Source organism: Shewanella sp. H8 (assembly GCF_040285065.1).
Taxonomy (GTDB): domain Bacteria; phylum Pseudomonadota; class Gammaproteobacteria; order Enterobacterales; family Shewanellaceae; genus Shewanella; species Shewanella polaris.
Genome location: NZ_CP157213.1, coordinates 2,018,501 through 2,076,171, shown reverse-complemented (window position 1 = coordinate 2,076,171; position 57,671 = coordinate 2,018,501). Strand labels below are relative to the sequence as shown.

Sequence of the window (57,671 nt, the reverse complement as noted above, 5' to 3'; positions counted from 1 at the left end):
GTGAGTTATTTGGTTTTGAACCTTATGATTTAGCAAACGAAGGAACCTTTGTCCTGGCACTACCAATGTCGATTGCAAAAGGCGCTATTGAAGTGATGCAACTTTATGGTCACTGTGAAATGGCAGCAATTATTGGTGAAGTCACCGAACAACAGCCAGGAAAAGTCATTTTAAATACGCCCTGGGGTAGCAGACGATATTTAGATTTACCTCAAGGTGAGCTACTGCCGAGGATTTGTTAATGCACGAATATTCGGTTGTTATGTCATTGATGGAACAATGCGAATCACTGGCTTTAGAACATCAGGCCAAAGGCATAGAACAAGTACAACTGAAAATAGGCATATTAAGTGGCGTCGAACCAGCATTACTGTCGCAAGCATTTGAGACTTTTAAGCTTGAGACTGTATGCCATAACGCCAAATTGATTCTCAACATTCAACCATTAGTGTTGCAATGCCGAGACTGTAATACTGAATCTCAAGTCAATGAACGTACGATTATCTGTTCTGCTTGTGGCAGTAATAATACCTTAGTGACTGATGGCGAAGACATGATGCTGATGCAATTGGTGTTGGATACATAAACCGTTAAATTAACCAATTTAAAGACATTACACACTAAGCTAGATTAACAACAAAAATTGTACTCTACGCAAGTAAATACAATAAAAGTGAACACAACAAAAAGGACCACACCATGAAATACTTATCTCTTGCCTTTATTTTAGCCACTATTCCATCTCTTGCTATGGCACATGAGGGACATGGTGGTGTTGGACTGTTTCATCATTTATATCAATTAGTACCAGCCATTGCGTTAGTCGCAATGGTATTGTTTATTTATTGGAAGCGTAATAGATAAACTTTTTTCTTGAATAATTGATGGTAAGTAATACACAACCTTATATCAAGGCAGTGCTATGTTAGTAGAACATCACTTATGCTTATCATTTGCTTCAGAGTAAAATTTCAATAAAAAAGCCTTCCGATGGAAGGCTTCTTATTAATGTTTATCTACAAAATGTTAAGTCATTCTATTGGGTAAATTATTACTTAGAACATCTCAGCTGGCATAGCCATAATAGACTTATCACCCTGATTAACTTGTGATAAATGATATTGAGATTTTGATAATAGCTTGTCCATGTAGAAATCGGCCACAAACTGCTTTTGCGCAGTAAAGGTTGTATCTTCATGGCTTGACGCTTTGTCGGCCATCAACAGCCAGAAGTAACCGTACAAGGCATAACCAAAGGCATCTAAAAAGTCGACCGCACAAGCGTTCACTAATGCAGGTTGGGCTTTCTTGTTATCATTGATGTAGTTAGCCGTAGTCAGCAATTCTGCAAACACTTGGCTGACTGTGGCTTTATGTTCAGCATTAGCTTGAGTTAATTCAGCAAGGCTCGCATTCACTTCAGCAACAAATTCAGTCAAGGTGGCCACATTATCATAAGTAATTTTACGGCCTAAAAAGTCGATTGCTTGAATACCGTTAGTGCCTTCGTAAATTTGTGCAATACGAGTATCACGCACAAACTGCTCGATACCGGTTTCGCGAATATAACCATGACCGCCAAACACTTGCTGAGCCATAACTGTGGCATCTAGACCTCGGTCAGTTAAAAATGCTTTGGATACTGGCGTTAATAAACCTACATATCTTGCCGCTTTTGTTTGTACATCTCCACTGGCGTATTTTGCCAAATCTAACTGTTTACCTGTATAAACAGATAATGCACGACCCGCTTCCGTCATTGCACGGATCGTTAATAACATGCGGCGGACATCGCCATGCACAATAATAGGATCGGACGTTGCACCCGTTGCAGAGCCTGCAGCAGCAACGCCTTGTAAACGCTCTTTAGCATAATCACTGGCCATTTGATAAGCCGCTTGTGCGTTACCTAAGCCTTGTAAACCAATGGCTAAACGTTCGTAGTTCATCATAGTGAACATACACACTAAACCACGATCAGGCTGACCCACTAAAAAGCCTTTGGCATTGTCATAATTCATGACACAGGTAGCTGAGGCTTTAAGTCCCATTTTATGTTCGATAGAACCTACTGTAACGCCATTAGACTCGCCTAGGCTACCGTCTGCATTTACGTTGAATTTAGGTACGATAAATAAAGAAATACCTTTTGAACCCGGTAATTTTGCCAATACTAAATGGATCACGTTTTCAGTTAAATCATGGTCGCCGCCAGTAATAAAAATCTTGTTACCGGTTATAGAATAACTGCCATCATCAAGTGCTTCAGCTTTGGTACGGATACCTTTTAAGTCTGAACCTGCGTGTGGCTCGGTCATGTCCATTGCACCAGCCCATTGGCCAGAATATAAATTAGGTAAATAGGTTTGCTTTAATTCGTCATTTGCATGTGCATTAATACATAATGCTGCACCAGCAGTCAGGGAATTGTATAACGTAAACGAATTACACGCGCTGTAGCTCATTTCATCCACTAATACACCAAGCATTTTAGGCATTCCCATGCCACCAAAGTCAGCTTCCCCACAAAGCCCTACCCAACCGCCTTCTGAAAACTGTTGATACGCTTCTTTAAAGCCATCCGGTGTAATAATGTCATTGCCTTTATGAACTACACCTTGTTCATCGCCGCTGCGGTTTAAAGGGTGAAGTAGATCACGGCTGATCTTATTCGCTTCATCTAAAATAGCTAATGCAGTATCCATATCAACAGCATCAGCCATGGCAGGAAGTTGCTCCCACGTTGATTTGGCATCAAATACCTGTTCTAACAAGAATTGCATGTCCTTTAACGGGGCTTGGTATGGGTTCATAAGAGTCTCTTAAACAAATAATTAAAACAGGTGTTTTAATTTATACTAAAGTGTCACAAAAAGAAAAGGTTTTTTAACCTAATTTTGACCTCACTACAGACAAAAGTACTTTTATAAAGAATATCGACCTATCACAGTATCAATGAGTTACAATTATTTTATGCTCATTGAGTTGTCACCTATTAAGATGAGCAATGTAATGGTCTTCCACCTATTTTAGATAAAAGCGAACTAAACGTAATGCACACAACAAATGACTCAGCAATTCCCTTAACCACTGCGACTGAGTCGTACCAAGAAGTGACCATCATTGGTAACGCCCATGGTGATTGGCAACCTGCAAAAATTGGCCATAGCTTTATTTTTAATGGCACACAGCATGATGACGATAATGTTATCAACATCTGTAATGGCCCTTATGCTGGCTCAGCTGATGCCTTTACAGTCAGTAATAGCCTAGATGACACGCAACTAGTATTGTTACTCACACAAGTAGCGAATACACTGAAAAATAAATTAAATTGTTGGCCATCATCAGGTTTAGTCACCCTTTTTTTAATGTCGATTGTGGCTAAACACGTTAATGTACAACGGATGTCGTTGTTGCCGTCATTGCAACGATCACAAGACATGTCTGCGGGTGATTATTTACCCTGTATGGTGCATAACTGGTTAGGAGAGCGTCGTCTTGCATTAGGGTTGCAATTAACCAATGACAATATTATGTGGCCTGAATTATTGATTAATGAAGCTACAATGCAAGTTGAACTTGATGCCAGTTTAGAAATGCCTGATATCAATCCATTTGAAGTGTTACTGAGTGATCTAGTTCGACAACGAGAGCAAAAACCAAATAACATTAAGTTTTCTACAGCACAAACCTTAGCCTTGCAAGTCACAACCGAGCGCCCTATTAACCTGGATATGCAATATGCGCTATTGGCCGCGTTAAGTAATTTACCCAGCGTGCATTGGCTGTCTTATGCAAGCCAAGAAGACTTACTCACTGCTGAAGCATTGTTTTACAATGAAGACCCACAAAATAGCACCAGTTATTGGTACCTAGTCGATTACCAAGCATCACAGTTTTTAGATGTCATCCGCCATCACTTAGCCTATTGCCAGCAAGTATTTGCATTAACAGCTAAATAAAATCAACCATTAAATGTAAATGATTTACATAAAATGATGTTGTCCTGTTCGTCATTCAGATTAAGCCATTTAATTTGATGACCGTTCTTCTTATACGTTACATCGGTGATAACGCTATTATTCAGAATCGATAACCAATATGTGATCTATAAATGCGCAATAACTACGTTATTGTCCAATAGACGACAGAAACTCATTTGGGTTTTCCATATGCTTAAAAATGCTGTCTCTAAATGCAACCACGCGCGCTGAGATTAACTTCCTGTCGACCCACACGATATAAGCATTACCAGAAGGACAGTGTACCTCTGGTAAAATAACGACTAGTTCACCTTTTTTAACAAACTCATCTAAAACAGCACTCGGCAACAAACAAATACCTACACCAGCTTTAGCAGCTTGTATAGTCAGTCGTAAACTGTTGACAGAATACTTCGGTTTTACAGGTACTTTTAACAGTCGGTTATCTTGTTTAAGTTCCCAATATGGCATGGTATTGACCGCAAGTAGGTGATGTTGTTGAAGCTGCTCTACCGAATCTGGCTGTCCAAACGTGCTGATATAGCTGGGTGATGCAGCTAATGACAATGGTGACTCGAACAAGCGACGTTGTACTAAGTGAGGTGTTTGAGTTGGTGTGGTAACTACAGCCAAATCTATTTGATCTTCAAAGAAACGTTGGGTATCAGAGGCAAAAGTAATATGCACATTAACACCAGGGTGTTGCTGCATAAATGATATCGCGATTTTTTGCAAAAAATAGTCAGCAAACGGTTCAGGGCAAGAGACATGAATATCCCCAGTGAGCATCGGCTGGCTATTATTGAGCAGCTGCCATTGCTCATCAAGTTGTCCAAATATCCCAGAAAAACGCTGATAATACTCTTCTCCTGCGGCCGTTAATTGAAACTGTTTTGCGTTTCGATGAATCAGCTTTTCACCCAGTTTATCTTCAAGATGTGCGACCGCCCGCGATAATGTAGGTGCAGAAACCTTGTTCTGTAAACTCGCAGCAGCAAAGCCACCACTTTGTACCGATTGACAAAACCAGTGAAGATTTGCAATGTCTTTTGCATTCATGACTTACCTTAGTATTAATTAGTATTATCGGTAACAAATTAACCATTCAATTTTTAAAATCAGAAAGAATGAAATCTCGATGCATAATAGATTAATGGTAAGCATTCATTTTTGCACGCATAAAATTCATAATTAACTATTTTTGATTGTTTAATCAACATTTATCATCACTGTATTGATTCAATACCAGGAGTAATACAGTGAGAAAGTTTCCAAGTAAGTTTAAATATCCTCTTATGATATCGATGGTGTTACCAACCATGCTATTGAGTATGCCAGCCATTATTACTTATAAGAGTATGCCTCAAGATGGAGAATTTATCGCACTCTGGTTTGACACTATCGTTCAAGTTGTACCCAGTGCATTAATTTTACTTGCTGTGGTTGCTCCAACAATAAGAGTATTTGTCTCTACAGTATTGATCGAACAAGAAGCCGATAATTAATCTACTCTATTAAAAAGGTCACATTATGAACACGCAACTATTGTTAGAGTTGGCACTGTTAGCAGGTTTGCTAGTCTTATCTGCACTGGTCATTAAACGATTCGGAAAAAATAACAATACGACAGCTCAAAAACTACAGCTTTTTTTAACGGGGTTACTCGGTGGTTTTTTAATAATGGCAGGAACCGTTAAATTTTTCGATCCGTTTACAACGATGTTTACGACACAAATTAGCTTAAGTGAATTGCCTTTTCCGACACTATCACGCTGGGCTGGACAACTGGGAGAGATAACTGCAGGATTGATTTTTTTATTTGCATTGATATTACGAAAATCGTTAAATAACCAGTTAACACACTACGCTTTATACGGTGCAAGTTCGTTGACAACCATCATTATGTTTGTTGCTGTGTACGTTCATTTATTGCCAGGTGTACCAGCGGAAGTGTTGCCTTTACAGTCTAAACCGCCTGTATTAACGGTGATCATTATTTTACTTGTGTGGTTGAACGCATATTTGTTTCATAAAAATAAAAGATTATTTTAAGACTTAACGATATGATTTGCTTGGCACAATATTAGCCAAGCAAATCAAAATGATACTTTATTACCACATTAAGTCATCTGGGATCGCGTAATCAGCGTATGGATCATTTGCATCGCTCACTTGTGCAACTGAATCTTTCGCCTCTTTATCCCACAAATAACCGCACCATTGTGGAACAAGTAGCTTCACTCGCTCTGCGAGCTTATGCGGTACGATGTAGGTTTTATCTTCATAACGGACTATACCTAAACTGCCATTGAGTAAATCAGCTTGGATTTTATCGGTAATATAAACCGAATAAATCTTATTTTCTAAAGTGAAGTTAAACTTAAGCTCAGCATCTCGCGCTATGGTAATTGCAAACTTAGAAAACTCGCTGATTAAACCACGTACCTGACCTTTTTCAGATGCTTCAGCAAAGCGTTGTTCATTCAATGCTTTATCTTTTTTCGCTTGTTCTAATTTTTGCTCAGCAATTTGTTGCTTGAGCTCTGAACTGCCGTCATCAACTTTGGCTTTTTTGTCACGACGCTTTTGTGTCTTTGCGTCCCGTACTTTTTGTTTACTGGCAAGACCAGCTTTAAGCAGTTGATCTTGTAATGCATTTGCCATGGTGTTTACCTTTAATTTTATCGATTTTTATAAACCGTGCTTGGCGGCTATTTCGCCTAATTCTGTCATTGCAATACTGGCACCACCTAATGACCAACCACCGTCAACCGGTAATACTACTCCAGTGATGTAGGATGCCATATCTGATGCAAGGAACAAGGCTGCATTGGCAATATCTTGACCTTTACCATTGCGTTTTAGCGGCACACTATTTGCCACCCGCTGTTGGAGTTCATCACTGGGAGCTAAGCGGTTAAAGCCTTCAGTGTCAGCAATGGGTCCTGGTACGATAGAGTTAATTCGTATCCCTTCAACGCCCCACTCTAGTGCTAATGTACGAGTTAACATATCAACGCCAGCTTTTGCGGCGCAAACATGTACTTGTAACGGCATTGCGATATACGCTTGTGGTGCTGAAATTTGAATAATGCTGGCATTAGGGCGTGATAACAATGGGTAAGCCTGTTTCAACACTTGAAAACTGCCAATTAAATCAATATCAATGACCGATTTGAAACCATTGTTCGACAGCTTTGCTGCACTGGCCGGAAAGTTACCAGCTGCACCACTCAGTAACACATCAATATGACCGTAAACATCTGCAATTTTTGCAAAACCCACCGTTAAGGCATCGTTGTCACGCACATCGAAACTAACACCTAAATGCTTGGCATTCGGATTAGCTTGAATCAGTAATTCAACCGCGGCATTGACCTTATCAATACTGCGACTCGCGACGGCAACATTGGCTCCGGCTTTAGCAAATTGAATGGCGACTTGAAGATTAATGCCTGATGTACCGCCAACTACAACAACATTTTTACCTGTGTAATCAAACCCTTTGTCATCAAACATAGTCATCCCTTATTTCTGTGTGATTTTGGTTAATGTAGATGAGTTACCCTTGTAGTGTAGATTGACTAAGTACCATGACTGAATCAAAACCACTACCGCGATAACAAATTAAACATGTAGTGATTGGTAAATAGCCTTAAGTGCTGCTAATGGGTCGGCAGCTTGAGTAATTGGTCGACCAATCACCAAATAATCTGAACCTGCTGCAATAGCTTGTGGTGGTGTCATCACTCGATGTTGATCACCCGCGTCACTGCCTGCTGGGCGAATACCGGGTGTGACTAACAGAAAATCTTTGCCAAATGATGATTTAAGTAACTTAGCTTCTTGGGCCGAACAAACAACACCATCAAGCCCTGCTTGATGGGTTAATTTCGCTAAACGTAATACATGCTCAAAGGCTGGCACATTGATACCGAGTAACGCTAAGTCTTCATCAGACATTGAGGTTAATACAGTAACAGCAATCAACAATGGTGCGTCTTTACCGAACGGTTCTAACGCCTTCTTGGCTGCTTGCATCATGCTTAATCCACCGCTGGCATGGACATTGGTCATCCACACACCTAAATCGGCAGCCGCAGCAACGGCTTTGGCGACCGTATTGGGAATATCATGAAATTTTAAATCGAGAAACAAATCAAAATTACGACTGTGGATATCGTTAACCAGTTCAGGTCCGAATAACGTAAACATCTCTTTGCCGATTTTTAAACGACACATGTCTGGGTCTAGTTTATCAATAAAGGTTAATGCATCTTTTTTATTGTCATAGTCGAGGGCAACTACAATTGATTTATCAGTCATTAGGACTCCAGCGGCAATAGCTTGTGTTAGTACATTTATTATAGTGTCGTGAGTGCGATGATGACGTTATTCACCATCAAGCCCTTTGATACGCTTGATACTGCCCCATTGTTTACATGATGGACAATGCCAATATAAACCATGAGACGGAAAACCGCAGGCAGTACAGCGATAACTAGGGCGAAATTTAATTTGTTGTTCTACCAGCTGTTCAAGCATAGATAAACTTTGTTTCGCCTGCCCATCTTCAGCTTGTTTAATATGTAATTTCATTAAGTGCTGAAAACCCTTCATTGTCGGATGACGATAGAGGTTATCCAGCATCATGGTTTCGGCACTTTGATGTTGATTAAGACTTATTTTGTGTTCAGCAAGAGCCACAACCACACTGGCACCCGCGCCATCTGCAATTGCTTTAGCAAGCAGTTCGTGAAAACCATCGGGGTCTTGAGTGTCTCTATAGACTTGTTTCGCAATTGAAACACCGTCAGCAAATAAGTCAATGTCAGCCACTTTGAGTTGTTGTAACGCTTGTTTACATAAATCAAATTGGCCAGCATCGAGATAAATTTTAGCTAAGGTTAACCAAGCTCGGCCGCATTTTGAGTCTTGCTTAATGGCTTGCTGCAGTTTTTTAATTTTATCTGCATCGTCATTAGCTTCATCAGCGAGTTGGCAATAAAAGTGTGCAGTGGTGCATTTGAGCACTTGCTGGCGTTTCCGAGGTAATCGTTTAGTAATATCGATGGCACTTTGCCACTCTTTAGTCACTTGGTAGATTAACAGAAGTTGTGTTTCAGCTTCTTCACTGTGGTCATCTTGACTGACTAAATTAATAAAAATCTCTTCGGCTCGGTCGTAAAAACCTGCAGCCATATAATCTTTACCCAACTCCATCATGGCTATATCACGCTGCTCATTGGTCAAACTCGGCCTAGCAATCAAGTTTTGATGAATACGGATTGAGCGGTCTACTTCACCACGCTTGCGAAAGAGTGACCCTAACGATAAATGAGTGTCGATAGTTTCATCATCAACATCAAGCATACTTATAAATAGATCGACCGCTTTATCAGACTCGTTCGACAATAAAAAATTAAGCCCAGTAAAATAATCTCGGCTTAACTTTTTACTATGCTGGCTATCGTTATGACGAATACTGCGTCGTCCCATGTACCATCCATAACCGGCAGCGATAGGCAATAACAAGAACAAGATTTCTAGCATACTAGGCGGCTTGGTCCTTAGGCGTTACTGCAACGCTTGTTGTGTCAGCAGCGGTAAGTTTTTTCAACGCTTTGTTACTTTTACGTAACGCAAGTTTTAGCTTAATGATGTGATAACAGGCAAATATCCAGCTGATGATAAAACCGCTGAAAAAGACTACTGCTAGTACCACAGGTAACCGATACTGCCCTTCGGCAATAAAGTAACTTAAGGTAACCACTTGTTCATTTTTAGCACCAAATAATAATGCTAAAACAAATAACAATCCTACTAATATAATTGCAATAAATGATCTCACGCTATTCTCCATACAGGCGCATCAATATAATGATTATCCAAGAATTTTACTGAGCTGACCAGCATTGACTGACATTAGATACAAAAAAGCCTCCAAAAGGAGGCTTTTTTTAAAGCGTTAATCAAAGATTAACAGCATCGACACGTTCGCGCAGTTCTTTGCCTGGCTTAAAGTGCGGTACATATTTGCCTTCCAAGTCAACAGAGGTTCCTGTTTTTGGATTACGGCCCATACGCGGTGCACGATAGTGAAGTGAAAAACTACCAAATCCACGGATTTCGATACGATCACCGCTTTCTAATGTTGTTGCCATTTGCTCCAACATTTCTTTGATTGCACTTTCCACTTCTTTCGCCGACAGTTGCGACTGCCTAGTGGCAAGTTTTTCGATAAGTTCAGATTTTGTCATCTTAGCTATTCCATATTATCAAGCCAAACACAGTCGCCTAATGGGGACCACGTCCCCATACAACAGACGATCTTCGATTACTTACGAGCTGCTTTAAATGCTTCAGCCATTGCGCTGCTCATTACAACTTCGTCTTGCTTGTTCAAAGTAGCAATCGCTTCTTTCTGTTCAGCTTCATCTTTCGCTTTGATAGATAAGCTGATAGAACGATTCTTACGATCTACACCCATGAACTTAGCTTCGATTGCATCGCCTACTGAGTATACAGTAGATGCATCTTCGATACGATCTGCAGAGATGTCAGCAACACGAATGTAGCCTTCAACTGTTTCTGCTAATTCAACTGTAACACCTTTAGCGTCAACAGCAGAAACAGTACCGTGAACTACGGTGCCTTTCTTCTTGTCAGCTAAGTATGCGTTGAATGGATCATCTTCAGTTTGCTTAACACCTAAACTGATGCGCTCACGCTCTGGGTCTACTGAAAGAACCACTGCATGGATTTCGTCGCCTTTCTTGTATTCAGAAACTGCATCTTCGCCAGTACCGTTCCAAGAAATGTCAGATAAGTGAACAAGACCATCGATTCCACCGTCAAGACCGATAAAGATACCGAAGTCAGTGATTGACTTGATCTTACCAGATACTTTGTCGCCTTTGTTAAACTTAGTTGCGAAGTCATCCCATGGGTTAACTTTACACTGTTTAAGGCCTAGAGAAATACGACGACGTTCTTCATCGATGTCTAGTACTAACACTTCAACTTCATCACCTAAGTTAACAACTTTAGATGGGTGAATGTTTTTGTTAGTCCAATCCATTTCAGAAACGTGTACTAAACCTTCAACGCCTTCTTCGATTTCGACGAAGCAACCGTAGTCAGTTAAGTTTGTTACGCGACCAGTAAGCTTAGTGCTTTCTGGGTAACGCTTGCTGATTTCTAACCATGGATCTTCGCCAAGTTGCTTAAGACCTAGTGATACGCGAGTACGCTCACGGTCATACTTAAGTACTTTAACGTTGATTTCGTCACCAACATTAACGATTTCTGATGGGTGCTTAACACGTTTCCAAGCCATATCAGTGATATGTAAAAGACCGTCAACACCACCTAAGTCTACGAATGCACCGTAGTCAGTAAGGTTTTTAACGATACCTTTAACAGCTTGGCCTTCTTGTAGATTCTCAAGAAGAGTATCACGTTCAGCACTGCTTTCAGATTCGATAACTGCACGACGAGAAACAACAACGTTGTTACGCTTCTGGTCAAGCTTGATAACTTTGAATTCTAATTCTTTGTACTCTAAGTGAGCGGTGTCGCGAACTGGGCGCACATCAACTAGAGAACCTGGTAAGAAGGCACGGATACCGTTTAATTCAACAGTGAAACCGCCTTTAACTTTACCATTAATGATACCGATTACAGTTTCAGCATCTTCGTACGCTTTTTCTAGAACAATCCAAGCTTCATGACGCTTAGCTTTTTCGCGAGACAATTGAGTCTCACCGAAGCCATCTTCAACAGAGTCAAGGGCTACGTCAACTTCATCACCAACTTGAATTTCTAAAACACCTTGTGCGTTTTTGAATTCGTCAGCATTGATTGGGCTTTCAGACTTAAGACCAGCGTCAACAAGTACCATACCGTTTTCGATGGCAACAACTGTACCACGGACGATAGAACCTGGACGGAACTCTAAAGTTTCAAGGGATTGTTCAAATAGATCAGCAAAAGATTCAGTCATGTTTTAGGTTACTTCATATTTAAAACCACCATCCATCCTAGATGTGGAGTCTAGTAATATTATTCATGTCATCCTTAACACGAATACCTACTGCACAATAAACGACAATTCGCCTACGTAACAGTAATTTTTTGTTTAACGTATTCAAGCACCTGCTTTAATACATCATCTATACCTACACCACTTGTATCAATAACAAGTGCGTCATCAGCTGGGACTAATGGCGAAGCGGCGCGATTGATGTCGCGGTCGTCTCGTTCAATAATTTCAGCTAAAAGGCGATCGATTTTAACATCGAAGCCCTTGTCCTGCAACTGATTATAGCGTCTTTGAGCCCGTTCTTCAGCAGATGCAGTTAAAAATATTTTTACCGGTGCTTTAGAAAAAACCACCGTACCCATATCGCGTCCGTCAGCGACTAAACCAGGTTTGACACAAAAAGCCCGTTGGCGACGTAATAATGCCTCACGTACACGCGGTAACGCGGCCACTAAGGATGCTGCATTTGAGCATTCTTGGGTACGAATCGTCGTGGTGACATCTTCACCCTCAAGAATCACTTTAATCGCATCTTTCTCAGTGCCAGTCAAAAATTGAACATCAAGATGTGCAGCTAATAACGTCAGTGCTTCTTCGTTTTCTAGTTCAACATCATGATGAATAGCGGCTAAGGCTAAAACACGATAAATTGCACCACTGTCTAATAAATGCCAACCTAAATGCTGCGCCAATAATTGGCAGATTGTCCCTTTCCCTGCACCGCTAGGGCCATCAACTGTGATCACTGGAGATCGTTCTGACATAAGTTCCTCCGAAAATAATCTATCGTCCCTGAAAAAGATAAAGGGTTCGTCAAAATAAGCGCGCGCATTGTATAACAAAAAAATGTTAATTACTGATGAATTTTCAGTTATTAAAATCAAGATCGTCCTTATACACATACCTTATATGCAAAATGGCCAATTTGACTATAGCTATACGGTGTTATTTAGCCAACTGTAAAAATTGGTCAAAGTAATCTGGGAATGTTTTAGACGTACAGTCAGGATCATTGATAGTGATGCCACAATCAGCAAATGCCATTAATGAGAAACACATCGCCATACGATGATCATTGTAGGTGTTAATCGCCGCCGTATTTAATGCTTCAGGTGGTGTGATGGTAATGTAATCGTAGCCTTCCTCAACAATCGCGCCTACTTTACGTAATTCAGTGGCCATAGCGGCTAAACGGTCGGTTTCTTTAATACGCCAATTGTAGATATTGGTCAGTTTTGTAGTGCCTTTAGCAAATAATGCCGCTGTTGCAATGGTCATTGCTGCATCTGGAATATGATTCATGTCCATTTCAATGGCACTAAGATTCGATTTTCTGGCAATAATGAAATCATCACCCCACTCTATGTCAGCCCCCATTTGCGCCAAGGCATCTGCAAACTTTACATCGCCTTGAATGCTTAAGCGGCCCACGCCCGTTACTTTAACTTCACCACCTTGGATAGCTCCGGCGGCAAGAAAATATGATGCAGATGATGCATCACCTTCCACAAGCACTTTTCCAGGTGATACATATTGTTGGCCGGCTTTAATTTCGAATCGTTGATATTGATGATTAATCACTTCAACACCAAACTGTTTCATTAACGCGATGGTGATATCAATATAAGGTTTGGAAACAAGTTCACCTTTGATCTTAATATTGACGCTGTCTTTAGTCAGCGGCGCGACCATTAGCAGTGCCGTTAAAAACTGGCTTGATAAATCACCAGCAATTTCGACATCGCCGCCATTAAGTCCAGTGGCCTTAATTGTTAATGGTGGAAAACCGTCATTTTTAAGGTAAGTCACATCTGCGCCTAATTGACGAAGTGCATCGACTAAATCGCCAATCGGACGTTCTTCCATTCGTGGCTCGCCAGTTAAGGTAAACTCTCCTTGCCCTAACGTTAAGGCTGCACACAATGGACGCATTGCAGTACCGGCATTGCCTAAAAACAAACTTTGCGCAGCATCCGATGAAATTGGCCCTGCATTCCCCTCAACAGTACACACTGTCTTATCATCACTTAACTTATAGTTAATACCCAGTTGCTTAAGCGATGCCAACATATAACGAATATCATCTGAATCGAGCAAGTTTGTAAGTGTGGTGCTGCCTTTGGCAAGTGTCGCTAATAATAATGCACGGTTTGAAATACTTTTAGATCCGGGAATATTAATTTCGCCATCTATACAAGTAATAGGATTAAGACGCAGTTGCTTCATTCGCTTTCTTCTTTTTGCTAAAGATTAAGTTCGTTTTAATCTTGGTGGTTAACATCACTCATTTATTGCCAGACAGCGTAAATCAAGTGGAACAAATTCATTACAGGGGTTAACTTGGTAATTGTTAATTAATTATTACCATTACAGGCTAACAGAATACGGATAATGACGATTATTGCTAGTACCAATAATTCATTTTATTGCCATTTACACCTGCTAATACTCGTTTACTCGTTAAGAACAGAGCAAAACAATGTAATGGAGCACCATTACAGCAGATAATTTATCGATATGACAGTATTATTTATCCGTTCAGTAAACTTTGCAGATGAAAAAATCTCAATATTCAATTAATTGAGATAGCGATCAATTATGACTTTATCTCTTTGTTTAAAGCACGTTATGCTTAGGGCAAATAGCTAATATAAGGTTCTATTCATGTTCAATACCCTAACAGCCTTACCTGCTGATCCTATTTTAGGTCTGCTAACTCAATATCGTGAAGACAGTCACCCAAATAAAGTCGATTTAGGTGTCGGCGTTTACAAAGACCCTGTTGGCCATACGCCCATTTTAGATTGCGTTAAAGCAGCTGAAAAAATTCGTTTAGACACAGAAACAACCAAAGTCTACATCGGCCCTACGGGTTCAGCATCGTTTAACCAGTTAATGGGTGAATTAGCCTTTGGTGCTAGCCACACAGCATTACTGGCTAACCGAGTGCGTACAGTGTCTACCCCTGGTGGAACAGGTGCCCTGCGTGTTGCAGCAGACTTTATTAAACGTTGTAATCCTAATGCGGTGTTATGGGTGAGCGATCCAACTTGGGCAAATCACACAGGTTTATTTGAGGCTGCTGGTATTACGGTTAAAACCTATCCATATTACGACTACAATACTAAAACTCTCAAATTTGAACAGATGATGGCGGCGTTAAATACCATTGGTAAAGATGATGTGGTGTTATTGCATGCTTGTTGCCATAACCCTAGTGGTATGGATTTAACGCCTGAGCAGTGGGATGAAGTCGTTAAGATAACGGCTAAGCAAGGTTTCACACCATTAATTGACATGGCTTACCAAGGTTTTGGCGATGGTGTTGATGAAGATGCTTATGGTGTTCGCCAAATGGCCGCATCAGTTGAAAACATGATTTTATGTAGCTCTTGTTCCAAAAACTTCGGCTTATACCGCGAACGTATTGGTGCTTGCTCTATTGTAGCTAAAGACAGTGCAACGGCAGATGTCGCACTATCAGTATTGTTGTATGTAGTGCGCTGTATTTATTCAATGCCACCTGCTCATGGCGCTGCGATTGTTGAAACCATTTTAGGGACGCCAGCGCTTAAGCAACAATGGTTAGATGAGCTTAAAGTGATGCGAGATCGTATTAACGGTAACCGCACTATGTTGGTTGAGCAATTAGCCGCCAATGGTGTTGACCGCGACTTTAGTTTTATCGCTCATCAAAAAGGTATGTTTTCATTTCTAGGTGTTAACCCACAACAAGTTGCCGCATTGAAACAGCAATATAGCGTCTATATGGTCGGTTCAAGCCGCATCAGTATTGCCGGTATTAGTGAAGCAAACGTTGATTACCTTGCTAAATCGATAGCTGCTGTACTATAAGTCGTTATTACTAGGACTGACCATAATGAAACAGCCGACTCCTTGAGTCGGCTGTTTGTTATTAACTCAGCTACTCATTTAACTAAAGTTTGGCCAGCTATCAAAGTGTTGCTTTTCTAATCGCATATTGCCATTGGTATCTTTAGAGATATTGATCCATGCTTGCCAGTTTTCATAATCAACGTCTGGGTAATCTAAACGATAATGACTGCAACGACTTTCTGTACGCATAATTGATGCCTTGAGTTTCATTTCTGCGGTAACAATCATGTTTTCAGTTTCATGAGCCAAACGCAGCGCATGGAGATCATCAGCCATGAGCATCGGAACATGATGTTCATTGAGCTCTTCTACATAGGCCAATGCTGCTTGCATCATGCGTTCCTTTTTAATATAAAGCACAAAATTAGGGATCATCACGCCTTGTAATACTTGGGTTACCCACGCGGGGCTATAACCCCGTTTACGCGTCAATGGTTCGAGTATCTGCTGGTTAACTAAAGCTAAATATGCTTCAGAAACCGTTAGTTTTCCTTTGATATTTAAACTGTCTTTAGCTGCCGCTTCACCCGCAATAGCGCCCTGCACGGCCGAACCTGAAAGAGATGAACCAATTTGTGTATAAATACCGCCAGACATATATGAACCTAAAGCATCACCAGCAGCATATAATCCGGGTATAGTGGATAACCCTTGCTCATTAATTGGCACCAATCCTTCTGATTTGTGAATTGCCATACCTGCACTTGAACCACCTACTTGATTGCCTCCCATCCCCGGAGGACCTGAGTGACCTTTACCTGAAATTAACGTTCTTATAAAGCCTTCTTCTTGTGGACGTGGTGGTGGTCCTGAACGTTTAAATACATCTGGTACAAATGGACCTGCTGGAAATGAGTCAAGTTTAGCTGCCTGGTTTTGTTCACTCTTTCCTGCATGCTGTGGTGGCATCATCATTACCGGAGCCCCCTGAGTATAAGCTTGATAATTCATATCGACACCCAAGTCATGATGAATTTCAGCCGCTGTAACTGATGGTTTTTCTTCAATTTGACCATGCCAATTGTCGTAACAAGAACCTGAATTCTTAGCCGAACCGGGATGTCCATCGTTCCATTCTTTACCCGTTACTTTAGCGCCAATTTTATAAGCCATAATGGTGCCGTCATGGGTTAAATCACATACAGGAAAACCACTGGGTTTGAAACCACCCGACCCAGTACACAAGACCACTGTTTTGGCATGATAATGAACGATTTTTAATTCATCTAAACTAAAACCTGAGGCGCCTACAACCCTGCCATCTTGCTTTAACAAATGAGTTATCATGATACGTTCCTCAACGGGAATATTACGTTCGTTGAGGGGCTTCATAAAACTATGATGATAAAGTGGTGAATCAAAGAATCCCCATGCCTTAAGCTCTTGTACTCGATCATAAGAATGCTCAGCTAATTGTCTTGTAAATACAGGATTATTAGTCTGAATAGCAGATTCTGTTACTTGGGCAACAAATTCATCAATACTCATGATGGCATTGTCTTTATCGTAACTAAAAATCCCTTTTGCAAAAGGCGTTAACCCTGAGCTACCGATTCGGCCTTTGGATACTATTAGGGTTTTCGCGCCTGCATCATGGGCTTTTACGGCAGCAAATAAACCCGCCATGCCACCACCTATAATCAGCACATCAAGCTCACGATTATCGATAGTAAAGTCTTTGCTGTTTATCTTAGGTTTATTCTCTTGTGCGGGCGCGTCAAATGGAATACTAGCGAATGCTGCAGCTCCAGCGATTCCGCCTGCTATGCCGATAAATTGACGACGAGATAAATTTTGTTCAGGTTTCATTATTACCTCCAAGACACCATGACGGGAATATTTTTATCTGCTGTGATGGTGATTGCCCCTACAGGACAATATAATCTGCACAGGTGACAGATCTGACAATCTTCCGGATAACGTATTTCAGCTTTGTTTGTTTCTTTATTCATATGAATCACATCAGTCGGACAACTTTTGACACAAGCTTCGCAACCAATACAACCAGAAATTTGCTTAATAGGCATCTTTTGCTCCTAATTAAAATGCAAGTTGTTCAAAATGGATTTGATTATTTGCCACACCCAGTTGCTTAAAATGACCAGTCGTGGCCGTTAACATTGGTTTGGGGCCACATAAATAAAACGCCCACTGGGTTTGTAATTCTGATGTGACACTGGCAGCAATCTGCTGTAAATCAATAAATCCTTTCGCTACATGACGGCCACTCAAAAGATCGTTATTTTCAATATGTTCACACACTAATGTCAGCTTAAAATCGACCATGGTTTGTTCTAGTGCTATTAGCTCATATAAACAGACCATACGATCGAGTGTATGATTAGCGTAAATAAGTCTAATTGGACGAGGATCGTGTTGTTCTGCTAGTTGTCGTAATAAACCTAGTATGGGTGCAATACCTGCACCAGCGGCAATTAACGTTATTCCTCTCGCTAAATCAGCTTGCTCAAGTGTCATATTGCCGTAAGGACCATCAACATAAACAGTTGACCCTAATTCCAGTTGACTTAATGATGAAGTGTAGTCACCTAACTCCCTAATAATAAACGATATCATTTTGTGCTGTTGAGAAGCGGTTACTATCGAAAAAGGATGTTGTTCCAAGTTATAAGGATTACCACTGGTGTTAATCCACACAAACTGACCTGCTTGGTAATTTAATGATTGCGCTGTTTTGGATTTAATACTCAGTTTCCAATCGCACTCACTGATTTTTTCAAGTGCATTAATGGCGTAAGGATGTTTTTTAATATTGCATGGCTTAATGAAGTAGTTATAAATTAACAATGCCATCGACACACAGTACAACGACCACCAAATGATATTAAATGCATGATTAAATTGTCCATGACTTCCAATGGTTGTCACATGCAGTGTCGCCAACGTAGCAATAATTGCAAAACCAATAACATGCAATAAACGCCAGGTCTCATAGCGTAGATTGAGCTTGTCTTTATAAACCGACATTAATACCCAAACAACCATTGTTAACCAAGCTATTATTCCTGTTAACATATTTGATGACGTCACCACACTGACAATGCTTAACCACAAGTCATCTATAGAAATGAAGCCTTTGGGTAATACAATTAATATGGGATGTAAGAAGAAGAAAATACCGAGATATTTACCTAACTGTTTATGCTTGGTGATCCCCCAGTCTATGTTGGCAAATAATGGCAAATGCTTTAGCCGTCCAGCTAGCGGAAATTGCATAAAGAAAACCATCATTGCAATTAAATTAACGGCACCTAGCACACTGCTATAGACACCAGTAAATTCCATACCCAATAACTGAGCAATAACAAATGGCACTATCGCCAATGCAAGATAAGCGAAAGCCAACCTTTTGTGCTTGGTAAATTGTAATGAACGTAAATGTAGGTTTAACGCCTGTGCTTTAATCGAGATGGGTAAATTCATTATGTCTCCAAGTGTGTAATGACACCATAGAAATACCATACATCCAGCAGGGTTAAGATTGGGTTAATAATGACGTCCAGTAAAGTAAGGTTACGCAAAGCTATGTAAACACCCGATCTAGTTAAATTAATCGGACGAATCCCAGATAATATTTAGCTGTTGTTTATTATTGTTAACCTAAAAAAACGAAAACTAGAACTAGGTCAAAACCTTAGTGACATTTATTTGCTAATCTAATATCAATATTTTTCTCATCTTTAAGTTAACGTTTCTAATGTCTTTTTATCAATCTCCTAAAAAAATGTCTGCTTTTGATGCCAAATTTGAAGCACAAAAAATTGCTTTTGCACCCGTTAGTTTTCAAGTAGCACGCTGCTTAAGTCAATTTGGTTTACTCGCCAAAATTGATCAAGCTGGTGAGCAAGGTATTAGCCTCGTTCAACTGAAAAAAGGGAGTGAATTATCTGAATATGCCATTCATGTGTTGCTTGATATGGGATTAAGCATGGGGATTTTTTGGTGTAAGGATGATTGTTATCGTCTCGATAAAACAGGCCACTTTTTATTACATGATGATATGGCCTCAAAAAACCTTAACTTTATCCATGATGTTTGCTATCAAGGCTTGTTTGAACTTGATGATTCTTTAAAACAAGGCAAAGCCATCGGGCTTAAACACTTAGGCGATTGGGAGACAATTTACCCAGGGTTAAGTCAGCTACCTGAACAAACTAAAAAGAGCTGGTTTGAGTTTGATCATTACTACTCAGATCATGCTTTTGATAGCCTACTACCCTTGATATTTAAATCTCAACCAGCCCATATCATTGATGTTGGCGGAAATACGGGTAAATGGGCGTTTGCATGCACCCGTTATAATAAAGATGTCAAAGTCACCATTATGGATTTGCCCGGTCAACTTGCTGTAGCAATGGAAAATGCCAAGGTAAATTTAGTTACTGACAGGGTATATCCATTTGAAACAGACTTACTTGATAACGATAAGCCTTTCTGCCAAGGCGGTGATTTATATTGGATGAGCCAATTTTTAGATTGTTTTTCTAAGCAGCAAATTATCACTATTCTTAAACGCACTGCAGCAGCCATGAAACCCGATAGTGAATTGTGTATATTAGAAACCTATTGGGACAGGCAACCCCATGAAGCTGGGGCGTATTGCGTTAATGCAACATCATTATATTTTACGGCTATAGCTAATGGGAATAGCCGCATGTACCACAGTAAAGATATGCTTAACATGATTATTGAAGCAGGCTTGTATGTTGATGAAGATATCGACAATATTGGCCTAGGTCATACCTTGCTGCGTTGTAAATTAAAGCCTTAAAATATGGATTCTCAGTACAAAAAAGCGAATGCTGTTTGGCATTCGCTTTTTTGTACTTATAACCCAAGCTGCTGTTAAATTAGCTTTTTAGATTAGCTGTGCTGTATTGCAAAGTTATTCATAAAATCAACTAACTTTTGTACACCTTCAAGTGGCATCGCATTATAAATGCTCGCACGCATACCACCCACAACGCGGTGACCTTTTAACGCGACTAAACCCGCCTGCTCCGCGTGCTTTAAAAACTCAGCGTCTAAGCTATTATCAACAAGTTGGAACGTCACGTTCATTCGTGAGCGATTATGTGGCGCTACACCATTTTTATAAAATGGATTGTTGTCGATACACTCATACAATAACGCTGCTTTTTGCTTGTTCACTTCAGCCATAGCACTGACACCGCCATTTGCCTCTAACCATGCAAACACTTCTGAAGCTAAATACCAGGCAAATGTAGGTGGGGTGTTAAACATAGAGTCATATTCAACAGCAATACGATAATCCATTATAGATGATTGCGGCAGACTAGGAAGTGTTAGCATATCGTCACGCACAATCACAATCGACAAGCCAGATGGACCAATATTTTTTTGCGCGCCAGCATAAATAAGTCCGTATTTACTAACGTCGATATGATGCGACATGATGGTTGATGATAAATCAGCAACAATGGGCCATGGGCTATCTAACTCTTCAAAAATTTCAATGCCATCGACGGTTTCGTTAGAACAATAATGCACATATCGATAATCTTTATCGATTGCAGTTAAATCAGGCAATACCACCTGATTAAGCCCATCAACTTGCTCAACAATATTAAGCGTGTCGATTTGGCTTTCATTGACTAATTTTTTTGCTTCCGTCACTGCAGATGATGACCATTGGCCGCTAACTAAATAAAGTGCGCTGCCATTCTCACCCAAAAAATTATTCACCACATTCGAAAACTGGGCGCGACCACCACCGTGCATAAATAACACATGGTAATTATCAGGAATGTGCATCAACTTACGCAAGGTGATTTCAGCTTGCTTAGTCAGTGCAATAAATTCTTTACTACGATGGCTAATTTCCATCACGGAAACACCTAGGCCATTCCAATCAATTAATTCCTGTTGTGCTTTTTGCATCACAGCTTGAGGTAACATCGCAGGTCCAGCACAGAAATTATAAATCGCACTCACAGACAACTCCTTGACTCGGTTTTTATTCTTCAAATAAGAGCATTAATACTAAGGATTTTAGCACCTGTTGAATAGGGGGCTATCCGTCTATTTTGATGAATATTTTTCCGTAAAATAAAACGAGCGCCCTAAGGCGCTCGTTATTGAAGCTGCAAAGTTCGCCAGCAGGTTAATCCTGTTCGTCGTTCTCTACATCACTTTCCACATCAGAATCGGTCGATTCAGTTGACTCACCTTCAGCAACTTCGCCTTCAATGATATCAGCAGGCACAATCACATTGCCTTCTTCGTCTAACAATTCTTCAGTTTGAATTTCTTCAATACGCTGTAAACCAACGACTTTCTCGTCTTCAGCAGTACGAATGATAGTCACACCTTGAGTGTTACGACCAATAATTGATACCCCTTCAGCAGGAGTACGAACTAACGTACCTTTGTTACTGATCAACATGATTTCGTCAAACTCGCCCACTTGTACAGCGCCGACTACAGGACCATTACGGTCGCTGACTTTAATCGATACCACACCTTTAGTGCCACGGCTCTTAGCTGGGTATTCGCTCAGTTCAGTACGCTTACCGTAACCATTTTCTGTTACCGTTAAAATAGCACCATCACCTTTAGGGACAATCAGTGAAACTACTTTTTGACCATCTTCAAGCTTAATACCACGAACACCGGTTGCGGTACGGCCCATAGGACGTAATGCAATAACTTCTTCACCCGTTTCAGCATCACGTTTCACTTCACCGGTTTCTGAATCACGCGCTTTCTCGTTAAAGCGAACTACTTTACCTTCGTTAGAAAACAACATGATGTCGTCACTACCTTCGGTAATATCAACGCCGATTAACTGATCGCCATCTTTTAAGTTAACCGCAATAATACCGTTTGCACGAGGATTACTGTATGCAGTTAATGCTGTTTTCTTAACAGTACCGTGTGCTGTAGCCATAATGATAAATTTATCATCTGCGTATTCACGTACCGGTAGGATTGCAGTAATGTGCTCACCGTCAGAAAGTGGTAATAAGTTAACAATTGGACGTCCACGAGCAGTACGACTTGCCAACGGTAATTGATACACTTTCAGCCAGTACATCTTACCAAAGTCAGAGAAGCACAAGATGGTGTCATGAGTGTTTGCCACTAATAACTTTTCGACAAAATCTTCATCTTTTACTTTAGTAGCCGCTTTACCTTTACCACCACGACGCTGCGCTTGGTAATCAGACAGTACTTGGTATTTTGCGTAGCCTAAGTGAGATAAGGTCACAACAACATCTTCTTCATTGATCAAGTCTTCAAGACTCATATCAATTTCGTTAGCGTTGATAATAGTGCGGCGCTCATCACCATATTGCTCAAGTATTTCTTCTAATTCTTCTTTAATCACTTCCATCAAACGTGATGGAGTGCGAAGAATGAATAATAAACCAGCAATCAGAACTAAAAGCTCTTCATATTCAGCTAAAATCTTGTCATGTTCTAGACCGGTTAAACGGTGCAGACGTAATTCCAAAATAGCTTGTGCTTGTTGTTCGGTTAGATAGTACTGACCATCACGGATACCGAACTCAGGCTCTAACCATTCCGGACGTGCAGCATCATCACCAGCTTTTTCAAGCATGCCTTGCACATGACCTAACTCCCAACCTTGTGCCACTAACTTTGCTTTGGCTTCGGCAGGCGTAGGTGATGCTTTAATTAGCGCAATAATCGGGTCGATGTTAGCGAGTGCGATAGCAAGCGCTTCAAGAACATGAGCACGTTCGCGAGCTTTACGTAATTCAAATACGGTGCGGCGTGTTACTACTTCACGGCGATGAAGAATAAAACACTCAAGCATTTCTTTAAGGTTAAACAATTTAGGCTGACCGTTAGTCAATGCCACCATGTTGATACCAAAAGAACACTGCATTTGAGTTTGAGAATATAAGTTGTTTAGTACAACCTCACCCACTTCACCACGTTTGATTTCAATAACAATACGCATACCGTCTTTATCAGACTCGTCACGTAGGCCACTGATACCTTCTAATTTTTTATCTTTAACAAGCTCGGCAATTTTTTCAATCAAACGGGCTTTGTTAACTTGATATGGTATTTCATGAACGATAATACGTTCACGGCCATGATCATCCGTTTCGATATCAGCTTTTGAGCGCATGATTGCGCGGCCACGGCCAGTGTTATAAGCATCGATAATGCCTTTACGACCATTTATTGAAGCAGCTGTTGGGAAATCGGGACCAGGAATGTATTCCATTAACTGTTCAATTGACAAGCTTGGCTCATCGATTAACGCTAAACAGCCCTTCACCACTTCCGTTAAGTTATGTGGTGGGATATTGGTGGCCATACCAACTGCAATACCTGATGAACCATTGATTAATAGGTTCGGTACGCGTGTTGGTAACACTGCAGGTATCATCTCGGTGCCATCGTAGTTAGGCACAAAATCCACAGTTTCTTTTTCAAGGTCGGCTAATAATGAATGCGCCAACTTTTGCATGCGAATTTCGGTGTAACGCATCGCTGCCGCGGAGTCACCATCGACAGAACCAAAGTTACCTTGTCCGTCAACTAATGTGTAGCGTAACGAGAAAGGTTGCGCCATACGTACAATCGTATCGTATACAGCAGTATCACCATGCGGGTGATACTTACCAATTACGTCACCAACAACACGAGCAGATTTTTTATATGGTTTGTTCCAATCGTTTTTTAATTCGCTCATTGCGAACAATACTCGACGATGAACAGGTTTTAAACCGTCACGGACGTCAGGTAATGCACGACCTACAATTACGCTCATAGCATAATCAAGGTAAGAATTCTTAAGTTCGTCTTCGATGTTAATTGGCGAAATAGATGATGCCAGATCAGTCATAAACTGCGCGTTCCTCTAAAGTGAGCTGACAATAAAACTTCCATATTATTATCTAGCTTAAAAACGTGATTTGGCATTCTAACACAGATATTTAATGTCGCCAGAGCAAAGACCAGCCAAATCCTCTCTCACTATTAAAAATTGTAAAAAAGCTAATATTTACAGCTAATTTAGTTTATTAAATAGCTAATATACGGTTATTTTTTAACAATAATTAACGTTAATGAATTTAGGATCTCATCACCGATGAATGCCAAATAACAATTTAACGCTCATAAATGGATATTTTATAAGCAAGTGTGAACAATGGTAGCCATTGTTCACTTTTATTCGTAAAGGTTATCGCTATAATAGCCGCCATAGATTTTTAAACAATTAGGTTACGTTATGTCACATGCTGAACAATCGACACCCAATGTTGATCCCCTCGAAATAGCAAAATTTGAAGCCATGGCACAAACATGGTGGGATCTCAATGGCGAGTTCAAGCCATTACATTTACTTAATCCACTGCGTTTAAACTACATTGACCAAACCGCTGACGGTATTTTTGATAAAAAAGTGCTTGATGTTGGCTGTGGTGGTGGCATTTTGTCAGAAAGTATGGCGCGTTTAGGCGCACATGTTGACGGTATTGATATGGGGACCGAACCCCTCGAAATAGCAAAACTGCATGCCTTGGAGTCCGGCGTTGCGGTCAATTACCTAAAAACGACAGCAGAAGCACACCGAGATAACCACCGTGAATATTACGATGTAGTGACGTGCATGGAAATGCTTGAGCATGTGCCCGATCCACAATCGGTCATTCAAGCATGTTGTGACACGGTAAAACCTAACGGCTTTGTATTTTTCTCCACAATTAACCGTAATATAATGTCTTACCTGCAAACCATTATTGGTGCTGAATATTTATTAAAAATGTTACCTATCGGCACCCATGACCACAGTAAGTTCATTCGACCATCTGAACTGATAGCATTAGTCGACAACACTGACTTACTGTGTAGAGACGCCTTAGGTATTACCTACAATCCATTATCTGGGGTATTTAAGTACACTAAAAGTGTTGATGTGAACTATATGATCGCCACTCAGAAAATCAGCGACTAACTAAGTGCTATCAATAATCGATTAAGCGCGATTATAAGCATTCGCTTAAACGATAGACGATTGATATCACTCGATGATATGACGCTGACGATAAGCACAATAGCGGTTCGTCAGTCACTTCCCTTCTGTATTGGTCACTTTATTGTGGCATTAAACATCTCATTTTAGGAACATCACAGTGCATAAAAATGATGTTAAAGGGGTCTTATTTGATCTTGACGGCACACTTGCTGACACAGCACCAGATTTGATACATGCGCTTAATTTGAGTTTGGATGATGCGGGTTTTAGCGCTCAGCCACTCGATAAAATGCGTCATGCAGCCTCTCACGGCAGTTTATTTTTGGTTAAAACGGCTATTCCGGATGCTGATGAAGCATTGCAAATCCGTATTCAACAAGGGTTACTACACCACTATGCCCGTATTAATGGCGATTACAGCCGCTTGTTTACAGATTTACCTGAACTGCTGACATTATTAGATCAGCAAGGTATCCCTTATGGGGTGGTGACCAATAAACCTGCTCGTTTTGCTCGACCTCTCATTGAAAAACTAAATTTAACTCATCAGCTTAAAGCAATCATTAGTGGTGACAGCACCCGTTATGCCAAACCACATACGGCACCAATGTTGTTAGCGGCGCAGCAAATAGCAACACCACCAGAACATATTTTGTATTTAGGTGACGCAGAGCGTGATTTAGTCGCTGCACATAATGCTAATATGCTTGGAGGTGTCGCGCTTTGGGGATATTTATCACCCCATGATACGCCCGATTTATGGCCGTCAAGATGTCAATTTAAACACGGTGCATCGTTAAAACAATTTTTTGCAGCATAATGACATTCAGTGATGGGATATCAACAAATGAGTCTTTATGGTGAATCACCAATTATTGATTATGATCACGATCACTTGACGATCAAAAGTGGTAAAAGATCAATATAAAAATGAGCATAATTTATTGATCGCTGTTTATTGTAGCGATCGAATTTTTCTCATTTAACGGTTGAAAAAATATCACTTATCAAAAACTCGTTATAAATTTGGGCTCTAGGGTTAGCCGTCACTAACCCTGCGGTTTATCCTCAAGTTATCCACAACAAGTTAATGAAATTGTGGCTTGCAAAAAGGCTCAAACCTCATTATCTTGTATCTAAGATTTTAAATAGCACCATATCTTGTGTGTGGCTGACAATCAAAACACTACGCCTTTACATTATAAAGAACGTAGATGCTAACTAAATGTATTGGTATTTATACTATGTTGTGAATACATTAAGCTTGATTGTTTTAACATGGAATTGTTTTGTAACTGATTCGGATCGAATCCAGCAGCACGGCATCCAACAACAGATCACATGTTTTGATATAGAACCAAGGCCTCTCTTCAATGAATAGCAATATGACAGTCACTAAACGCAGTGGCGAACGTGAACCGATCGATTTAGATAAAATTCATCGCGTGATCACTTGGGCAGCCAAGGGATTAAAAAACGTCTCAGTATCTGAAGTAGAACTTCGATCTCACCTGCAGTTTTTTGACGGCATTCCGACTGAAGCCATTCATGAAACCATCATTAAAGCTGCGGCTGATTTGATCTCCCCAGAATCACCTGATTACCAGTTTTTGGCAGCCCGTTTAGCGGTATTCCATTTACGTAAAAGAGCCTTTGGTCAATTTGAACCGCCTAAGTTATATGATCATGTCACCAAGTTGGTTGAAATTGGTAAATATGACAAGCATATATTGGCTGACTACAGCCGCGAAGAATTAGACATTCTTGATACCTATATTGATCACTGGCGTGACATGAACTTCTCGTATGCTGCAGTAAAGCAACTTGAAGGTAAATACCTAGTACAAAATCGTGTGTCTCATGAAATATACGAAAGCGCACAGTTTTTGTACATTTTGGTGGCTGCATGCTTATTTGCTCGATATCCAAAAGAAATCCGTCTGAAATACATTAAAGATTTCTACGATGCGACATCGTTATTTAAGATTTCTCTACCGACGCCAATTATGGCTGGTGTGCGAACACCTACCCGTCAGTTCAGCTCATGTGTATTAATTGAGTGTGATGACAGCTTAGATTCAATCAATGCAACCGCATCTTCTATCGTTAAATACGTGAGCCAACGTGCAGGTATTGGTATTAATGCTGGTCGTATTCGTGCATTAGGCAGCCCTATTCGTGGCGGCGAAGCATTCCACACAGGGTGTTTACCATTTTATAAGTATTTCCAAACTGCGGTTAAGTCATGCTCTCAAGGCGGCGTACGTGGTGGTGCAGCGACCCTTTTCTATCCTTTATGGCATTTAGAAGTTGAATCGCTACTTGTATTGAAAAACAACCGTGGTGTTGACGACAACCGTGTACGTCATCTTGACTACGGTGTGCAGTTAAACAAATTAATGTACCAACGTTTGATTAAAGGTGAATACATTAGCCTATTCAGTCCATCAGACGTGCCTGGCCTTTACGATGCATTCTTTGAAGATCAAGTCGAATTTGAACGTTTATATCTTCAGTATGAGCAAGACAGCAGTGTCCGTAAAAAACAAATTAAAGCCGTTGAACTGTTTTCATTGATGATGCAAGAGCGTGCTTCTACTGGCCGTATTTATATTCAAAACGTAGATCATTGTAATACCCACAGTCCATTCGATTCAAAAGTGGCACCAATTAAGCAATCTAACTTGTGTTTAGAAATTGCCTTGCCGACTAAGCCACTGAATAACATCAATGATCCAGACGGTGAAATTGCGTTATGTACCTTGTCAGCACTTAACTTAGGTGCAATCCAAGATTTATCTGAGCTTGAGCCGTTAGCTGATTTAGCCGTACGTGCATTAGATAACTTACTTGATTACCAAGATTACCCAATTAAAGCAGCGCAAACGAGTTCAATGAATCGTCGTACCCTCGGTATTGGTGTCATTAACTTTGCTAATTACTTAGCCAAGAATGGTAAAAAGTACTCAGACGGTTCAGCTAATAACTTAACCCACAAAACCTTTGAAGCGATTCAGTTCTATTTGCTTAAAGCGTCAATGAACTTGGCAAAAGAGCAAGGCGCATGTCCGTTATTCCACGAGACAACGTACTCAAAGGGTATTTTACCCATCGACACCTACAAGCGCGATTTAGACAAAATTTGTGACGAGCCATTGCACATGGATTGGGAAAGTTTACGTAGCGATATTAAACAATACGGTTTGCGTAACTCAACGCTTTCTGCATTAATGCCGTCTGAAACTTCATCGCAAATATCAAACGCGACTAATGGTATTGAGCCTCCACGTGGTTTAATCAGCGTAAAAGCTAGTAAAGACGGTCAACTAAAACAAGTAGTACCAGACTTTGATGTACTTAAAGACAAGTACGAATTACTTTGGAACATGCCTAATAATGATGGTTACATTCAACTTGTTGGTTTAATGCAGAAGTTTATTGACCAAGCAATATCAGCTAACACTAATTACGACCCAAGCCGTTTTGAAGGCGGTCGAGTGCCGATGCAGACATTGCTCAAAGATTTACTAAGCGTATACAAACTGGGCATTAAAACATTGTATTATCATAATACTCGCGACGGTGCCTCTGATCAGTTTGATGACATTATCGCTGTCGAAGAAGAAGACGATGGCTGCGGTGGCGGTGCGTGTAAGATCTAATCATCACTTTATCAATATTTAGCGGGGTCTTCCCCGCTTTTTGGAAAATGCGTTATCAGGACACCTAAATAATGGCTTACTCTACATTTTGTCAAACACCTAACGATTCAACCAAAGAACCTATGTTTTTCGGTCAATCGGTTAATGTGGCCCGCTACGATCAACAAAAATATGAAGTATTCGAAAAGTTGATTGAAAAGCAATTATCGTTTTTCTGGCGTCCAGAAGAAGTTGATGTCAGCCGTGACAAAATTGATTTCGGTGATTTACCTGATCACGAAAAACACATTTTCTTATCTAATCTTAAATACCAAACCTTACTCGATTCTATCCAAGGTCGTTCACCAAATGTGGCATTTTTGCCTTTGGTATCGCTGCCAGAATTAGAAACGTGGATTGAAACATGGTCGTTTTCTGAAACCATTCACTCACGTTCATATACTCATATCATTCGTAATATTGTTAACGACCCTTCAGTCGTATTTGACGATATTGTCCAGAATGAAGAAATATTAAAGCGTGCTGGTGATATTGCGGCTTATTATGATGACCTGATTAAACTCACCCAGATTAATAACCTCTTAGGTGAAGGTACTCACGTTATCGATGGTGAATCAATTACGGTTAACTCACGTATCCTAAAAAAATCACTGTATTTATGCATGATGTCAGTTAACGCCTTAGAAGCTATTCGTTTCTATGTCAGTTTTGCGTGTTCGTTTGCCTTTGCAGAGCGTCGTGTCATGGAAGGCAACGCTAAAATTATTCGTTTAATTGCCCGTGACGAAGCATTACACCTTAACAGTACTCAACACATATTAAGCCTAATGCAAGGCGGTAAAGACGATCCAGAAATGGGCGAAATTGCTGCTGAGTGTAAACAAGAAGCGTATGACTTATTCGTCAAAGCAGCAGAGCAAGAAAAAGAATGGGCTAAATACTTATTCAAAGACGGTTCAATGATAGGCTTAAATGAACAAATTCTATGTCAGTATGTTGAATTTATTACGAACCAACGGATGAAGTCGGTACATTTACCACAACCGTATCCAGATCAATCAAACCCGTTACCGTGGATGAAGAATTGGTTAGAAAGTGATGCTGTGCAAGTTGCCCCACAAGAAGTAGAAGTGTCATCTTATCTTGTTGGTCAAATTGACTCTTCTGTTGATGGCGATGAGTTTTTAGATTTTGACCTATAAAAAGTTTTTCAAAAAAGCGCCTATTATAAGCTTGAAAGGACAGCCGGTTATTTTGTTTGACGGCCAACATTCAAGTTTATTAGAAGCGCTTGAATCGAAAAAAGTAAAAGTATTTTCAGAGTGTCGTAATGGATTTTGCGGTGCTTGTAAAACCACAGTCATATCTGGAGAAGTAAACTATTTTTGCGAGCCTCTTGCAGAACTTAAAGCCGACCAGTGTCTACCCTGTTGTTGTGTGCCTAATGGCGATTTAAATCTCAAACTCTCTTCTGAGGGAGTTAAAGTGGTCACTAAACGCCAATACACTGTACCAAATAGCCCAGAACAACCGACAACGGCGTTAACTCAACAAATTCACACCAACACCAAGCTGGCTCACGAAGGTTAAACTGTCACTGCTAGTGCCTTCTTTTGAATGTTTAGCGTTGGATATTGGCATTTTAAGATTGAGATATGCTTTTTGAAATATGAATACTGAAATGTGAATGCTTTTGTTTAAATATTTAAGGCCAAGCTTAATAGCACACGTTTGCCTGACTCAATCTTACTCACGCTGTGTTCATATTTATCAGGACGAAACAAATACACCCGCCCCCATAAATTCACTATGCATTTTTCACAGCTGAACACCTCACCTACTTTTGGTTGTCGCAACACAAAATTTAACTTGTAATAACGACCCTGTTGTACGGGATCAATATGGTTCATCACCCGATGATGAGTATGGTAAGTCACTCGGTTTATCGAGAACACTCTACTACTAAAAATGGCTTTATTGATCACGTTGGCCATGTTCACTCCAATTGGCATATCAGTTGTAAAGTATACTGATATTCAAGCCATCAGGAAGCCAAGTCGACCATTTAAAATAGTCTATGATAGACGATAGATATTGGTTTAAGTCGGTTCAATAGCGCGGTAAAGCATTAGCAATTAGGCTGTTATCACTGACTTCAAATAAAAACGGTTACAGGTCGGTTAGTTAACCTAATGGGGCACTCTTTGTAATGATATTGCAGGATGACACATAGCTATCAAGCTCAATAAGACCTTGGAGAATGAAACCATGATAATGGGCTTTTACAAGTTGAAAATTCATGCTTGGCGCAAAAAAATAGGTTACCTCATCGGCTCCCGTTTGCTCAACGGGTATCAATTGCATTTCACCCCAAGGGGGTATAGTCGCTGTTACTGCACTTTTAACATAGTATTGATAAGGCTCAAGCGCATCAGAGGCCTGCCTTACTAAAGCAAATTGTTGTCTACCAAGAATAAGGTATTCACGTATTTGAATGGCTAATGTATCAACATCCCTTAAAGGGATAGATTTTGATTGATAAGCCGTTATATCGCCATCAAGATCAACCCGAGATTCAAGACCATTATTAGCCACGGTGACGTGCATGTCTCGAGAGCGAAAACCACTAACCTGTTGATGAAAGTTATCGGTCAGCCATTCATTAGTGATATTTGACCATGATACTTCGCTTCGCTGTTGATACTGAGTGCCAATACCCAAAATACTGGCTTCACTTTTTGAAGTGATGATGGCTGACTTACCTTGCCATTTCTCAATACGAGTCATTTTACCTGTATGCAGCCCACTAAGATAAATAGAATAATTGAAGGTCTTTAGACATTTATCTTGGTTTTCACCCGCTAGTACGCTGCTGCTTTGCAGCAAACCACATGAAAGACCAAATATCATCAATACTCTGGTGCCCACCACACAAGCCGAAGGAGATACCCTAATATTAGGATATCTTGTCAGCATAGGCTTTATTCGCATCATTAATATCATCATCGGTATCGGCATTTCGCTATCTATTGTTTCCTTGGCAATGACTAACTTAAAAAGTGTCACCTACAAATAGAGCCTTAAAAAGCATCATCAAACATAGTGTCATTTACAATAACATTGTCTTAAAAAACTTCATTCACATTTAAATAAAAATTAGTTTCATTTTCACCTACCCCAACATCAAGACGTAAATTAATATTGTCTTTAATGTTAAAGCGAAATCCGGTGCCGTAAGCCGTTAATAAGGTATCAGTTAGCTCACTCACTTTAGGCGCTACACTGCCAACTGCCCCCCAAAAGACCATGCCATAACGTTGAAATATCGGTAAGCGGTATTCAACTTGGCCCATCATCATTTGCTCATCTCGATAACGACCTCTAATGTAACCACGCATCGCATCGGAGCCACCAAGGTCAGGTAACAAGCTCCAAGGTACGTCTCCACTGGTAAGGTGGCCTTGAACTTGCCAAGCGATCAATCCCGGCATTGAACTTAAGTCAATATAATTGGCTAACTCAATGTTATATGTAGAAAACGAATCAAATTTATCATTTTGATATAATCCAGCATCAACTTGAAACAACCACCCTTTTGTGGCATTTAAACGATAATCCCTTGAATCATAAATACTAGAAACAACCACACCAGAGCTAAAATTATTCGGTAAAATATCACTTGAATCTACTGACAAACCAGTGGAAACCAACTCTAAGCTGTCGGCGCTGGTGTAAATAAAGTCAGCCCCTATACCAATGAAATAGTGACTGGCAATCTCGGTCATCCAACGAGGTTTAAAACTATACAGCTGTTCATCAAATTCATGATGATTAAGATCTTGATCGCCGTCATCAATTCCGACACCATAATAAACAGCCGCTTCATTGTGCAGCTCTAAATCAAGTAATAATCGTTGTTTACCTTGGTTTAAAAACGTCATATTTTCAACTTGAACACCGTAGGATTGATTCATAGATACAAATGAATTCAATACTAATGATGATGGTTGTTCTTCACTCGATGCATTATCGGTTTTATACAAGCCAACCATTAATAACCCGACACCAAACTTTTTTTCTGGGGTGTAATAAGCCGTCGGTAAATAGCTCATATCAATCGCTTTGGTGTCATCAAACTCGCCATCTGCACCAAACACCGACAATATGTCATCAACCCAAGTGGGTTCCATGTCTTGCGGTGTTTCAAATAAGGGCTCAACAGCAGTAGCTGCATTAGAAAAAACAAATAGTGCGAGAAGTAAGGTCCGTTTCATAAAAACTCTATTAATATGTTGAAATTGTTTCGCATAACGACAAAAATGCAAAATATTTGTACGACGAAATGGCCGCGTAATGTGATGATGTCTTTGTTATAAAAAATTGTATCAAATCACAATAATTCACAATTATTATCCTGCCAATAACTTAACGTTGACTGAAGAAAAGCTTAATTGTTACTGAACCACAGCGTTGCTAGGGGCTGTTGATCTTTCAAGGTTGGTTTTGCAGCGAATTGTTGGTCATTACTTAAACATGAGTTATAAGGCAGAGACTTTGTGGTGTAGTTATTCTACATAAAAAGTCGATAACGCAGTAAAAATGACCAACAAACGCTGCCCGAAGGGTTCGGCTAAAAACGTTTTACTCTTTGTTGAATGAATTTTGCTTAGATGACTAGGCATCAATCCATTCGCCTCGATAAAAACGTTTTTAACTCGAACAAAATTTAACCAGCAAAGATCAACAGACCCTAGATATCAATTTTAGCGATTACCCATTCGGCTAGCGTTAGCCCTAATATACAGACCACAACAACCAGATTAACGTCATTGGTATTGCATCAATGGTGAAATCGAACCGCAATATACCACATTTCATTCTTTAAATTGACAATTACTCAACAAATCCCTCCTAGGTGTTACTCGAAAACATGGTCGATTTCGACTATGTTTAACTGAATGGGCACAATAATTTAAATCATCAAACAAAAATGTATTAATAGAGCGTATTGAAGCAAAAATGCACGACAAATCAGACTTATTTAATCTGTGTTGTTTTAACAAGTGAAAATTATTTCCTTAGATATATCATCCAGCGCGCAAGTAAGGTATAACGACGCAATGAAAACGCCTATACGATTACAACCACTGGTTGACGATGGTCTCGTCGATGAAGTGATAAGCCAACTCATGAGTGGCAAAGAAGCTACCGTCTATATGATCAGATGTGGCGATGAGATCCGCTGCGCCAAAGTGTATAAGGAAGCCACTAAACGCAGCTTTAAAAAAGCAGCACAATATCAAGAAGGTCGAAAAACCAAAAACAGTCGTCGTGGACGAGCCATGGAAAAGGGCTCGAAATACGGTCGAGAAGAACAAGAGAAAGCCTGGCAACATGCCGAGGTCGACGCATTATACAAATGCGCCGCTGCCAAAATTAGAGTACCAGTGCCTTATGGTTGCTTTGATGGGGTGTTATTGATGGAGTTGATCACCAATATTCATGGTGATGTCGCTCCTCGGTTAAATGACGTTACAGAGATGAGTGCCGAGCAAGCAAAAATCCAGCATTACATCATGATGGGTTATGTTGTGCGTATGCTATGTGCAGGTATTGTTCATGGTGATCTATCTGAGTTTAACGTACTCGTTGACCAAAATGGACCGGTGATTATTGATCTGCCCCAAGCAGTTGACGCATCAGCAAACAATAATGCAAAAGCCATGTTATTTCGTGATGTTAATAATATGACTGACTATTATTCACAATTTGCCCCAGAATTAGCCACTACGAAGTATGCTAAAGAAATGTGGGCCTTGTATGAACAAGGTGAATTAACACCGGAAACAGAATTAACTGGCTTGTTTGAAGAAGACACCACGGCAGCTGATGTCGATTCTGTATTAGAAGAAATTAACGCAGCATTTGAAGAAGCTCAAGAAAGACGCGAGCGCATAAGTGATGCAAACAACGACGAGTATTAAATCAAGCGTTTATTCACTCATGTGAAGATCTAGGGAGACTTACGGACAAATTATCGAATGATTTTCCGGTTTCAGGTCTCCCTATTTTATCGCCCCTACCCCAAGTCAACTCCGAAGCAAAAGTATGGAACTCTTCTAATTAAACAGCAGTTGGCCAAAATAACAGGCTGGCGGCCCAACATTTATACAGCATAGGCTTAATCCGACTCTGAGCGAAAATAAAATTTCATCACTGACAACGAAGGCTGGTTGATCGTTCACAATGAATTTTATTGATGTTTAAGGCAATTTAAACAAGGCAGAGCGAATAACAAATAGTATTCAACATCAATAATCGATAACACAGTAGAAAGAAGCTACAAACGCAGCCCGAATGATTCAGCTAACAGGACACTACTCTTTTTGACGAGTTATTTACCTAGTTATAGACTTGACTTTTAACACTTACGCCACTTTACAAAAAAACCAAGCCATTGATATTAAATAAATAATACCCATTAAAGACCAACTACCAGAGCCTAAATGTAAATCAGTTATTTTCCTCATAGTAATAAATAAAGGGTTATAAGGTAGTGTCGTCAATTTGTTGTGCACTATATAACCTTGTATTTTACATGGTTAAGAGGGTGTATAATTGAATTGAAAAGATTACAAGGAGGATATTATGAATGGTTATGTTTTATCTGCATTACTAGTTTTTCTCACTATTTCTATGTCAGCTAATGCTACTGAAAATGAAAATAGAAGTATGGGAATGTCTCAAATGCCTGTATTTTCCGATATTGATACTAATCAAGACAAATTGCTATCTGAAGAGGAGTTTGAATACTTTCAAAATGCAAGACAAGAGTTGCGTGAATCTGAAGGTCGCATGTTAAAAAACTCATCGCATTGTCATGAAATGTTTGAGCGTATCGATTCAGATCATAATAATGTTATTGATGCTAAAGAATTTCAATCTCATCACGAAATGATGAGATATTCTAAATAATCAATATCGCTTTAGAGAGGTCTAAATTTATGACCTCTCTTTTATAAACGGTTTACATTTTAAATCAACACTCTGCCGCGATTAGCTTACCTTTAAATACCCCATAAAAAGCGATACAAGCACCTGCAAAACCTAAAAATGAACAAATTAAACGATAGTCACTGTTGTCAATAAAAAAGTTAGCCACACTGAACACCAATAAAATGAATAAACCAACATTTTTGGTCATCATCATTTTAGGTTCAAACATCAGCCACTGCTCACATTTAGGACATTGTGTCTCAACACCATGTTTACCTTTGCGGACTTGTTTAAGCGCTTTACGGGCAAAGACACCCTGACAACAAGGACATTCCATTTTACATCACCAATAATAAATTTTAATTATTATAATACAATGAATTAACACAAGTACAAACTTATCTATCTCACACCGATAACATTAGTTAATTCAATCTAACTTAAACATAAACCAATTAGAACGATCGCTCAAAATAGTGGTTGAACGAATGATATTGTTAGTTTATAGTCTACCAAATACAGGATATTGTCAGACTATGAAGTCAACATTATCGTCAAGTAGTTGTTAATTACACCGACACCTAACACTTGGTTCGAATACAAATGGAGCAAACAACATGCACAAAATGATAGGGTTTGATGTTTATGGCACATTAGTGGACCCAGTGGACATGGGTCAACATCTACAAGTGTTAATTGGCGACAAAGCACAAGAATTTGGTCAGCTCTGGCATGATAAGAAAGTTGAATATGCATTTCGTCGTGGTTTAATGCAGAAATATGAAGATTTCAGTGTTTGTACTCAACAAGCTCTGCAATATTGCTTATCCGTTTTCAATGTCACATTGTCAAACAGCGAACAACAAGATTTACTGGCTAAATTTAGTCAGCTAGCAGCCTTTGAAGATGTTATTCCTGGGCTAGCTATTTTACGTGACCAAGGCCATACCCTTGCCGCATTTTCAAATGGTCCAGAAATTGCTGTTCGCACATTAATGGCTAATGCTGGAGTATTACCTCTTTTGGATAATGTCATCAGTGTTGACGATCTCAAGACTTATAAACCTAACCCTGCCGTTTACCATCATTTAATGACTCGCACTCAATCTGAACCACAACATTGTTGGATGGTATCGAGTAACCCATGGGATGTTATTGGTGCAAAAGCGGCAGGACTTAACACGGCTTGGATTCAACGGGACAGTAAAAAAATATTTGATCCCTGGGGAATTGAGCCTGACTTAACTGTCACCAATTTAATCGAATTAAGTGAACTGTTGGCCGTTATGGAATAAAGATTAGCAGTCATAGAATAAAATGATAAACGACATTAAAGAGACAAAAGCATAACTCATACGAGTTGATGCTAATGCAACCAATCTATACACGTTACACTAACCTTATTCAGCTAAGCGTATTTTAAATTTGTATGGTTAACCTGTAAACGGGTTATCACGAGGAGATTTTATGAGTAACCAATATACCCCACCTAAAGTTTGGACTAATAATACTAATGGTGGTAACAAATGGGCAAACATCAATAGCCCAGAGTCTGGTGCTAGATTCGAGAAAGTATTACCTGTAGGTCAACATTCTTTACAACTTTATTCTCTTGGCACACCTAACGGGCAAAAAGTAACAATTCTTTTAGAAGAGCTACTTGCTTTGGGCATTAAACAGGCGGAGTACGATGCTCATATCATTAACATCGGTGAATCTGACCAATTTTCATCTGGGTTTGTTGATATAAATCCAAACTCAAAAATTCCTGCCCTATTAGATAAATCAGCTGATGAAGATGTTAACGTATTTGAATCTGCATCCATTCTGGTTCATCTCGCAGAGAAATTCGACCAGTTTCTACCTAAAGACGGGAAAGCAAGAACTCAAACATTTAATTGGTTATTCTGGGCGCAAGGCTCTGCCCCTTTCCTAGGCGGTGGCTTTGGTCATTTTTACGCCTATGCTGATGAAAAACAAGAATATCCTATTAACCGTTTTGCGATGGAAGTTAAACGCCAATTAGATGTATTGGATAAACAACTGGCAAAAAATACCTTTGTTTCTGGCGAGGAATATACCATTGCGGATATGGCAATATGGCCTTGGTACGGTAACTTAGTATTAGGTAAGTTGTATAGCGCCGCCGAATTTCTCGATGTTGCAAGCTACAAAAATGTCGTGCGCTGGGCCAATCAGATATTAATCCGTCCAGCAGTACAACGTGGCAGAATAGTGAATACAACATGGGGCGAACCATGGGAAATGTTGCCAGAACGTCACAGTGCGGCAGACATTGATGCAGTATTAGCATTAAAGCCTTAAACACTAAAACGTATTATCCACAACAAACCCATCGATGATAAGTCAGAAACTAACCGTTATTGGGTTTCGTTAACGCAACAAAAAGCCTTCTTTTTTACAGAAGGCTTTTTTATACAAGGTGCGTACATCACTTCAATGAAGATAGCTAAACGCTAGCATTTGCGAGAAACTAGATACTCATCGCGAGTTCTGCACCTTGACGAATAGCGCGTTTAGCATCTAATTCAGCAGCCACATCTACCCCACCAATTAAATGAACAGGTATTCCACTCGCTTTCATTTCATCAACTAACGAGCGATTTGACACCTGTCCGGCACACAACACCACATTATCGACATCAAGCACTTCGGTTTGATCACCCACTTTAATGTGTAGCCCTTGCTCATCAAACTTTTCGTAGCTAACACCCGTTTTCATATGTACATCATGTTGCTTTAACACACTACGATGGATCCAACCGGTCGTTTTACCCAGTCCCTTACCCATTTTAGTGGTCTTGCGTTGCAACAAATATACCTCTCGGCCTGGTTGATGTTCCGGTTCGTCGGTTAAACCACCGGCGTGCTGATAGGTTTTATCAATACCCCATTGTTCCAACCACTTATCTGGTCGTAATGTATTTGATTCGCGCTCGCATAAGAAGTGAGCGATATCAAAACCAATGCCGCCAGCACCAATCAAGGCTACATTGTGGCCAATTTCAACTTGTCCCGTTAATACTTGCTGGTAATCAACTACTTTAGGATTATCAAAACCTGGCAAATCTATTCCTCGAGGTATCACCCCAGAAGCAATCACAATTTCATCAAATTTTTCATTCGCTAATACTGCCGCATCAAGTTTGGTGTTTAGGCGAAGATCAACTTTATGCAGTTTAATTTGATTGATGAAATAACGAATGGTTTCGTTAAACTCTTCTTTCCCTGGGATTTTACGTGCCAAATTAAACTGGCCACCGACTTCAGACTTGGCTTCAAAAAGTACCACTTCATGACCACGCGTCGCAGCATAAACAGAAAACGCCATCCCAGCAGGACCCGCACCCATTACCGCAATTCGTTTTTTATGGCTGGTAGGGGTAAAATTAATTTCAGTTTCATAACACGCGCGAGGGTTGACTAAACAAGTCGCTCGCTTCATTGAAAAGGTATGGTCCAAACAGGCTTGGTTACAGCCAATACACGTATTAATTAATTCTGGGGTATTAGCTGCAGCTTTATTCACAAATTCTGCGTCGGCTAAAAATGGTCGCGCCATCGACACCATATCGGCTTGACCAGATGCAATAATCTTTTCACCTATTTCAGGGGTGTTAATTCGATTTGTTGCAATCAACGGAACCGTAACTTCAGCTTTAAGCTTTTCAGTCACCCATGAAAAAGCCCCACGAGGTACACTCGTTGAAATCGTCGGTACACGTGCTTCATGCCAACCAATACCGGTATTTATAATGCTGACACCAGCTTGTTCTAGCAATTTCGCCAACTCTACAACTTCATCCCAAGTTGAACCATTATCAACTAAGTCGAGCATCGACAAACGAAACACAATAATAAATTCTTTGCCTACTTTGGCTCGAATTGCATTGACGATATCAATTGGAAATTTAATTCTATTCTCATAGCTTCCGCCCCATTCGTCAGTGCGTTTATTGGTACGAGAACTGATAAATTGATTGATTAAATAGCCTTCAGAGCCCATCACTTCAACACCGTCATAACCCGCTTTTTTAGCCAATGCTGCGCTAGTAGCATAGTCTTTAACGGTAGAACGCACTTGTCGTGCAGACATTGCAGATGGTGTAAAAGGAGTAATAGGTGATTTGATTTTACTCGGGGCTAAACTGAAAGGATGATAGCTATAACGACCCGCATGTAAAATTTGCATGCAAATCTTACCACCCGCCTCATGCACGGCATCTGTCACTATTTTATGTTTACCGACTTGCCAAGAAAAACTCAATTGACAAGCATGTGGCGCTAGGCGTCCACGTAAATTAGGTGCAATACCACCGGTGACGATTAAGCCTACACCACCTTGAGCACGTTCTTTATAGAACGCTGCCAGTTTCTCAAATCCGCCTTTTTCTTCTTCTAATCCCGTGTGCATCGAGCCCATCAATACGCGATTTTTAAGCTGTGTAAATCCGAGATCTAAAGGTTCTAATAAGTGTGGAAACGACATTCAAACATCCTTTTTAAACAAGTGATTTAAACCAGCATACATCGACAATAAATTTTGCTCAATCAATTAAACGATTGCTGGTCAAAAACCGTTACAATTGAGTTTCACATTTACATTGATTTTCAGTTAGGATGTCTACATTAGAATGTTAAAGGAGTGGCAAATGTCCGCTAAACCCTCGTTTTTAAAAAGGATGTTTTTACTGTTATGGAATACAGTAAACGGTATCCGTAAATTCATCATTAATATTATTTTTTTTGGTTTGTTGGCCGTTATTGCAGTTGCGTTACTCAATAGTGAAGAAGACGTTGTCGTCGAAGATCAATCTGCCTTAGTATTAAACTTGTCTGGCAGTATTGTCGATCAGAAACATTACGTCGACCCGATAGAAATGGCCCTTAACCAAGGACAAGCTAATGATCCTGAAGGCGAAATCCTTTTATCCGATCTACTTTATACCATCAATAATGCGACTGAAGATGCCCGTATCAGTAGCATCGTATTAGATTTAGCCAATTTACAAAATGCCGGTATTAGTAAGATGACCGCCATTGGTGAAGCGTTAAATCAGTTTAAAGCAGCCAATAAATCAGTGATTGCGATGGCCAATGGCTACGATCAAAATCAATACTTTTTAGCTAGCTTTGCTGACAAAATCTACCTTAATAATCAGGGTATGGTTTCAATTGATGGCTTAAGTCGTTACCGCTTATATTACAAAGCCGCACTCGAAAAGCTTAAAATCACCACACACGTATTTCGAGTGGGTACCTTTAAGTCTGCAGTAGAGCCCTTTATCCGTGACGATATGTCTGATGCAGATAAAGAAGCCAGTAAAGTATTGTTAAATGATATCTGGCAAAGCTATTCAACTATTGTTGCCAGTAACCGTCAAATAGCACCAGATCAATTAGTACTAAGCCCAGATGAGTTTCTCGTTCAGCTCGATAAAGCCGAAGGTGATGCTGCTAAGATGGCAATAAACCTCAAGTGGGTTGACGAATTAGTTTCAGCTGACGCTTTTCGACTCGCAATGATTGAGCGGGTTGGCAGTGATAAAGAAGGTAAAAACTTTAAACAAATTAGCTTTAATGATTACCGTGCGCTAACAGCCCCCATGCCTCACTTTGTTGAGAAAGACTCTGTAGCCGTTATTGTTGCTAAAGGTACGATTCTTAATGGTAAACAACCTGCGGGACAAATTGGTGGTGAAAGTACTTCTGCACTACTTATGAAAGCACGCTTTGATGACAAAGTGAAAGCGGTAGTGTTACGGGTTGATAGCCCTGGTGGTAGTGCTTTTGCATCAGAGCAAATCCGCCAAGAAGTATTAGCACTTAAAAATGCTGGTAAACCTGTAGTGGTTAGCATGGGTAGTCTGGCTGCATCTGGTGGGTATTGGATATCTGCCAGTGCCGATTATATTGTGGCTACGCCGACTACCCTTACTGGTTCAATCGGTATTTTTGGGATGTTTGCTACATTCGATCAAGCACTTAATCATTTTGGTATCACTTCTGATGGTGTTGCTACCTCTGATTGGGCAGGATTATCACCTACACGTGAATTAAACCCCCAAGTATCTGCAGTAATACAACGTCATATTGAGCGTGGTTATCATGAGTTTATTTCGCTGGTTGCTAAAGAACGTCATATGACACTAGAACAGGTCGATAATATTGCTCAAGGTCGTGTATGGACCGGTAAACGTGCATTATCATTGGGCCTAGTTGATGAGTTAGGCGACATGGACACTGCATTAGCCAAAGCGGCTGATTTAGCAAAAATGGATAAGTTTGACGTAAAAGTGATTGAACAAGAACTCAGCGCTGAGCAGCAACTTATCCAGCAAATCATGGGCGCGACAGCGGCTTATGTCCCTGACAGTGTTCGTCAAACCAGTGTAGTAGAACAGCTTGTTAAGCAATGGGCAGGTGCATTTGAAACACTTTCAATGTTTGATGACCCAAATCATGTCTATATGTATTGTGAAAATTGTAATTATTAATCAATGATATAATAGACATATAAAGATTATTCAAAAAAAGCCTGCTAAGCAGGCTTTTTTATTGGGGATCGATAAATAAACTCGTATAATTTGCACAATCTGCAATCGCGATTCAATAAGAGCCTAAATACATGACAAAGCGTTCAATTTACGTAGCCTATACTGGCGGTACCATCGGGATGCAAAAAACCGCAAATGGTTTTGTGCCAGTATCTGGGTTCTTGACAGATTGTGTACAGTCAATGCCTGAGTTTTACCATACCGAAATGCCTGAGTTCGTTATACATGAATACAGCCCGTTAATTGACTCCTCCAATATGGCACCGACCGATTGGCAAATGATTGCAAATGATATCCAAGCCAATTATGAAAAGTATGATGGGTTCGTTATTTTACATGGCACAGATACCATGGCTTATACCGCATCTGCATTGTCATTTATGCTGCAAGGTTTATCAAAACCTGTCATTGTCACTGGCTCACAAATTCCGCTTGCTCAATTACGTTCAGACGGACAGACTAACTTACTCAATTCGCTCTATATTGCGGCAAACTACCCCGTGGCAGAAGTCTGTTTATTTTTTAATAACAAGCTGTTTCGTGGTAATCGTTCGACTAAGGCTCATGCTGATGGCTTTGATGCTTTTGCATCACCTAATTTTCCTATGTTGCTCGAGGCAGGCATTAAAATTAATCTTAAAGCCGGGAAAATTACTAAGCCGACAGGCAAACCTTTGGAAGTGGTGACCATTAGTCCACAACCTGTTGGTGTGGTGACACTTTATCCAGGGATCTCCACTGATATTTTTAATAATATTTTACAACAACCTGTTAAGGCTCTTATTTTATTGACCTTTGGTGTGGGTAATGCCCCGCAAGATAAGAAGTTACTTGATACGCTGAAGCAAGCAGATGAACGTGGCATTATATTAGTTAATCTAACTCAATGTTTCCAAGGAAAGGTTAATATGGGCGGCTATGCAACGGGTAACGCCTTAGCGCAAGCTGGGGTGATTAGCGGTGCGGATATGACCATTGAGGCAGCATTAGCTAAATTGCATTATTTATTGTCTATTGGATTAACCCCAGCGCAAATAAAACAACGCATGCAAGAAAACCTTGTTGGTGAACTGACTATTGATTAGTTAAGGTTGGTATGCCCTAACGGTGCCATACGCTAACAATGTAATCACTAAACATAAAAATGCGAGCTAATTAGCTCGCCTTTTTGATCTCTTTATCCGTCTACAGAACGAGTTTATAAATCAGCTTCTTTAAACTCGGCAATAGAATCACCTTTAAACTGTTTTTTTAACTCTGTTTTTGATAATTCATTTATATGACCATCAGCAGCAATAGTAAAATGGTCTGTTTGATGAAGTTTACGTGCTTGATATAACATCACAACTTGTAAGGTTGACTCACGTTGTTGTTCAGTTAAAGCCGTTCCATCATCCCATTTACCTAATTCGGTAGCAGACAACAAGCGCAGGTAAATATCTTCATTCATTTCATCAATGACTTTGTTGATATCGTTCATACTGATTTCCGTTTATGTAATACTATTCTGATGCGAGTCACAAGATAACCCACAAAGCCAATAACAAACATTGCAATCGCAAAGTAAGACTTTAGCCCCTGTGCAGGCTCACCGCCCCAAAACCAAACCACAACACCCGCGATAAATAACGTCAGAAAAAGAAAACTTTGATTCATTAAGCTATTTGAACGCTCAATGTGGCTAATAATAGTGATAGATTCAGTATTACCACTCAAGTCTACTTTGCAATGTGGACATTGTTTCGCCAAACTTGAAATTCGCTTTTGACATTTAGGGCATGCAACTAAGGCCATAATCTACTCTACCTACTTATCATTTTTATCAAAATAACATTTACTGTCGTGATTATAAGTTATCAACCACAGCTAACATTGCTACTAAAGACGCTTCGCCTAAATACACACAACGCTCTGGAGACCAGCCCACAAATGGATCGGCTAAATTGGCATTGTCTTTAAATGGCATCTCTAGTGTATTTGATAAACAGCTAAACGTATTGGCTACCCAGTTAGAACCTACGGTTAAGTTAGCTTTACCAGGTTCATCTTTATCATAACCAAACTCAGTTTGAAAATCTGCACTGGCAATAGTCAAGGCGCTGAGGAATTGTTGCTGTAATTCAGCCATTTTATCGTTGTAGTTTGGTACGCCTTCACAACCCGCAAGGAATACATAAGGCAAACCTTCATCACCATGGACATCATAAAATAAATCAACACCTGTTTGTTGCATTTTATTAACGACATAAAACACTTCAGGGCTTTTTTCTAAGCTAGGCGTTTGCCATTCACGATTTAAATTGGTACCTACAGCATTAGTACGTAAGTGACCGCGTGCGCTGCCATCTGGATTCATGTTAGGCACAATATAGAAATTGGCTTTGTCTAATAAGGCTTTAGATGTTGGGCAATCACTATCGAGTAATTGATTTAGCAAGCCTTCGACTAACCATTCCGCCATGGTTTCGCCAGGGTGTTGACGCGCAGTTATCCAAATATTTTTTTTATCTGGATTAGCATCACCAATTTTAAGTAAGGTCATGTCGCGACCATCGAGGGTTAAACCAAGATGCTCAAGACTTACTGCTGGGTGCAATTGCACTTCGCTGATCAAATCTAAATGGCGTTCGTAACTGTACGGTGCAAAGTAAGCAATTTGAATGGCTTCGCAATCAAGTTCAGCTTGAATGGTTAACTTGCCGTCGGCATATTGAGTTGGCAATCTGAACCATGTTTGACGATCATAACTGGCAACGGCTTGATAATCTTCCCAACCTGTTGGATAAGATGCGCTACCTGCATTGAGGATATTAAGGGTGTAAGTCTGGCCGACTTCCCCTTCTAAACGAAAATTGAACCATTGATAAAATTCGCCACCAAAATCAGGTCGAATTGCAAGTTGTATATCATCATGTTTATCAAGGTTGATGACGTCAATGTTGCCGCCGTCAAAGTTTGCTGTAATCCGCATTAGATTATCCTTTAATGTGCTTGCACTTATTTTTGGCTTATTAACGATTGGTATAAGCCTTATTTTATGCGCTGTAGTTTATCAAATGCGGCAATTAGTGTGAACCTTTAAAAACTAAAGCTGTAACCTTGACCGCGTACAGTGTTGATCAATTCACGGGGTAAATTACGTTTAACTAATTTACGGCGTGTATTACTGATATGCATGTCTAAGTTACGGTCAAATCTTCCCAACTCTTTGTGTAATACCCGTTGCTGTAATTCTTCTTTGGTCACCACCTCACCCTTACGTTCATATAAATATACAAACAAGCGGTATTCAGTCTGGGTCAGAACTAATGACTTTCCAGCAAAGCTAATGGTGTAGCAAGTATCATCAAAACGAATATGATCAATATTCTTATTATTAATTTGAGGTTGCTCCCGTCGATGGAGCACATTAAGTCGTAGTTGAAGTTCACGGATATTAAGTGGTTTTGCTAAATAATCATCGGCACCCAACTCTAACGCATTGATGCGCTCAATGTCGCTATTACTGTCCGCCAGTACAATAATAGGTGTTCGGGTTTGTCTTGCTATTAACAACCAAAATGAATCCATTTTAGGCACTGAAAAATCCAATAAAATCGCTTCGAGCTCCATAGTTTCCATGTTGATTAGAGCATCAAAGGCATTATTAACCTGATGGACACTGTAACCCTGCTCGCTCAGTTGTTGTGCAATATCAGTTTTATCGGATTGGGAATGTTCAATGAATAAGATATTCTTCATGATTATTAACTTAATGATAACGATTACCATTAAGATTATCATAGCGATTTAATCAACACTAGATAAAAGGTAACCTTTAGCCCTTTTTACATACAAAAAGGCCTGATATCTTCAGGCCTTGAGGTATAGATCACACTATTAACTAAATTAAACCCGTTTATTTATCCAGCATTAGCTGTTTAATGAATTTAACAGGGGCGCTACCGTAACTTAAAAACTGTTCATGGAACTGTTTCAAATCAAAGCTCTCACCTTGTTTAGCTTTAAGTTGTTCTCTGAAATCATAAATTTCGCGATAACCGGCGTAGTAACTAGTCAATTGAACTTGACTTAAGGTTGCTCGACGCCACTTCCCTTCCGCTTCGGCGCGTTGTTGGAATGCTTCATTCTCAAGTAAGTCAATCACTTCTTGCTCACCCATACCGTTGACTTGAATACTGTAATCTAAAATGGTGTTACAAATAACCCGTAAATTCCACTTGTAATACATCAACCACATTTCAGGTTCAAATGCGCCATAGCCCTCTTCTAACATCATACGTTCAGCATATACAGCCCAACCTTCTATCATGGCGCCGTTACCAAATAAGCTTTTTACTAAACTAGGAGATTGGTTAGAAAATACTAATTGGGTGTAATGTCCTGGGATTGCCTCATGAATATTGAGCACCTGTAAAATCCAGTGATTGTATTCACGTAAATAACTCTCTGCCGACTCATCACTCATGTCATCAAGGGGTGAAACGTTGTAGTAAGTATTACCACCTTTGTCATAAGGCCCAGGGGCGCTAATGGATGCACCAGCAAAACCGCGCATGTATTCTGGAGTTTCACGTACGATTAGAGGTTTATTGGGATCGAGTGTCACCAGTTGTTTGTCATTCACAAATTTAATAAGCTCTGGAATTTGCTTTCGTACTTCAGCAACAAAGTTTTCCCGTTTAACATGCTTGGTTGATAACACATCAATTAACTGACGAATAGCTTGCCTCTCGTCGTCTGGTTTTGGTGTATCAATGTACTTTGACCAAATTGTATCAGTGATCTTAGCCATTTCTTGCTGAACATGATTTTTATCCGCCACGGCTTTATCGTATAACTGTTTTGCCGTCATACCAGACTGAATATCAAAGGCGAACTTTTCTTCGTATAATGTTTCACCAATACGAAAATCACGGGCCCCATTTTCAGTGAGCTTAGTTTCCAGTGCAGTTAACCATTCAATGTGTTGCTTAATTGCTGCCGTTGCAGCGTCAAAACGCTCTGTAAATAGCGCTTTTTGCTCTTTGCTTAAACCAGAATCAGCGACTTGCTGAACTAACTCCGTGGACAAAACCGAAAATGCACCTTGATTTTGCATAATGGCTAATTGGGTATGTTCAAGTGTCGGATCGCTAATATTATTTCGAGCTGCTTCATAATAGGCGGGCACATTTTCTAGACGTGCAATCACTGAGGTTAAGCGTTTATCTAACGGCGCAAAGTCTTCATTGATGATTTGTGCAAACCCTCCGGCAACATTGTAATTAGACGGATCCCATTGCCAACCTTTAAAGCGTGTAATTTCCCATTGCATTGATTCAACTAAATTACTCAGTAATTTATAATCAATTAACTCGTTCGCGGATAACGACTGTTGATCAAATTGGGCTAGTGCCGTTTGCTGTTGTTTAACAAAAGCCAGTGTTTTGTCGCGGCTAGCTTTGTTTGGGATATCTAAATAACCATCATTTACGTGCTTGCCACTGTACAGAGCCCACGTTGGTGATAATGCCCACAGTTTATCAATAAACTGTTGTGAATATTCGTTAAAGTTTAATGCTGCCGCTGCTGTAGTTGTGCCAGCCTCTGCAGTAACGGCCTTGGTTTGTGGACTTTGCTTAACCGAGTCATCGCTACAACCGACCAATCCAGCCAAGGCAAAAGAAACCGCCAAAGGAAGTAAAGATTTTTTCATTTGTTATCCCTTAAATTGTTATTATTTTTAGTGTGTATAAACTTATATTTTGATACTTAGCGTTTTCGTGATTATAGGTTTTTGCTGCGTAGAGTCGTGTAAAAAATAATCCTACTGCAATTATAATTAGTTAATCATGTTCGTCACTATTTTGCAGCAAGCAGACATCTTTTGTGACACAAAAGCAGCCAATAGATTCAAAAAATGATCACTAGGGGCTGTTGATCTTTCAAGGTTGTTTTTGCAGCGAATTGTTGGTCATTACTCACATTTATAACTGCGCGGCAGAGACTTTGTGGTGTAGTTATTCTACATAAAAAGTCGATAACGCAGTAAAAATGACCAACAAACGCTGCCCGAAGGGTTCGGCTAAAAACGTTTTTATCTCGAACAAAATTTAACCTGCAAAGATCAACAGACCCTAACAATGTTCAAAGAGATGGCTATTGATTTACCAATCCGCTAAATAGACCTTACTTTACCCAACGAACACAAAAAAGCGGAATATAAATTCCGCTTTAATAATCACTAAAAAACCGTTCATATTAGCAGGCTATATATTCCATGGATTCGGTTTATTACCTCTAGCGCTCGCTGGTGCTTTAGTCGTTTTGGTTTTTCTAAAGTCTGACGAATCTGTTTTCGATTTACCTAAACTGAGTGAAGGTCTATCTGTATCGGGTGACGACTTATGTTGGCGACTTTTAGGCACAAAATTTAAAACCGAAACAGGTATGGGTTTCTTAGGCTCAAAACCTTCAATCACTTTACGTTCTAACAAATGCCCTAAACGACTTTCGATCATACATAAGTTTTTAAAATCATCATTAGACACAAATGAAATTGCCTCACCAGCGGCTCCCGCACGCCCAGTACGACCTATACGATGAATATAGTCGTCGGCAGGAAACGGTAAGTCATAATTCACTACACGAGATAAGTCATCAATATCAATACCACGAGAGGCAATTCCGGTAGCGACAAGATATTGTATTTTACCTGATTTAAAATCAGCTAAAATCTGTTCACGCACTGGTTGGCTTCGCCCACCATGAATACATTCAGCGTTAATATCGCGCTTTTCAAGCTGACTCACCAATTTGGCGGCACCTTGTTTAGTTTCGATAAATATCAACGCTTGGTTCCACGCTTCTGTTTTAATTAAATGGCTTAATAAAGCAGACTTTTTATCTTTATCGACGGTTGTTAGCCACTGTTCGATTTTTGGTGTTGAGTCACGATCAGCAATCACCGAAATTTCAACAGGACGTTTAATCGCCGTTTTCGCTAATGATCGCACTTGGTTTGATAATGTCGCCGAGAATAATAAACTTTGACGCTCTGAGGGTAATTTATCAATGACTTTATTAATGTCTTCGATAAATCCCATGTCGAGCATTCTATCGGCTTCATCAAGCACCAAGACTTCAACTTCATCAAAGTGCACTGCACGTTGGGTATATAAGTCGAGCAAACGTCCTGGTGTTGCCACCAAAATATCCACGCCATCGATTAACGCTTGTTTTTGTGGCTTTTCATCAACACCACCGTAAATGGCAAATGATGTTAACGGTAAATGCTTAGCATATTGCACAATATTAGCTTGTATTTGCACCGCGAGTTCACGTGTAGGGGTTAAAATTAATGCCCTAATACGCTTAGTACGCTGAATTTCACTATCGGCTAAGCGCTCTAAAATTGGCAATACAAAGCTGGCCGTTTTACCCGTCCCTGTTTGTGCGGCCGCAAGCAGATTTCTACCCGTTAAAATAACCGGAATAGTTTGCTGCTGAATAGGTGTTGGTTGACTGTATCCCACTTCATGTAGGGCATTGACAATCGTGTCGCGTAATCCAAGTGTCGAGAAAGGCATGAAAGTGGGTCTCAATAGTAAAACAAGAATAAAGCATTATAGAGGTTGCGCATAACAAGCGCTAACACCTATTTAATTTTAAAATATGCTAGATAACACCATGTGGAGACAACGATAACAATAGACGTCATTCACAATGTCATTGTTTAATAGCACAAATGAAAAAAGACGCCCGAAGACGTCTTTTTTCATAATATGGCGGTGAGCGAGAGATTCGAACTCTCGTTAGGGATAAACCTAAACACACTTTCCAGGCGTGCGCCTTCAGCCACTCAGCCAGCTCACCAAATTTTGACTGACTTTTCATCTGAACCGTTAAAGGTGATAATATAAAAAGGCAGTAATTAATCTATTGATTATGTTGAAATTATTAACTGTTGTCTCAACAATGCAACACCCCCTAATTTGTAGCCAGTATTCAATATCAAATTGAACATTGGCCCTCGAGGTATTGCTAATCGTGGCGTACTTTACGCAAATGCGGATAGCGGGTCAAGTTAAAAAACTACACTATCAAGTGTTTGCACAAATGCTCAGCAACTTATGTCAAATTAACCTAATAAGGTTGGGAAAAGTCCTTTAACACCAGCAGCAATGACTTCAATGCCTAAAGACAACATCAGTAGACCCATTAGACGGGTAATAACGTTAATACCCGTTTTACCTAATAGTTTAAACAGCATTGGCGCTATGCGAAATAAACCCCAACTAACAAGGCCTAAGGTAATAATGGTTAAAAACATACCAATGTAGTTGGTTATTTGGTGATGCTCCGCCGCAAATACAATTACCGCACTAATGGCACCAGGACCGGCCATTAATGGCAAGGCTAGTGGCACAACTGCAACAGATTCCATACCAGATGACTCACGGTCTTCTTCTTGGTTACGTTTCACTTCACTGATTTTACCTTGCAACATCGACATCGCAATAATACAAATCAAGCTACCACCCGCGATACGAAAAGCCGATAATGAAATACTGAACATACTAAGAATGTAATGCCCTGCTATTGCCGTCACCAATAGAATGATCACTACGGCCATATTTGCATCACGATTAGTATTTTGGCGATCCGCTTCAGTTTGATGGCTGGTTAAGCTCACAAACACAGGTAATAACCCTACTGGGTTAATAATGGCTAATAGTCCTAGAAAGAACTTGATATAAAGCATGAAATCCACTTGGTATAACCCTCTTGATATTACCTGTATTGAAGCTCGATTCTGAGCGCGCTAATGTAGCTGAAACATTAACATTTCCCAAATGAAATTTTTTGTATTTTACAGGGTATTTTTCAATACAAAAACTAATGCTAGATATATTTAATACTTTTGGACTTATGATTAACATCACGCGATTAAAGATAAATTAGTTATTTTATTTCATGAACATGTAACAATTCGATTACTTAACCTACTAGTGGCTATTTATAGAACAGTAACTGTGCTTCACATACGGATATTATATCTGAACAAAATGCACCGATGATGAAAAATACTAACACTAGGCTATAAATCTATCATCACAAATAAATCTGTAAACAACCCCTAACATCGACACAGTTTCATTATCAAAATCGTTGCTTATCTTGTCGCTTTTAAAACAACTTATATGCCTCTTATAGAATAGCTTAAGGTGTGACGGTTAACGCTACTCGTAATACCATAAATAATATCGTTATTAACCTTCACTTGTTCGGCTATTATCAGCGCGATTGGCACTGTTGCCGCGCTGATAATAAAAGCCTGAAGACTCACTAGGCTAAAACAGCATAGGAATAAAAAAGAGATGCTGCCAGTGGCAACATCTCTTTTATTCTGTCTATCGTATTAATTGCTGCTGAGGTCGAGGATTGAATACTCACTTCATTAAGCGATTAACTAACACACTAGTCTTAACTAATTAGCCGTCCAACGATCCATCCAACCCAGTACATTCTTGTACCATAGCTGTAAGTTATCTTGATTTAAGATCCAGTGGTTTTCATCTGGGAATACCAACAACTCAGAAGGAATACCTTTACGCTGCATAAAGGTAAATGCCCCAAGACCTTGGCCATAAGGCACCCGATAGTCTTTTTCACCATGGATAACTAACATTGGTGTTTTCCAGTTTTCAACATAATTAACTGGGTTAAACTTTTCATACAAGTCTTTGTTTTGATCATATGAGCCACCAAAATCATATTCTGGGAACCATAATTCTTCGGTCACATAGTACATAGAACGCATATCAAATAAGCCTGCATGATCAACCAAGCATTTGAATCCGTCATTCCATTTACCTTGGAACCAGTTCATCATATAACCACCGTAAGAACCACCTAACGCACAAGCGTTGTTAGCATCTAACCAAGGCTGTTGTTCGGTTACGGCTGCCATACCTTTTTTAAGATCTTCAAGTGGCTTTCCGCCCCAATCTTTACCAATTGAGTCTGTGAATCCTTGACCATAACCAGTAGAACCATGAAAATCTACCATTACCACGCCATAACCTGCCCCAGCCCAAAGCTGTGCATTCCAACGTCCGCTGAAACTGTTACCAAATGAACCTTGTGGGCCACCGTGAACTAGGTATGCAATAGGGTATTTTTTACCTTCTTCAAAGTTAGCTGGTTTGATCCAGTAACCATGAACCGTTTCATCATTCCAACCTTTAAAGTTAAACTGTTCAAACTCACCAAAGGTGATCTCAGCAAGTTTATCTTGGTTAACATTAGTCAGTTGTTTTAGTTGTTCACCCTCAAGGGTCACGCTGAATAGATCGCCAGGTTCAACTAATGATGATTTTTTAAAAATAAGACGATTATTGGTCACAGCCACTAGGCTATTACTGCCTTGATTGTATATAGGTCTTACATCACCAAATTGGGTGTTAACCTCAAAGATAGACACTTGACCAACATCTTGTGCGGTCACATACAAAGTACGGCCGTCTGCATTAAACGCCAGTGAACTCGGACTACGGTCCCACAATGGTGCGACTTCTTTTTCTTGGCCAGTGACATTGTCACGTAACATAATTCGATAACGATCGGCTTCATAACCCGGTGTGGTCATAGCCAAATACGCTAGATAACGGCCATCTGCTGAGAACGTTGGTTGAGAATCCCATGCTTTATTGTCTGGGGTTAAATTAACCGTGTCGCCACCGGCTACAGATACTTGCCATAAATCGTAATTAGTGGTCCAAGCTTGATCGCGGCTCGGGGCTTTAGCACTATAAACAACGTATTTACCGTCTGCTGTGAAAGTGACTTCTTCCATGCCTGAAAACGGTTTAGGTGGCGTTTCAGTATCACGGCCCTGTGTCACGTCAGTGGCCGTTGTAATTTTGCTGCCATTAAGTGAGGCAACAAATAAATGATTACGCGCGTTGTCTTCCCACGTGTCCCAGTGACGCACCATTAACTGCTTGTATAAACGACCAGTGGTTTTACGTTCAGCTTCTTCGGTAAATTTGTCTTTAGAACAAGCTAGGTCTTTACACTCTGGAAATACCCGCAAGTTCATCACAACTTGTTTACCGTCGTTAGACAACTTATAGCCGTTAATATCTAACGGTAAATCAGTAACCGCTATTGCTTCACCGCCATCAAGGGACAGTTGAAACAATTGGCTGGTTCCTGTGCGGCTAGCAAGGAAATAAATCGATTTGCCATCAGGCGCAAAACTCACATCATGTTCAGTACCTGTTGCTGAGGTAAGTTGTTTTGGCTTAGCATTTTTATCACTCAAATCGAGTTGATAAAGATCTGAGTTGCCCTCACCTTTGTCATCAACCAGTTTGACGCCATACACCATGGTTTTGCCGTCATTTGATACGGCGGCTGAATGCAACTTATTTAATTTAACCAGTTGCTGAACATTGAACGCTGCGGGCTCGGCCGCATAAACCGAGGTTGCCATACCAGCAGCGACCAGTGCGAATAATACAGAAGACTTTTTCATTGTTATCTTGTCTCAGTTGTTTGATAAAACATGATTTCGCGTTGTGTCAGCTACGAGCCAATAATCGCAAAAACATAAAATAGGTACTGCAGATTAACTAAAGCAAAACGCTCAGGCAACATGCCTTTTGTAAAAAGCTGTAAACCCGAGCGTTTGATCACATTGACGCTAATCGCTTAAGCGAATGCACAGTCATTATGGCTTATTGTTTAACTTTGCTGTTGGCAATGTTAATTTTCCAAATTGCTGGGCCCGTTTCATGGGCATTAACACCATTGGTATCAACTGCCACTGTTACCGGCATATCTTTCACGTCAAACTCATATATAGCTTCCATTCCTAAATCAGCAAATGCCACTACACGTGATTTTTTGATCGCTTTAGACACTAAATAAGCTGCACCGCCAACGGCCATTAAATATACCGCTTTGTGTTTTTTGATCGATGCTACAGTTTCTGGACCACGTTCAGATTTACCAATCATGCCCATAAGACCGGTTTTGTCTAACATCATATCGGTGTATTTATCCATGCGGGTTGCTGTTGTTGGGCCTGCTGGGCCAACCACTTCATCGCGTACCGGATCAACAGGGCCGACGTAATAAATAAATTTACCGGTAAAATCGACGCCTTCTGGCAAACCTTCACCTGAATCCAGTAATGTTTGTATTCGTTTATGCGCAGCATCACGCCCAGTAAGCATTTTACCGTTGAGTAATAAAGTATCACCACTCTTCCAGGTTTCAATCTCTGCTTGGGTGACAGTGTCCAAATTAACGTGATGGGTATTCTCACCAGCTTCACGGGTAATTTCAGGCCAATCAGACAATGATGGCGGCACTAAATTAACTGGACCCGTTCCGTCCAAATGGAAATGAACATGACGAGTAGCAGCACAATTGGGGATCATCACAACGGGTTTAGATGCAGCATGAGTCGGTGCTGATTTAATTTTAACATCTAATACTGTCGTTAACCCGCCTAAACCTTGCGCGCCAATACCTGAGTTATTCGCTCTTTGGAAAATATCTAAACGAAGCTTTTCTTCAGTAGTTACTGCGCCTCGGGCTATTAATTCATGAATATCAACAGGATCCATCAATGATTCTTTTGCCATTACAGCCGCTTTTTCAGCGGTACCACCAATGCCTATTCCTAACATGCCCGGTGGACACCAGCCAGCACCCATCGTCGGTAATGTTTTTTCAACCCAAGCAGCAATATCGTCAGATGGATTAAGCATGGCCATTTTTGATTTGTTTTCAGATCCACCGCCTTTTGCGGCAGTCATCACTTCAATTTGATTACCAGGCACCATTTCTACGTGCACGACAGATGGAGTATTGTCTTTGGTATTCTTACGCGCGCCAGCAGGATCTGACACTATTGAGGCACGTAAAGGGTTATCTGGATTAGTGTAAGCACGACGAACACCTTCATCGACCATCTCTTGCACTGTCATGTCAGTTTTATCCCACTGAACAGCCATACCAATTTTAACAAAGGTCGTCACAATGCCAGTGTCTTGACATAAAGGGCGTTTGCCTTCGGCAGACATCCGCGAGTTAATCAAAATTTGCGCAATAGCATCTTTAGCCGCAGCACTTTGTTCACGCTTGTAAGCTTCGGTCATCGCATCAACAAAGTCTTTAGGATGATAATATGAAATGTATTGCAGTGCATCTGCGATACTGTCTATAAAATCGGCTTGCTTAATCACAACAGCTTGATGTGACGTTGCAGAATGAGATGTAGGATCAGTTTTAGTATTCGTCGACATATGGGGCGCTCCAGCAGCCATTGCGGCCTAACATGTTTATCGTTTTTATAAGGATCAATTTAATATTACCTATTAAGACCAATATGATACTCTTTCCATCCTTTTTGGGCTACACCACTTTCTTAGATAAGGGTTATCAATGTCTTCGCGGGCAAAAAACACACTCTTTATGCAAAAACTAGATTGGGAAATAGACACTAAGCAACTATTTTCATTATTTAGCCACCTGCCATGGGCGATATTGCTCGACTCTGCCAATGCACAGCACCAAGATTCTCAGTTCGATATAATCGGCTTTAATCCAATCGCGACACTAACCAGCAATGATGGCATCAGTCAATTTAGCGCAAAAAAAGCCAGTATCAAAACGCTTAATATTGAAATAGATATCCACGCCAACCCGATCACCACATTAGCTCAATTGCATTCGCGGTTATATCCGTCTGCTCAAAACAGTCAACATCCATTTAGTGTCGGAGCAATAGGCGCATTTGGCTATGACCTTGGACGCAATATTGAAACCTTGCCCAACACTGCCATTAAAGATATTCATCTTGATGATATTAATATTGGTTTTTATGACTTCTCATTAGTCTATAGTTATGCCAATAAGTCCTGGTATGCATACCATTATAGTGGGAAAGCCGCGCTTGATATTGAGTTGAATTTAATTGAGCCTAAAATAAAAAATTTCGAAAAAAACTTAGTGACAGCAAAGCCTTTCAGATTGACTACGGCTTGGGTTAATCAGACAAATTATCAGCAGTATCAACACAAATTTGATCAAGTACAGCAGTATTTACTGAGTGGTGATTGCTATCAAATCAATTTAACCCAACGATTTGAGGCTCATTATCAAGGGGATGAATGGCAAGCTTATTGCGCATTATCTCTTGCTAACCAAGCTCCTTTCTCGGCATTTATGCGGGTTGATAATCACTGCATGTTATCTATCTCGCCAGAACGATTTATCAAACTCAATGACCAGAATATTGAAACTAAACCCATAAAAGGCACTTTGCCCCGCCATCATGATCCACTTTTAGACCAACAAGCTGCCGCGTTGTTATTAGCATCTGAAAAAGATCGCGCTGAAAACGTGATGATAGTAGATCTTCTGCGAAATGATATTGGCAAAGTAGCCTCACCCGGTTCTGTTAAGGTGCCTAGGTTATTCGACATAGAAAGCTTTCCTGCGGTA

At 40.1% G+C, this 57,671-nt stretch carries 50 protein-coding genes, 1 tRNA gene and 1 pseudogene (2 of these 52 running past the window's edge); 20 read left to right on the top strand and 32 right to left on the bottom strand.

What is annotated here, in order from left to right:
• From hypE to ABIS04_RS09025, 3 genes are all read left to right on the top strand, one after another.
• On the top strand, positions 1–242 hold the 3' end of the coding sequence (hypE, locus tag ABIS04_RS09035; RefSeq protein WP_350433241.1) for a hydrogenase expression/formation protein HypE. 766 nt of this gene lie to the left of the window's left edge; the window shows 242 of its 1,008 coding nt (coding positions 767–1,008); its start codon lies beyond the left edge, outside the window; it ends in the stop codon at positions 240–242.
• Positions 242–586, top strand: a complete 345-nt coding sequence (locus tag ABIS04_RS09030; RefSeq protein WP_350433240.1) for a hydrogenase maturation nickel metallochaperone HypA — start codon at positions 242–244, stop codon at positions 584–586. Before hypE ends, ABIS04_RS09030 begins: the two co-directional genes overlap by 1 nt.
• Before the next feature lie 113 nt (positions 587–699).
• Positions 700–864, top strand: a complete 165-nt coding sequence (locus tag ABIS04_RS09025) for a hypothetical protein (RefSeq protein WP_167496002.1) — start codon at positions 700–702, stop codon at positions 862–864.
• Positions 865–1,055: 191 nt separating this feature from the next.
• On the opposite strand, the gene ABIS04_RS09020 is transcribed toward ABIS04_RS09025, so the two are convergent.
• Complete coding sequence (locus ABIS04_RS09020; protein WP_350433239.1) at positions 1,056–2,813, bottom strand: acyl-CoA dehydrogenase; 1,758 nt, start codon at positions 2,811–2,813, stop codon at positions 1,056–1,058.
• A 240-nt stretch (positions 2,814–3,053) separates the two neighbouring features.
• Between ABIS04_RS09020 and ABIS04_RS09015 the strand changes: the two genes are divergently transcribed.
• Entirely contained in the window at positions 3,054–3,965 is a 912-nt protein-coding gene (locus ABIS04_RS09015) for a hypothetical protein (RefSeq protein WP_350433238.1), read from the top strand.
• Positions 3,966–4,133: 168 nt separating this feature from the next.
• Here ABIS04_RS09015 and ABIS04_RS09010 read toward each other — a convergent pair whose 3' ends face one another.
• Entirely contained in the window at positions 4,134–5,045 is a 912-nt protein-coding gene (locus ABIS04_RS09010; protein ID WP_350433237.1) for a LysR family transcriptional regulator, read from the bottom strand.
• A 200-nt stretch (positions 5,046–5,245) separates the two neighbouring features.
• Between ABIS04_RS09010 and ABIS04_RS09005 the strand changes: the two genes are divergently transcribed.
• Entirely contained in the window at positions 5,246–5,491 is a 246-nt protein-coding gene (locus tag ABIS04_RS09005) for a DUF2798 domain-containing protein (RefSeq protein ID WP_350433236.1), read from the top strand.
• A 25-nt stretch (positions 5,492–5,516) separates the two neighbouring features.
• Positions 5,517–6,038 (top strand): hypothetical protein, encoded by a 522-nt coding sequence (locus tag ABIS04_RS09000; RefSeq protein WP_350433235.1) that lies wholly within the window; start codon positions 5,517–5,519, stop codon positions 6,036–6,038.
• 60 nt (positions 6,039–6,098) lie between these two features.
• Here ABIS04_RS09000 and ABIS04_RS08995 read toward each other — a convergent pair whose 3' ends face one another.
• The 9 genes from ABIS04_RS08995 to aroA form a co-directional block, all read right to left on the bottom strand.
• Positions 6,099–6,650: a DUF2058 domain-containing protein gene (locus tag ABIS04_RS08995; RefSeq protein ID WP_350433234.1), complete on the bottom strand. Its 552-nt coding sequence runs from the start codon at positions 6,648–6,650 to the stop codon at positions 6,099–6,101.
• Between the two features lie 27 nt (positions 6,651–6,677).
• On the bottom strand, positions 6,678–7,505 hold the full coding sequence (locus tag ABIS04_RS08990; protein ID WP_350433233.1) for an SDR family oxidoreductase: 828 nt from the start codon (positions 7,503–7,505) through the stop codon (positions 6,678–6,680).
• 108 nt (positions 7,506–7,613) lie between these two features.
• On the bottom strand, positions 7,614–8,312 hold the full coding sequence (pyrF, locus tag ABIS04_RS08985; protein WP_350433232.1) for an orotidine-5'-phosphate decarboxylase: 699 nt from the start codon (positions 8,310–8,312) through the stop codon (positions 7,614–7,616).
• 66 nt (positions 8,313–8,378) lie between these two features.
• A complete protein-coding gene (gene lapB, locus ABIS04_RS08980; RefSeq protein WP_350433231.1) occupies positions 8,379–9,539 on the bottom strand; it encodes a lipopolysaccharide assembly protein LapB in 1,161 nt (386 codons plus the stop codon).
• Position 9,540: 1 nt separating this feature from the next.
• A complete protein-coding gene (locus ABIS04_RS08975; protein WP_137227241.1) occupies positions 9,541–9,837 on the bottom strand; it encodes a LapA family protein in 297 nt (98 codons plus the stop codon).
• A gap of 121 nt (positions 9,838–9,958) precedes the next feature.
• Positions 9,959–10,246, bottom strand: coding sequence for an integration host factor subunit beta (gene ihfB / locus ABIS04_RS08970; RefSeq protein ID WP_137227242.1), 288 nt, complete (start codon positions 10,244–10,246; stop codon positions 9,959–9,961).
• Positions 10,247–10,323: 77 nt separating this feature from the next.
• Positions 10,324–11,991 (bottom strand): 30S ribosomal protein S1, encoded by a 1,668-nt coding sequence (rpsA, locus tag ABIS04_RS08965; RefSeq protein WP_137227243.1) that lies wholly within the window; start codon positions 11,989–11,991, stop codon positions 10,324–10,326.
• 113 nt (positions 11,992–12,104) lie between these two features.
• A complete protein-coding gene (cmk, locus tag ABIS04_RS08960) occupies positions 12,105–12,794 on the bottom strand; it encodes a (d)CMP kinase (RefSeq protein WP_137227244.1) in 690 nt (229 codons plus the stop codon).
• A 181-nt stretch (positions 12,795–12,975) separates the two neighbouring features.
• On the bottom strand, positions 12,976–14,256 hold the full coding sequence (gene aroA, locus ABIS04_RS08955; protein WP_350433230.1) for a 3-phosphoshikimate 1-carboxyvinyltransferase: 1,281 nt from the start codon (positions 14,254–14,256) through the stop codon (positions 12,976–12,978).
• Positions 14,257–14,694: 438 nt separating this feature from the next.
• Between aroA and ABIS04_RS08950 the strand changes: the two genes are divergently transcribed.
• A complete protein-coding gene (locus ABIS04_RS08950) occupies positions 14,695–15,885 on the top strand; it encodes an amino acid aminotransferase (RefSeq protein ID WP_350433229.1) in 1,191 nt (396 codons plus the stop codon).
• Between the two features lie 78 nt (positions 15,886–15,963).
• Here ABIS04_RS08950 and ABIS04_RS08945 read toward each other — a convergent pair whose 3' ends face one another.
• From ABIS04_RS08945 to ABIS04_RS08935, 3 genes are read right to left on the bottom strand one after another with little or no spacing between them, the layout of a single operon-like run.
• Positions 15,964–17,736 (bottom strand): FAD-binding protein, encoded by a 1,773-nt coding sequence (locus tag ABIS04_RS08945; RefSeq protein WP_350433228.1) that lies wholly within the window; start codon positions 17,734–17,736, stop codon positions 15,964–15,966.
• A gap of 2 nt (positions 17,737–17,738) precedes the next feature.
• Positions 17,739–17,954, bottom strand: coding sequence for a 4Fe-4S binding protein (locus ABIS04_RS08940; protein WP_350433227.1), 216 nt, complete (start codon positions 17,952–17,954; stop codon positions 17,739–17,741).
• A 13-nt stretch (positions 17,955–17,967) separates the two neighbouring features.
• Positions 17,968–19,371 carry a ferric reductase-like transmembrane domain-containing protein gene (locus ABIS04_RS08935; RefSeq protein WP_350433226.1) on the bottom strand — a complete coding sequence of 468 codons (1,404 nt, stop codon included), beginning with the start codon at positions 19,369–19,371 and terminating at the stop codon, positions 17,968–17,970.
• A 274-nt stretch (positions 19,372–19,645) separates the two neighbouring features.
• Between ABIS04_RS08935 and ABIS04_RS08930 the strand changes: the two genes are divergently transcribed.
• Positions 19,646–20,719 carry a methyltransferase gene (locus ABIS04_RS08930; protein ID WP_350433225.1) on the top strand — a complete coding sequence of 358 codons (1,074 nt, stop codon included), beginning with the start codon at positions 19,646–19,648 and terminating at the stop codon, positions 20,717–20,719.
• 92 nt (positions 20,720–20,811) lie between these two features.
• On the opposite strand, the gene serC is transcribed toward ABIS04_RS08930, so the two are convergent.
• A complete protein-coding gene (gene serC, locus ABIS04_RS08925) occupies positions 20,812–21,903 on the bottom strand; it encodes a 3-phosphoserine/phosphohydroxythreonine transaminase (protein ID WP_350433224.1) in 1,092 nt (363 codons plus the stop codon).
• A gap of 169 nt (positions 21,904–22,072) precedes the next feature.
• Positions 22,073–24,796, bottom strand: a complete 2,724-nt coding sequence (gene gyrA, locus ABIS04_RS08920) for a DNA gyrase subunit A (RefSeq protein WP_350433223.1) — start codon at positions 24,794–24,796, stop codon at positions 22,073–22,075.
• A gap of 387 nt (positions 24,797–25,183) precedes the next feature.
• On the opposite strand from gyrA, the gene ubiG reads away from it, so the two are divergent.
• The 5 genes from ubiG (at position 25,184) to yfaE (ending at position 31,182) form a co-directional block, all read left to right on the top strand.
• Positions 25,184–25,909, top strand: coding sequence for a bifunctional 2-polyprenyl-6-hydroxyphenol methylase/3-demethylubiquinol 3-O-methyltransferase UbiG (ubiG, locus tag ABIS04_RS08915; RefSeq protein WP_350433222.1), 726 nt, complete (start codon positions 25,184–25,186; stop codon positions 25,907–25,909).
• A gap of 178 nt (positions 25,910–26,087) precedes the next feature.
• Positions 26,088–26,750: an HAD-IA family hydrolase gene (locus tag ABIS04_RS08910; protein ID WP_350433221.1), complete on the top strand. Its 663-nt coding sequence runs from the start codon at positions 26,088–26,090 to the stop codon at positions 26,748–26,750.
• 553 nt (positions 26,751–27,303) lie between these two features.
• Complete coding sequence (nrdA, locus tag ABIS04_RS08905) at positions 27,304–29,592, top strand: class 1a ribonucleoside-diphosphate reductase subunit alpha (protein ID WP_350433220.1); 2,289 nt, start codon at positions 27,304–27,306, stop codon at positions 29,590–29,592.
• Positions 29,593–29,663: 71 nt separating this feature from the next.
• Positions 29,664–30,794 (top strand): class Ia ribonucleoside-diphosphate reductase subunit beta, encoded by a 1,131-nt coding sequence (gene nrdB / locus ABIS04_RS08900; protein ID WP_137227256.1) that lies wholly within the window; start codon positions 29,664–29,666, stop codon positions 30,792–30,794.
• Positions 30,784–31,182, top strand: coding sequence for a class I ribonucleotide reductase maintenance protein YfaE (gene yfaE / locus ABIS04_RS08895; RefSeq protein ID WP_137227257.1), 399 nt, complete (start codon positions 30,784–30,786; stop codon positions 31,180–31,182). The genes nrdB and yfaE overlap by 11 nt, the downstream gene beginning before the upstream one ends.
• Positions 31,183–31,289: 107 nt before the next feature.
• Here yfaE and ABIS04_RS08890 read toward each other — a convergent pair whose 3' ends face one another.
• The 3 genes from ABIS04_RS08890 to ABIS04_RS08880 all read right to left on the bottom strand — a co-directional run bounded on the left by ABIS04_RS08890 (position 31,290) and on the right by ABIS04_RS08880 (position 33,866).
• Positions 31,290–31,586 (bottom strand): 2OG-Fe(II) oxygenase, encoded by a 297-nt coding sequence (locus tag ABIS04_RS08890; RefSeq protein WP_350433219.1) that lies wholly within the window; start codon positions 31,584–31,586, stop codon positions 31,290–31,292.
• A gap of 190 nt (positions 31,587–31,776) precedes the next feature.
• On the bottom strand, positions 31,777–32,502 hold the full coding sequence (locus tag ABIS04_RS08885; RefSeq protein WP_371833635.1) for a hypothetical protein: 726 nt from the start codon (positions 32,500–32,502) through the stop codon (positions 31,777–31,779).
• Positions 32,503–32,717: 215 nt separating this feature from the next.
• Positions 32,718–33,866 (bottom strand): BamA/TamA family outer membrane protein, encoded by a 1,149-nt coding sequence (locus tag ABIS04_RS08880; protein WP_350433217.1) that lies wholly within the window; start codon positions 33,864–33,866, stop codon positions 32,718–32,720.
• An 846-nt stretch (positions 33,867–34,712) separates the two neighbouring features.
• Here ABIS04_RS08880 and ABIS04_RS08875 point away from each other — a divergent pair.
• On the top strand, positions 34,713–35,576 hold the full coding sequence (locus ABIS04_RS08875; RefSeq protein ID WP_350433216.1) for a PA4780 family RIO1-like protein kinase: 864 nt from the start codon (positions 34,713–34,715) through the stop codon (positions 35,574–35,576).
• Positions 35,577–36,240: 664 nt separating this feature from the next.
• Positions 36,241–36,567 (top strand): hypothetical protein, encoded by a 327-nt coding sequence (locus tag ABIS04_RS08870; protein WP_350433215.1) that lies wholly within the window; start codon positions 36,241–36,243, stop codon positions 36,565–36,567.
• 64 nt (positions 36,568–36,631) lie between these two features.
• On the opposite strand, the gene ABIS04_RS08865 is transcribed toward ABIS04_RS08870, so the two are convergent.
• On the bottom strand, positions 36,632–36,925 hold the full coding sequence (locus tag ABIS04_RS08865) for a hypothetical protein (protein ID WP_350433214.1): 294 nt from the start codon (positions 36,923–36,925) through the stop codon (positions 36,632–36,634).
• A gap of 280 nt (positions 36,926–37,205) precedes the next feature.
• On the opposite strand from ABIS04_RS08865, the gene ABIS04_RS08860 reads away from it, so the two are divergent.
• Both ABIS04_RS08860 and yghU read left to right on the top strand, forming a co-directional pair.
• Entirely contained in the window at positions 37,206–37,883 is a 678-nt protein-coding gene (locus ABIS04_RS08860) for a haloacid dehalogenase type II (protein WP_350433213.1), read from the top strand.
• A gap of 172 nt (positions 37,884–38,055) precedes the next feature.
• A complete protein-coding gene (yghU, locus tag ABIS04_RS08855) occupies positions 38,056–38,913 on the top strand; it encodes a glutathione-dependent disulfide-bond oxidoreductase (RefSeq protein ID WP_137227263.1) in 858 nt (285 codons plus the stop codon).
• Positions 38,914–39,082: 169 nt separating this feature from the next.
• Here yghU and ABIS04_RS08850 read toward each other — a convergent pair whose 3' ends face one another.
• Positions 39,083–41,098, bottom strand: a complete 2,016-nt coding sequence (locus ABIS04_RS08850; RefSeq protein ID WP_350433212.1) for an NADPH-dependent 2,4-dienoyl-CoA reductase — start codon at positions 41,096–41,098, stop codon at positions 39,083–39,085.
• 163 nt (positions 41,099–41,261) lie between these two features.
• Here ABIS04_RS08850 and sppA point away from each other — a divergent pair, with 163 nt between their 5' ends.
• On the top strand, positions 41,262–43,106 hold the full coding sequence (sppA, locus tag ABIS04_RS08845; protein ID WP_350433211.1) for a signal peptide peptidase SppA: 1,845 nt from the start codon (positions 41,262–41,264) through the stop codon (positions 43,104–43,106).
• Between the two features lie 131 nt (positions 43,107–43,237).
• Positions 43,238–44,251 (top strand): asparaginase, encoded by a 1,014-nt coding sequence (gene ansA / locus ABIS04_RS08840; protein WP_137227266.1) that lies wholly within the window; start codon positions 43,238–43,240, stop codon positions 44,249–44,251.
• Between the two features lie 113 nt (positions 44,252–44,364).
• On the opposite strand, the gene ABIS04_RS08835 is transcribed toward ansA, so the two are convergent.
• The 11 genes and pseudogenes from ABIS04_RS08835 to ABIS04_RS08790 all read right to left on the bottom strand — a co-directional run bounded on the left by ABIS04_RS08835 (position 44,365) and on the right by ABIS04_RS08790 (position 56,470).
• Entirely contained in the window at positions 44,365–44,646 is a 282-nt protein-coding gene (locus ABIS04_RS08835; protein WP_137227267.1) for a YeaC family protein, read from the bottom strand.
• The gene (locus ABIS04_RS08830) at positions 44,643–44,960 is read right to left on the bottom strand and encodes a zinc ribbon domain-containing protein (protein ID WP_140234101.1); all 318 of its coding nucleotides are present in this window, start codon (positions 44,958–44,960) and stop codon (positions 44,643–44,645) included. Before ABIS04_RS08830 ends, ABIS04_RS08835 begins: the two co-directional genes overlap by 4 nt.
• Positions 44,961–45,012: 52 nt before the next feature.
• Positions 45,013–46,137, bottom strand: coding sequence for a M14-type cytosolic carboxypeptidase (locus ABIS04_RS08825; protein WP_137227269.1), 1,125 nt, complete (start codon positions 46,135–46,137; stop codon positions 45,013–45,015).
• Between the two features lie 107 nt (positions 46,138–46,244).
• Positions 46,245–46,907 (bottom strand): response regulator transcription factor, encoded by a 663-nt coding sequence (locus ABIS04_RS08820; RefSeq protein ID WP_137227270.1) that lies wholly within the window; start codon positions 46,905–46,907, stop codon positions 46,245–46,247.
• Between the two features lie 157 nt (positions 46,908–47,064).
• The gene (locus tag ABIS04_RS08815; protein WP_350433210.1) at positions 47,065–48,864 is read right to left on the bottom strand and encodes a DUF885 domain-containing protein; all 1,800 of its coding nucleotides are present in this window, start codon (positions 48,862–48,864) and stop codon (positions 47,065–47,067) included.
• A 126-nt stretch (positions 48,865–48,990) separates the two neighbouring features.
• A pseudogene (locus tag ABIS04_RS19655) lies at positions 48,991–49,261 on the bottom strand (hypothetical protein).
• Between the two features lie 156 nt (positions 49,262–49,417).
• Positions 49,418–50,737, bottom strand: a complete 1,320-nt coding sequence (locus ABIS04_RS08810; RefSeq protein WP_137227272.1) for a DEAD/DEAH box helicase — start codon at positions 50,735–50,737, stop codon at positions 49,418–49,420.
• Between the two features lie 196 nt (positions 50,738–50,933).
• Positions 50,934–51,023, bottom strand: a tRNA-Ser gene (locus ABIS04_RS08805).
• 265 nt (positions 51,024–51,288) lie between these two features.
• On the bottom strand, positions 51,289–51,912 hold the full coding sequence (locus ABIS04_RS08800) for a YchE family NAAT transporter (protein ID WP_371833623.1): 624 nt from the start codon (positions 51,910–51,912) through the stop codon (positions 51,289–51,291).
• A 726-nt stretch (positions 51,913–52,638) separates the two neighbouring features.
• Positions 52,639–54,690, bottom strand: a complete 2,052-nt coding sequence (locus tag ABIS04_RS08795) for a S9 family peptidase (protein WP_350433209.1) — start codon at positions 54,688–54,690, stop codon at positions 52,639–52,641.
• A 202-nt stretch (positions 54,691–54,892) separates the two neighbouring features.
• Positions 54,893–56,470, bottom strand: a complete 1,578-nt coding sequence (locus ABIS04_RS08790) for a fumarate hydratase (protein ID WP_350433208.1) — start codon at positions 56,468–56,470, stop codon at positions 54,893–54,895.
• Between the two features lie 139 nt (positions 56,471–56,609).
• On the opposite strand from ABIS04_RS08790, the gene pabB reads away from it, so the two are divergent.
• A protein-coding gene (pabB, locus tag ABIS04_RS08785) for an aminodeoxychorismate synthase component I (RefSeq protein WP_350433207.1) crosses the window boundary here: on the top strand, positions 56,610–57,671 show its 5' portion. It continues 369 nt past the right edge of the window; the window shows 1,062 of its 1,431 coding nt (coding positions 1–1,062); its start codon is at positions 56,610–56,612; the stop codon falls past the right edge of the window.

Excerpts from the sequence above, each read along its gene's own strand:
- ABIS04_RS09030 (WP_350433240.1), top strand. The coding sequence starts at position 242 with ATGCACGAATATTCGGTTGTTATGTCATTGATGGAACAATGCGAATCA.
- ABIS04_RS09025 (WP_167496002.1), top strand. The coding sequence starts at position 700 with ATGAAATACTTATCTCTTGCCTTTATTTTAGCCACTATTCCATCTCTT.
- ABIS04_RS09020 (WP_350433239.1), bottom strand. The coding sequence starts at position 2,813 with ATGAACCCATACCAAGCCCCGTTAAAGGACATGCAATTCTTGTTAGAA.
- ABIS04_RS09015 (WP_350433238.1), top strand. The coding sequence starts at position 3,054 with ATGCACACAACAAATGACTCAGCAATTCCCTTAACCACTGCGACTGAG.
- ABIS04_RS09010 (WP_350433237.1), bottom strand. The coding sequence starts at position 5,045 with ATGAATGCAAAAGACATTGCAAATCTTCACTGGTTTTGTCAATCGGTA.
- ABIS04_RS09000 (WP_350433235.1), top strand. The coding sequence starts at position 5,517 with ATGAACACGCAACTATTGTTAGAGTTGGCACTGTTAGCAGGTTTGCTA.
- ABIS04_RS08995 (WP_350433234.1), bottom strand. The coding sequence starts at position 6,650 with ATGGCAAATGCATTACAAGATCAACTGCTTAAAGCTGGTCTTGCCAGT.
- ABIS04_RS08990 (WP_350433233.1), bottom strand. The coding sequence starts at position 7,505 with ATGTTTGATGACAAAGGGTTTGATTACACAGGTAAAAATGTTGTTGTA.
- pyrF (WP_350433232.1), bottom strand. The coding sequence starts at position 8,312 with ATGACTGATAAATCAATTGTAGTTGCCCTCGACTATGACAATAAAAAA.
- lapB (WP_350433231.1), bottom strand. The coding sequence starts at position 9,539 with ATGCTAGAAATCTTGTTCTTGTTATTGCCTATCGCTGCCGGTTATGGA.
- ihfB (WP_137227242.1), bottom strand. The coding sequence starts at position 10,246 with ATGACAAAATCTGAACTTATCGAAAAACTTGCCACTAGGCAGTCGCAA.
- rpsA (WP_137227243.1), bottom strand. The coding sequence starts at position 11,991 with ATGACTGAATCTTTTGCTGATCTATTTGAACAATCCCTTGAAACTTTA.
- cmk (WP_137227244.1), bottom strand. The coding sequence starts at position 12,794 with ATGTCAGAACGATCTCCAGTGATCACAGTTGATGGCCCTAGCGGTGCA.
- aroA (WP_350433230.1), bottom strand. The coding sequence starts at position 14,256 with ATGAAGCAACTGCGTCTTAATCCTATTACTTGTATAGATGGCGAAATT.
- ABIS04_RS08950 (WP_350433229.1), top strand. The coding sequence starts at position 14,695 with ATGTTCAATACCCTAACAGCCTTACCTGCTGATCCTATTTTAGGTCTG.
- ABIS04_RS08945 (WP_350433228.1), bottom strand. The coding sequence starts at position 17,736 with ATGAAACCTGAACAAAATTTATCTCGTCGTCAATTTATCGGCATAGCA.
- ABIS04_RS08940 (WP_350433227.1), bottom strand. The coding sequence starts at position 17,954 with ATGCCTATTAAGCAAATTTCTGGTTGTATTGGTTGCGAAGCTTGTGTC.
- ABIS04_RS08935 (WP_350433226.1), bottom strand. The coding sequence starts at position 19,371 with ATGAATTTACCCATCTCGATTAAAGCACAGGCGTTAAACCTACATTTA.
- ABIS04_RS08930 (WP_350433225.1), top strand. The coding sequence starts at position 19,646 with ATGTCTTTTTATCAATCTCCTAAAAAAATGTCTGCTTTTGATGCCAAA.
- gyrA (WP_350433223.1), bottom strand. The coding sequence starts at position 24,796 with ATGACTGATCTGGCATCATCTATTTCGCCAATTAACATCGAAGACGAA.
- ubiG (WP_350433222.1), top strand. The coding sequence starts at position 25,184 with ATGTCACATGCTGAACAATCGACACCCAATGTTGATCCCCTCGAAATA.
- nrdA (WP_350433220.1), top strand. The coding sequence starts at position 27,304 with ATGAATAGCAATATGACAGTCACTAAACGCAGTGGCGAACGTGAACCG.
- nrdB (WP_137227256.1), top strand. The coding sequence starts at position 29,664 with ATGGCTTACTCTACATTTTGTCAAACACCTAACGATTCAACCAAAGAA.
- ABIS04_RS08890 (WP_350433219.1), bottom strand. The coding sequence starts at position 31,586 with ATGGCCAACGTGATCAATAAAGCCATTTTTAGTAGTAGAGTGTTCTCG.
- ABIS04_RS08885 (WP_371833635.1), bottom strand. The coding sequence starts at position 32,502 with ATGATATTTGGTCTTTCATGTGGTTTGCTGCAAAGCAGCAGCGTACTA.
- ABIS04_RS08880 (WP_350433217.1), bottom strand. The coding sequence starts at position 33,866 with ATGAAACGGACCTTACTTCTCGCACTATTTGTTTTTTCTAATGCAGCT.
- ABIS04_RS08875 (WP_350433216.1), top strand. The coding sequence starts at position 34,713 with ATGAAAACGCCTATACGATTACAACCACTGGTTGACGATGGTCTCGTC.
- ABIS04_RS08870 (WP_350433215.1), top strand. The coding sequence starts at position 36,241 with ATGAATGGTTATGTTTTATCTGCATTACTAGTTTTTCTCACTATTTCT.
- ABIS04_RS08865 (WP_350433214.1), bottom strand. The coding sequence starts at position 36,925 with ATGGAATGTCCTTGTTGTCAGGGTGTCTTTGCCCGTAAAGCGCTTAAA.
- ABIS04_RS08860 (WP_350433213.1), top strand. The coding sequence starts at position 37,206 with ATGCACAAAATGATAGGGTTTGATGTTTATGGCACATTAGTGGACCCA.
- yghU (WP_137227263.1), top strand. The coding sequence starts at position 38,056 with ATGAGTAACCAATATACCCCACCTAAAGTTTGGACTAATAATACTAAT.
- ABIS04_RS08850 (WP_350433212.1), bottom strand. The coding sequence starts at position 41,098 with ATGTCGTTTCCACACTTATTAGAACCTTTAGATCTCGGATTTACACAG.
- sppA (WP_350433211.1), top strand. The coding sequence starts at position 41,262 with ATGTCCGCTAAACCCTCGTTTTTAAAAAGGATGTTTTTACTGTTATGG.
- ansA (WP_137227266.1), top strand. The coding sequence starts at position 43,238 with ATGACAAAGCGTTCAATTTACGTAGCCTATACTGGCGGTACCATCGGG.
- ABIS04_RS08835 (WP_137227267.1), bottom strand. The coding sequence starts at position 44,646 with ATGAACGATATCAACAAAGTCATTGATGAAATGAATGAAGATATTTAC.
- ABIS04_RS08830 (WP_140234101.1), bottom strand. The coding sequence starts at position 44,960 with ATGGCCTTAGTTGCATGCCCTAAATGTCAAAAGCGAATTTCAAGTTTG.
- ABIS04_RS08825 (WP_137227269.1), bottom strand. The coding sequence starts at position 46,137 with ATGCGGATTACAGCAAACTTTGACGGCGGCAACATTGACGTCATCAAC.
- ABIS04_RS08820 (WP_137227270.1), bottom strand. The coding sequence starts at position 46,907 with ATGAAGAATATCTTATTCATTGAACATTCCCAATCCGATAAAACTGAT.
- ABIS04_RS08815 (WP_350433210.1), bottom strand. The coding sequence starts at position 48,864 with ATGAAAAAATCTTTACTTCCTTTGGCGGTTTCTTTTGCCTTGGCTGGA.
- ABIS04_RS08810 (WP_137227272.1), bottom strand. The coding sequence starts at position 50,737 with ATGCCTTTCTCGACACTTGGATTACGCGACACGATTGTCAATGCCCTA.
- ABIS04_RS08800 (WP_371833623.1), bottom strand. The coding sequence starts at position 51,912 with ATGCTTTATATCAAGTTCTTTCTAGGACTATTAGCCATTATTAACCCA.
- ABIS04_RS08795 (WP_350433209.1), bottom strand. The coding sequence starts at position 54,690 with ATGAAAAAGTCTTCTGTATTATTCGCACTGGTCGCTGCTGGTATGGCA.
- ABIS04_RS08790 (WP_350433208.1), bottom strand. The coding sequence starts at position 56,470 with ATGTCGACGAATACTAAAACTGATCCTACATCTCATTCTGCAACGTCA.